Annotated in this window: 42 protein-coding genes, 1 tRNA gene and 1 riboswitch (1 of these 44 running past the window's edge); of the genes, 25 read left to right on the forward strand and 18 right to left on the reverse strand. The window is 46.0% G+C overall.

Features of this window, described 5'->3' with window-relative positions:
* Positions 1 to 126: 126 nt before the first annotated feature.
* Positions 127 to 3,330: a PDZ domain-containing protein gene (locus tag PHF32_02185; protein MDD4559538.1), complete on the reverse strand. Its 3,204-nt coding sequence runs from the start codon at positions 3,328 to 3,330 to the stop codon at positions 127 to 129.
* Positions 3,331 to 3,671: 341 nt separating this feature from the next.
* On the opposite strand from PHF32_02185, the gene PHF32_02190 reads away from it, so the two are divergent.
* The 12 genes from PHF32_02190 (at position 3,672) to PHF32_02245 (ending at position 22,792) form a co-directional block, all read left to right on the forward strand.
* Positions 3,672 to 4,520 carry a restriction endonuclease gene (locus PHF32_02190; GenBank protein MDD4559539.1) on the forward strand — a complete coding sequence of 283 codons (849 nt, stop codon included), beginning with the start codon at positions 3,672 to 3,674 and terminating at the stop codon, positions 4,518 to 4,520.
* 237 nt (positions 4,521 to 4,757) lie between these two features.
* Positions 4,758 to 5,966, forward strand: a complete 1,209-nt coding sequence (gene hydF, locus PHF32_02195) for a [FeFe] hydrogenase H-cluster maturation GTPase HydF (GenBank protein MDD4559540.1) — start codon at positions 4,758 to 4,760, stop codon at positions 5,964 to 5,966.
* On the forward strand, positions 5,963 to 6,763 hold the full coding sequence (locus tag PHF32_02200; protein MDD4559541.1) for a beta-ureidopropionase: 801 nt from the start codon (positions 5,963 to 5,965) through the stop codon (positions 6,761 to 6,763). Before hydF ends, PHF32_02200 begins: the two co-directional genes overlap by 4 nt.
* A complete protein-coding gene (gene ligA, locus PHF32_02205; protein ID MDD4559542.1) occupies positions 6,760 to 8,754 on the forward strand; it encodes an NAD-dependent DNA ligase LigA in 1,995 nt (664 codons plus the stop codon). Before PHF32_02200 ends, ligA begins: the two co-directional genes overlap by 4 nt.
* On the forward strand, positions 8,751 to 10,076 hold the full coding sequence (locus PHF32_02210) for an LptF/LptG family permease (protein ID MDD4559543.1): 1,326 nt from the start codon (positions 8,751 to 8,753) through the stop codon (positions 10,074 to 10,076). Before ligA ends, PHF32_02210 begins: the two co-directional genes overlap by 4 nt.
* Positions 10,076 to 11,164: an LptF/LptG family permease gene (locus tag PHF32_02215; GenBank protein ID MDD4559544.1), complete on the forward strand. Its 1,089-nt coding sequence runs from the start codon at positions 10,076 to 10,078 to the stop codon at positions 11,162 to 11,164. The genes PHF32_02210 and PHF32_02215 overlap by 1 nt, the downstream gene beginning before the upstream one ends.
* A complete protein-coding gene (locus PHF32_02220) occupies positions 11,164 to 12,177 on the forward strand; it encodes a radical SAM/SPASM domain-containing protein (protein MDD4559545.1) in 1,014 nt (337 codons plus the stop codon). Before PHF32_02215 ends, PHF32_02220 begins: the two co-directional genes overlap by 1 nt.
* A gap of 188 nt (positions 12,178 to 12,365) precedes the next feature.
* On the forward strand, positions 12,366 to 15,527 hold the full coding sequence (gene secA, locus PHF32_02225; protein MDD4559546.1) for a preprotein translocase subunit SecA: 3,162 nt from the start codon (positions 12,366 to 12,368) through the stop codon (positions 15,525 to 15,527).
* Complete coding sequence (topA, locus tag PHF32_02230) at positions 15,528 to 17,747, forward strand: type I DNA topoisomerase (protein MDD4559547.1); 2,220 nt, start codon at positions 15,528 to 15,530, stop codon at positions 17,745 to 17,747.
* Positions 17,748 to 17,752: 5 nt separating this feature from the next.
* Positions 17,753 to 19,027, forward strand: coding sequence for an ABC transporter permease (locus PHF32_02235; GenBank protein ID MDD4559548.1), 1,275 nt, complete (start codon positions 17,753 to 17,755; stop codon positions 19,025 to 19,027).
* A gap of 946 nt (positions 19,028 to 19,973) precedes the next feature.
* Positions 19,974 to 20,088, forward strand: a riboswitch (molybdenum cofactor riboswitch).
* Between the two features lie 35 nt (positions 20,089 to 20,123).
* The gene (locus PHF32_02240) at positions 20,124 to 20,939 is read left to right on the forward strand and encodes a hypothetical protein (protein ID MDD4559549.1); all 816 of its coding nucleotides are present in this window, start codon (positions 20,124 to 20,126) and stop codon (positions 20,937 to 20,939) included.
* Entirely contained in the window at positions 20,936 to 22,792 is a 1,857-nt protein-coding gene (locus PHF32_02245) for a TonB-dependent receptor plug domain-containing protein (GenBank protein ID MDD4559550.1), read from the forward strand. The genes PHF32_02240 and PHF32_02245 overlap by 4 nt, the downstream gene beginning before the upstream one ends.
* A 984-nt stretch (positions 22,793 to 23,776) precedes the next feature.
* Here the strand turns inward: PHF32_02245 and PHF32_02250 are convergent.
* Positions 23,777 to 24,430: a S24 family peptidase gene (locus PHF32_02250; protein ID MDD4559551.1), complete on the reverse strand. Its 654-nt coding sequence runs from the start codon at positions 24,428 to 24,430 to the stop codon at positions 23,777 to 23,779.
* 635 nt (positions 24,431 to 25,065) lie between these two features.
* Between PHF32_02250 and PHF32_02255 the strand changes: the two genes are divergently transcribed.
* From PHF32_02255 to ftsZ, 13 genes are all read left to right on the forward strand, one after another.
* Complete coding sequence (locus PHF32_02255; protein MDD4559552.1) at positions 25,066 to 25,506, forward strand: protein MraZ; 441 nt, start codon at positions 25,066 to 25,068, stop codon at positions 25,504 to 25,506.
* Positions 25,503 to 26,438 carry a 16S rRNA (cytosine(1402)-N(4))-methyltransferase RsmH gene (gene rsmH / locus PHF32_02260; GenBank protein ID MDD4559553.1) on the forward strand — a complete coding sequence of 312 codons (936 nt, stop codon included), beginning with the start codon at positions 25,503 to 25,505 and terminating at the stop codon, positions 26,436 to 26,438. Before PHF32_02255 ends, rsmH begins: the two co-directional genes overlap by 4 nt.
* On the forward strand, positions 26,435 to 26,791 hold the full coding sequence (locus tag PHF32_02265) for a hypothetical protein (protein MDD4559554.1): 357 nt from the start codon (positions 26,435 to 26,437) through the stop codon (positions 26,789 to 26,791). The genes rsmH and PHF32_02265 overlap by 4 nt, the downstream gene beginning before the upstream one ends.
* Positions 26,792 to 26,795: 4 nt before the next feature.
* Complete coding sequence (locus tag PHF32_02270) at positions 26,796 to 28,973, forward strand: penicillin-binding transpeptidase domain-containing protein (protein MDD4559555.1); 2,178 nt, start codon at positions 26,796 to 26,798, stop codon at positions 28,971 to 28,973.
* The gene (locus tag PHF32_02275) at positions 28,970 to 31,768 is read left to right on the forward strand and encodes a UDP-N-acetylmuramoyl-L-alanyl-D-glutamate--2,6-diaminopimelate ligase (GenBank protein MDD4559556.1); all 2,799 of its coding nucleotides are present in this window, start codon (positions 28,970 to 28,972) and stop codon (positions 31,766 to 31,768) included. Before PHF32_02270 ends, PHF32_02275 begins: the two co-directional genes overlap by 4 nt.
* The gene (gene mraY, locus PHF32_02280) at positions 31,768 to 32,871 is read left to right on the forward strand and encodes a phospho-N-acetylmuramoyl-pentapeptide-transferase (protein MDD4559557.1); all 1,104 of its coding nucleotides are present in this window, start codon (positions 31,768 to 31,770) and stop codon (positions 32,869 to 32,871) included. Before PHF32_02275 ends, mraY begins: the two co-directional genes overlap by 1 nt.
* 10 nt (positions 32,872 to 32,881) lie before the next feature.
* Entirely contained in the window at positions 32,882 to 34,228 is a 1,347-nt protein-coding gene (murD, locus tag PHF32_02285) for a UDP-N-acetylmuramoyl-L-alanine--D-glutamate ligase (protein MDD4559558.1), read from the forward strand.
* Positions 34,209 to 35,351, forward strand: coding sequence for an FtsW/RodA/SpoVE family cell cycle protein (locus PHF32_02290; protein ID MDD4559559.1), 1,143 nt, complete (start codon positions 34,209 to 34,211; stop codon positions 35,349 to 35,351). The genes murD and PHF32_02290 overlap by 20 nt, the downstream gene beginning before the upstream one ends.
* The gene (gene murG / locus PHF32_02295) at positions 35,348 to 36,400 is read left to right on the forward strand and encodes an undecaprenyldiphospho-muramoylpentapeptide beta-N-acetylglucosaminyltransferase (protein MDD4559560.1); all 1,053 of its coding nucleotides are present in this window, start codon (positions 35,348 to 35,350) and stop codon (positions 36,398 to 36,400) included. Before PHF32_02290 ends, murG begins: the two co-directional genes overlap by 4 nt.
* Positions 36,401 to 36,409: 9 nt before the next feature.
* Positions 36,410 to 37,804 (forward strand): UDP-N-acetylmuramate--L-alanine ligase, encoded by a 1,395-nt coding sequence (gene murC, locus PHF32_02300; protein ID MDD4559561.1) that lies wholly within the window; start codon positions 36,410 to 36,412, stop codon positions 37,802 to 37,804.
* A gap of 87 nt (positions 37,805 to 37,891) precedes the next feature.
* Entirely contained in the window at positions 37,892 to 38,647 is a 756-nt protein-coding gene (locus PHF32_02305; GenBank protein MDD4559562.1) for an FtsQ-type POTRA domain-containing protein, read from the forward strand.
* A complete protein-coding gene (gene ftsA, locus PHF32_02310; protein MDD4559563.1) occupies positions 38,644 to 39,915 on the forward strand; it encodes a cell division protein FtsA in 1,272 nt (423 codons plus the stop codon). Before PHF32_02305 ends, ftsA begins: the two co-directional genes overlap by 4 nt.
* Positions 39,916 to 39,924: 9 nt before the next feature.
* On the forward strand, positions 39,925 to 41,115 hold the full coding sequence (ftsZ, locus tag PHF32_02315) for a cell division protein FtsZ (protein MDD4559564.1): 1,191 nt from the start codon (positions 39,925 to 39,927) through the stop codon (positions 41,113 to 41,115).
* A 122-nt stretch (positions 41,116 to 41,237) separates the two neighbouring features.
* Here the strand turns inward: ftsZ and PHF32_02320 are convergent, their stop codons facing one another.
* The 16 genes from PHF32_02320 to dnaX form a co-directional block, all read right to left on the reverse strand.
* Positions 41,238 to 43,637 (reverse strand): SUMF1/EgtB/PvdO family nonheme iron enzyme, encoded by a 2,400-nt coding sequence (locus PHF32_02320; GenBank protein ID MDD4559565.1) that lies wholly within the window; start codon positions 43,635 to 43,637, stop codon positions 41,238 to 41,240.
* The gene (gene hutI, locus PHF32_02325; GenBank protein ID MDD4559566.1) at positions 43,624 to 44,892 is read right to left on the reverse strand and encodes an imidazolonepropionase; all 1,269 of its coding nucleotides are present in this window, start codon (positions 44,890 to 44,892) and stop codon (positions 43,624 to 43,626) included. The genes PHF32_02320 and hutI overlap by 14 nt, the downstream gene beginning before the upstream one ends.
* Before the next feature lie 240 nt (positions 44,893 to 45,132).
* Positions 45,133 to 46,191: a thiamine ABC transporter substrate-binding protein gene (locus PHF32_02330; GenBank protein MDD4559567.1), complete on the reverse strand. Its 1,059-nt coding sequence runs from the start codon at positions 46,189 to 46,191 to the stop codon at positions 45,133 to 45,135.
* Positions 46,167 to 46,916, reverse strand: a complete 750-nt coding sequence (locus PHF32_02335; protein ID MDD4559568.1) for an ABC transporter permease — start codon at positions 46,914 to 46,916, stop codon at positions 46,167 to 46,169. The genes PHF32_02330 and PHF32_02335 overlap by 25 nt, the downstream gene beginning before the upstream one ends.
* A gap of 1 nt (position 46,917) precedes the next feature.
* Positions 46,918 to 48,291: a replicative DNA helicase gene (gene dnaB / locus PHF32_02340; protein MDD4559569.1), complete on the reverse strand. Its 1,374-nt coding sequence runs from the start codon at positions 48,289 to 48,291 to the stop codon at positions 46,918 to 46,920.
* 11 nt (positions 48,292 to 48,302) lie between these two features.
* Positions 48,303 to 48,776: a pantetheine-phosphate adenylyltransferase gene (gene coaD, locus PHF32_02345; GenBank protein MDD4559570.1), complete on the reverse strand. Its 474-nt coding sequence runs from the start codon at positions 48,774 to 48,776 to the stop codon at positions 48,303 to 48,305.
* Positions 48,773 to 49,999, reverse strand: coding sequence for a Xaa-Pro aminopeptidase (locus tag PHF32_02350; protein MDD4559571.1), 1,227 nt, complete (start codon positions 49,997 to 49,999; stop codon positions 48,773 to 48,775). The genes coaD and PHF32_02350 overlap by 4 nt, the downstream gene beginning before the upstream one ends.
* A 137-nt stretch (positions 50,000 to 50,136) precedes the next feature.
* A complete protein-coding gene (locus PHF32_02355) occupies positions 50,137 to 50,562 on the reverse strand; it encodes a hypothetical protein (GenBank protein MDD4559572.1) in 426 nt (141 codons plus the stop codon).
* A gap of 539 nt (positions 50,563 to 51,101) precedes the next feature.
* Complete coding sequence (gene clpX / locus PHF32_02360) at positions 51,102 to 52,346, reverse strand: ATP-dependent Clp protease ATP-binding subunit ClpX (GenBank protein ID MDD4559573.1); 1,245 nt, start codon at positions 52,344 to 52,346, stop codon at positions 51,102 to 51,104.
* A 10-nt stretch (positions 52,347 to 52,356) separates the two neighbouring features.
* Complete coding sequence (clpP, locus tag PHF32_02365) at positions 52,357 to 52,947, reverse strand: ATP-dependent Clp endopeptidase proteolytic subunit ClpP (GenBank protein ID MDD4559574.1); 591 nt, start codon at positions 52,945 to 52,947, stop codon at positions 52,357 to 52,359.
* Between the two features lie 2 nt (positions 52,948 to 52,949).
* A complete protein-coding gene (locus tag PHF32_02370; GenBank protein MDD4559575.1) occupies positions 52,950 to 54,266 on the reverse strand; it encodes a trigger factor in 1,317 nt (438 codons plus the stop codon).
* A 29-nt stretch (positions 54,267 to 54,295) separates the two neighbouring features.
* Positions 54,296 to 54,382: transfer RNA gene (locus PHF32_02375), tRNA-Leu, on the reverse strand.
* Between the two features lie 128 nt (positions 54,383 to 54,510).
* Entirely contained in the window at positions 54,511 to 55,341 is an 831-nt protein-coding gene (gene panC, locus PHF32_02380) for a pantoate--beta-alanine ligase (GenBank protein MDD4559576.1), read from the reverse strand.
* A gap of 2 nt (positions 55,342 to 55,343) precedes the next feature.
* Positions 55,344 to 55,700: an aspartate 1-decarboxylase gene (locus tag PHF32_02385; protein ID MDD4559577.1), complete on the reverse strand. Its 357-nt coding sequence runs from the start codon at positions 55,698 to 55,700 to the stop codon at positions 55,344 to 55,346.
* A gap of 191 nt (positions 55,701 to 55,891) precedes the next feature.
* Positions 55,892 to 56,923, reverse strand: coding sequence for a glycosyltransferase (locus tag PHF32_02390; GenBank protein MDD4559578.1), 1,032 nt, complete (start codon positions 56,921 to 56,923; stop codon positions 55,892 to 55,894).
* Between the two features lie 68 nt (positions 56,924 to 56,991).
* On the reverse strand, positions 56,992 to 57,671 hold the end of the coding sequence (gene dnaX / locus PHF32_02395; protein MDD4559579.1) for a DNA polymerase III subunit gamma/tau. Its footprint extends 946 nt past the window's final position; the window shows 680 of its 1,626 coding nt (coding positions 947-1,626); the start codon falls outside the window, past its right edge — the gene reads right to left on this strand; its stop codon occupies positions 56,992 to 56,994.

The raw sequence follows: 57,671 nt of genomic DNA on the forward strand, positions 1-57,671 counted from the left end.
ATATCGAAGAGATGGATAAATCCATATCTGCTCTAAAAGGGTATCGCAAAGCTGGATAATGACATACGAACTATTTCTCGCTAGCGACACTCCATTTTCCAAGCACTTAGGTGTAGGAAAGATTAGTTATCTGGAGGCCAGATCGGGTTTATTTGAGAAATCAGGCTTAAGAGGTGGATTCTTCTTGATATCTTCCAGCACTACTTTGATGGCAGTATCCAATTGCGGATCTTTTCCTTGGGCGTAGTCCTGCGGCATGTTGTCCACTTCGATATCGGGGTCGGTACCATAGTTTTCCACGCCCCAACCCACATCTTTGAACCAGAAAGAGAATTCAGGTTGAGTAGTGATGGTGCCATCCACCAACCAGTTACGTGGCCAGAAGCCTATCACACCGCCCCAAGTTCGCTTTCCAACCAGTTTTCCCAGCTTCATCAGTTTAAAGGCATGGGAAAAGATGTCGCCATCGCTCCCTGCTGCTTCGTTTGTAAGACACACCAGTGATCCGGCCGGAGCTTCACTGGGGTATGGATCATAGCCAAACCAACGGGTGCAGTCGTAAGCGATGCGTTTGCGTGCCAGCTTTTCCAGCAGCAGAGGTGAAACCGAGCCGCCACCGTTGTAGCGGACATCCACCACCAGTCCTTCAAAATCCAATTCACTCAAGAAATAGCGATGGAATTCCTTCAGTCCTTCTCGGCCCATATCAGGAATGTGGATGTAACCGACTTTCCCTTTGCTCTTCTGGTGAACATATTCGCGATTTGCCTCCACCCAATCCCGATAGCGAAGGGCAGATTCATCTGCTATAGGAGTTACTGTTACCAGCTTCTTGTTGCGTCCCCGAGCATCCGTAACCAACAGCTGAACCTTGGTACCGGCATAATTTACCAGACATCGTTCAGGTGTTTGTTCTGCGCTGAGGTGAATGCCGTTGATCTCTTTTACGATGCTGCCTGCAGGAACGTTTATTCCCAGATCCATCAATGGCGAGCGGCTATTGCTTTCCCAAAAATCCCCTTTGATGATGCGGTCTATCTTCCAGCGTTGATTCCTGGCATTAAAGCTCCAATCCACAGCTAATTTGCCCAATGGATATGATGGGCCCGTACGGTAGTCTCCACCAAATTCGTAACAATGTGAAGTACCCAGTTCGCCCTGCATTTCCCACATCAGATCAGAGAATTCTCCCCTGCAACCCACTCGTTCTACCAAAGGATAATATAGTTTATACACTCGTTTCCAGTCGATATTGGACATCGTTTCGTTCCAGAAGTAGTACTTTTGCAAACGCCATCCTTCGCGGAACATCTGTTTCCATTCTTGCAGCGGTTCAATCTCTACTTTAAAGCGGTTCAGGTCTATCCATCCAGTCTCTCTGCCTGGTTTCATCTCCTTGGGCAGATCACTTTTGGGATCACGTTTGGTAGAGATGATGCGAACCTGTTTATTTGCCCGGATCAGGATCGCCGATCTGTCTATATTGAAGGTATAGGAGTGTACTCCGGCTAAAAAGAGTTGCTCTTCCATCTTCTCCAGATCATAACAGTAGATATCGACTTGAGTCTCTTGATTTTCGACACGAACCTTTGTATAGTCGTATTTGAAGTAGAAGATCTTGTTTGGAATGGCAGCCAGGCCTCCCAAATACATTGCTTCAACAGGTATCTCGACGATCCGTTCGCTGATGCCGTCAAAATCGATCTCAACCGGTTCTACTTTGGGCTGTTTTTTATCCTTCTTTTTGTCGTCTTTCTGCTCCGGTTTAAGCTCCAGGGCTTTGGGATCAGGATTGAAAGGAGAGCGGGTTTCCTTTTTGAGTGTGATCAGATAGGGCTTTCTGTCTTTAATAAAGGAAAAGGAAAACTGCATGCTGTCGCTTACCGGCTCAAAAGTGCGGCTGGATACAAAATACAGATATTTCCCTTCCGGATCAAAGCAGGGATCAAGGTCAAACTTTACAGGATTGGTGATGGCGTGTGTTTCCCGCTTTTGTAAGTCGTAGATTTTTATTCTGCTTGTAAGCCGGTTTTCCTGGTTTGAATATGCAATCCAGCGACTATCCGGAGACCAGTCGTATCCCTCAATCAAACCGAATTTGTTTTGATCTATTTTGATCAATTCTTCTGTATCCAGATTCAAGACACACAGTTCATTTCGATGATTCGAGAAGGCGATCCATTTGCCGCAGGGAGAAGGAACAAACTCGTAAGGTCTGCCAAAATCACCTTTGAACATTCTGGGCTTGGTTATGGAATCCACAGAACCATAATCCGCCCGGATCGGATACAGCTCAAAATGCTCGATATCGCCTTCATCGGACACGGTAAGCATACCTTTATTATTCGGGAGAATGGTGCTGCAATAGTAATGTACGCCTTGCTTTTTGCCATATTGCTGGATACTGCCTTCCCAGGCTCCTCCGCAAAAGGCTTTACCACGGATGTCCATACAAACCGAACCGGCATCGGGACTGAGAGTGACGCTGTTCATGTACTTTCCCGGTTCTACAAACTTACGATAAACCTGAACTCTGGGACTACGATATTCGATTTTGATTTTCTTATACTTGTCGCTGGCAACATCCAATGAATAGAGGTCTCCGCCGGCTTGCCAGACGATGCTTTTACCGTCGGTTTTGGCATTGCGAGCGTAGTAATCTGTATGTGAACTATGTTTGCGGATGTCTTTGCCTTTTAGATCTGCGGAATAGATATTGCCGATGCCTTCGTGGTCTGAGATGAAGTAGATTCTATCATTTATCCACATAGGGCAGCTGAGGTTGCTGTTCAGATCCAAATACCGGCGAAACTTACCCTTACCATCAGGATCAATCAGAAAATACCCAGCAGTGCCTCCCCGATACCTTTTCCAGCGAGCGGGATCGGTGGTATTACGACCCAATACCACACCTTTTGTGCCAAACGCGATACTGAGTGCAGGGCCATAGTTAAGTTTTACCGGTGGCATTCCATCCAGCCCCACTTCCCAAAGAAACAACTCACGGATAGTAAATGATCCATAAGTGGTGGCATAAATAATCCTGTCACCTTTCCAGCAAAGCGGGATACAATTGCATCCCTGCCAGGTTAATCGTGTGGCTTGCCCACCCTCTGAGGGCATCACATAGATATCGATTACTCGATCTTCCATTCCCATATATGCAATCCATTTACCATCTGGCGAGAGTAATGGTTTACGCATCGGACCCAGATTGGAGCTAAGTCTGTGTGCGGTACCACCTTTCAGGGATACAGTCCAAAGATCATCTTCGGAAAGAAAAACTACCTGTCCACCGTTAACTGTAGGCATCTGATAATAGCCTTGCATGATGTCTCCTTCGCAAATTTTAGTGAAGGTGATGCTCATTTTATTGTATTGATTAGGTCAAGCCATTATTTGCATAGATAAGTGGTATTGAGACTGCTTTGTGGACAAGCATCAACATAATAGATAGAACAATCTCAGGTTTTCAGTAAAAATACTCATACTAAAGGCTGGTTTGGGATGCAACATTCAAAACACTTGACTCATTCCTGTAGCCGCAATTATTCGGATTTGGGGATAATAATCCAGAGCGATGATGAGCCTGCTATATGCTATAGATATGCGAGATCGTTCTGCCTTACAGTCTCTGCGCAGTTGGCCAATATCCATATAAGGAATCAACAATGCAATATGAAACTAACAAACCTCTGATAATGATCAGGAAAGCTTCCGGTCAATTGGAAGCGTTTAACGTTGAGAAGCTAAAAGCATCACTCAAGAATGCCGGAGCAGCGGATGAAGAGATAACTTCAATCGTGGATGACATCTCCCAATGGGTGTATGACGGCCTCAGCACAAAGCAGATATATGCCAGAGCATACAGCAATTTCAAGCGCTTGAGTAAAGCTGGGGCATCGCATTACAAGCTGAAAACAGCGATCATGGAAATGGGTCCCAGCGGCCATCCTTTCGAGGTTTTTATCGGAGAGGTATTCAAACACTGGGGATACACAGTGAGAACCGCACTAGTAATGCAAGGAGCGTCTGTTACTCACGAAATGGATGTATTGGCATCCAAAGGCAATGAACTGATCCTGGTGGAATGCAAGTTTTCTGTAAAACAGGGAAACAGCGTGAGCGTTCAAGTGCCGCTCTATGTTCACTCACGTGTGGAGGACATCGTAGAAAAACTACGCGAAGAAAAGCCCTACAAGGATAGTAAGTTTGTAACCTGGATAGTTACGAACTCCAGGTTTACTCCGGATTCCGTCCAATACAGTAGATGCAAAGGCATCCAGCTTATGGGCTGGGATCATCCCAAATCCAAAGCACTAAAGGATGTCATTGAGAATGAGAAGATATTTCCGATCACCGTCCTCAGTTCGCTAAGTAAAGCTGATAAGACTGCACTGTTGGCAGACGGTATCGTAACCTGCAAGCAAATCCGGGATAGCAGCGAGAGTATAAAGGGACTGAATCTGAGCCGACAGAAGCTGGATTCTTTGCAAAAGGAGCTGGAAGCGCTTACTTAAACCCAAAATGGAGTTCAATTGCGGGGTGGTAACTATGCAAGCCAAAGCCACATATTGACTTTATTAACAGAAGCAGATAGCAAAGGTGGTTGGAACTCTAGGATAATATTTGGGTAAACTGAAGTAGATTCTACCATATCTGAACGGTTGGATGGCTGTCATTTTGAAAAAGAACTTGACGGATATTTGCTAGCAAGCTTGCGTGAAAAGAAAACTAAGTAATTATGGAGCATATAGATGGCTACTACTCCCCGTGGAGAGAGATTGATCATTGCCCTAGTTGGCAAACGTAATGCGGGTAAATCCAGCCTGATCAACGCTCTGGTAGGACAGGAAATCGCAATAGTCTCGGAGGTTCCCGGCACTACTACTGATCCCGTTGACAAGCATTATGAATTGCTGCCCTTGGGCCCTGTTACTTTTTATGATACAGCCGGAGTGGACGATGAAGGCGACTTGGGCAAAAAACGCGTGGCTGCCACCCGCAAGATCCTCTACCGGGCAGATATCGTGATCTTTGTAAGCGACGGAGCTCCATTCTCAGATAGTGAATTGCAGATGCTTGACCGAGTGCAGGAAATGGAAATTCCACTGTTGATGACCTTCAATAAAGCCGATTTATACGATACAGACTCCCAAAACATAGAATACTGCAGCCTGCGGAACATTCCTTCTGTACATGTAAGTGCAAAGGAGAAACGCGGCATTGATGAAGCCAAGAATCTATTAGTGCGTCTGGCACCCAAACATCTTAGCGAAAACCGTGTCCTGCTAGGGGATATCATTAAACCCAAAGCCAAAGTGGTATTGGTGTGCCCCATCGACAGCGCTGCACCCAAGGGTCGCCTTATCCTGCCGCAAGTTCAAGCTATCCGCGATATCCTGGATCATGACGCACAAGCCATCGTAGTAAAAGATACTGAACTGAAAGACGCTCTGGCCATGATGAAAGAACCCCCGGATCTGGTGGTTACGGATTCACAAGCCTTAGAGCAAGTAAACCGGGATACTCCTGAAGGGATAGAACTAACCACGTTTTCCATCCTTTTCGCTCGTTATAAAGGAGAGCTGGACATCCTGCTAAGCGGTACAAATCAGATAGATAATCTTCAGAATAGGGATAAAGTCCTGATTGCGGAGGCTTGCTCCCATCATGTGCAAAAGGACGATATTGGAAGAGTAAAACTACCGAGGTGGATATCCAACTATAGTAAGAAAGACATTACTTTCGATACTTATGCTGGGCACGACTTTCCCGATAATCTGGAAGACTATGCTTTATGCATCCACTGCGGAGGTTGTATGATAAACGTTGCGGAAATGAATCGTAGAATAGTGGAATGCCATCGCCGGGGAGTACCTATTACAAATTATGGGCTAGCCATCTCCAAAGTTATGGGTAATTTCGACAGAGCTATAGCTCCACTGATGAGGGTGAAACAATGAAATATACAGTATCGGTCTTGCAGTACCTGCCTCAGTTTATGAAGCCAAAAGAGAACTATATCAAGATCCACGATATGCTGATGCAGATTAAAAGCGACTTGGTGGTACTGCCCGAATTGGCATTATCTGGTTATGTGTTTAAGAGCCAGGAAGAAGTAGCTAAAGTAGCAGAAAGCATTCCGGACGGCGAGTATTTTAAGTCACTACTTCAATTGGCTCGCAAGCTCGATTGCTCTATTTGTTATGGATTGCCAGAAAAGGATGGGGATAAGTATTACAATAGCAGCGCTTTGCTAAATCCCGATGGCAGCTACTACGTATATCGCAAGATTCATCTATTCTATCGTGAAAAGCTCTTCTTCAGCCCCGGCGATAAAGCTTTCTTTGCGTGTGAAGCCAAAAGCGGGGTCAAGATCGGGATGATGATATGCTTCGATTGGCAATTCCCCGAATCAGCACGCAGCCTGGCTCTGAAAGGAGCACAGATTATATGTCATCCAGCCAACCTAGTGCTCCCCTGGTGTCAGGAAGCCATGAAGACCCGTTCTTTGGAAAACCGTGTCTTTAGCATCACATCCAACCGAACCGGGACAGAGATTAACGGCGAATATAGCGAGTACTTTACCGGAGGCAGCCAAATAATGGGTACCAAAGGCGAAATACTAATCCGCATGAACGACACGGAAGAAGCCATCTACAGTGTGCAGATAGACCCTGAACTGGCTATTTCAAAACAAGTTACAGACTTCAATAATGCTTTTGCGGATCGCCGACCCTCCCTTTATTATCTGCCATGACAATTAAAGAGATTGAAAACAGAATAAATCAACTAAGTGCCGAAATCAAAAGGCATAATGAGCTGTATTATCGCGATGCGAATCCAGAAATATCAGATTTTGAATACGACCTGCTGGTGCAGGAACTGAAGGAATTGAGTGCCAAGTTGGAGAAACCGGTGCCGACAGTACTGGCAGAGGTTGGCAGCGATCTTTCCGCCTCAGGGAAAACAATCCCCCACAAACAGCGTATGATTAGCCTGGACAATGCCTATTCCCTTCTGGAATTGACTGCATGGTGGGATAAAATCGCCATGGAGTATACAGATAGGCCGGCAGTATGTGCCGAGCTTAAAATCGATGGCTTTGGGATCAACCTGTTCTATCAGGAGGGAAATCTACGTTATGCCAGCACTCGTGGAGACGGTGTGGAAGGGGAGGATGTTACACGAAACTTCCTTACTATACCGGGAATACCGCAAGAGATCAATTACAAGGGCGAGATAGAGATCCGAGGCGAGATATACTTCCCCATCAAAGACTTTTTGAAGATGAATGAAGAGCGGAGAGAAGCGGATGAAAAGGTCTTTGCAAATCCACGTAATGCTGCTGCTGGATCAATTAAGCTGAAAGACAGGGATTTGGTGGCAAAACGCCCATTACGTGCCCTCTTTTACACTATTGGATATGTAAGTCATCAAGCTCCAGCAAATAGCCAAACTGAGCTCTTGGAATGGTTGAAAGAAGAGGGATTCCCAGTGGCTGAAAACTATATAATGTGTCGCGATAAGGTGAGCCTCTCAAACTTCTGTAGCAGGATGGAGGGGCTGCGCGGAAAGCTGGAATACGACATCGACGGAGTTGTGGTAAAGATCAATGATTTTGCACTGCAAAAGCAACTGGGATTTACAGCCAAAAGCCCAAAATGGGCCATCGCATACAAGTTCAAACCGGAAGAGAAAGAAAGCAAATTGCTGAATGTCGAATTTCAAGTAGGCAGAACCGGCGCCATCACTCCAGTGGCAATCCTCGAACCTGTGTATATCTCTGGTAGCACAGTCTCTCGCTGCACTTTGCACAATTTCGACGAGATCCGCCGTCTGGATATTCACGAAGGCGATGTAGTAAGAATCGTAAAAAGCGGCGAGATAATCCCCAAAATTCTATCTGTAAACACATCTGTGAGAGATCCCAAAGCTAAAGAAGTGACTCTCCCTGATAGCTGCCCCGTATGCCACAGCCCTCTTTCCCGCGAATCAGAAGCAGCTATCGAATATTGCACATCTGCAGATTGCCCGGCGCAATTAGCCCGCAGCATCGAACACTTTGCCTCTAGAGAAGCTATGGACATCATGGGCTTGGGCTCTTCATCTGTCATTCGCTTGCTGGAAGAAGGCATAATACAAAGCATTGAAGACATCTACCAAATAGATTATGCGCGGGTTGCAGCTCTTGACCGGATGGGAGAAAAGAGCGCTAGTAACCTGAGGCAAGCTGTTCAAAACTCCAAACAGCAGAATTTTGACAAAGTGCTCTTTGCCTTAGGCATTCGCTTTGTGGGGGCTGTGACAGCACGTAATCTGGCTCAACACTTTGGTAATATCGAAAACCTTCAAGCAGCGAGCATAGATGAGTTGAGCGCAGTGCCTGAGGTTGGAGCCAAAATAGCGCGCGCCATCAGAGATTACTTTGACAATCCTAAAAACCAGGAACTGATAAATAAACTAGTTCAACTTGGCATACCCATGACTTACCGCTATGAAAGCCGCTCGGATAAACTGGCAGGAAAGAGCTTTCTGATCACAGGAAGCATGATCCATTATGGCCGAAAAGACCTTGAAGCCCTGATCCAAAGTCATGGCGGGAAGATCCTTAGCGGAGTATCCAAAGCCCTGGACTACCTGGTGGTAGGAGATAAACCGGGTTCCAAGCTCAGCAAAGCGGAGAAAATGGGTACTGTGAGTATCATTAGTGAAGACGAATTGCTGGATATGATGGAGAGCTCAGAATGATCTTGAAGCGATATATCCTGAAGGAACACATCTCCCCCTTCCTGATCTCGCTCTTGGTGGTCACCTTTGTATTACTGATCGACCGTATTATCGATCTGATGAATCTCATCATCGAGAAACAATTGCCGATCGGTATCGTCCTGGAAGTCTTCGGTTTGTCGATGCCCTATATGTTAGCGTTGTCCATCCCTATGGCAGTATTGGTAGCTACCATTCTTGCCTTTGGGAGGATGAGCGTGGATCGCGAGATTATAGCAGTAAAATCCAGCGGTGTAAACATCTATTCCATGCTCAGTCTCCTCTTCATTGTCGCTATCTTGTTAACCGGACTGATGGTGTACTTCAACCATTGGTTTCTACCGGACACCAATCACAAGCTGAAGAATCTGATGTTGAAAGTGGCATATTATAAACCAATGACCATCATCGAGGAGGGAGAGTACAATCACCTGCTGGATTACACTGTATGGTGTTCAGAAAACACGGAAGAAGAGCTGCGGGATGTAATCATATACGATCGCAGTGAGAGCAGATTTCCCCGCACTATTTATGCGGAAAGCGGTACAGTAATCCAGATGAATAACGGCAACGCTTTACGCATTACTCTGCAGAATGGTCAGATGCAGCAACGCAACGAACGTGAGGCAGGGAAGTATCAAACCACCAATTTCACCAAATACATAATCAATGTAAAAGACCTGGGTAATAGAACCGACTTCATGGAAACCGGATATCGAAGCGACAGGGAGATGACTTATCAACAGCTTACCAGCGCCTTGAGCGACAGAAAGAAAGAACTGGCAGGGAAACAGGAAGAGCTCCGGAAACTGGAATCCCGCATTGAAGCAGGTTCATTAAATCCGAATCCCTATGCAGCACAAACTGAACAGCGACGCCTGCAATCCATGAAGCAAGTTGCCCTGAACCGGATTCAGGAACTGGAAGCTAACATCCAGGCACTTGAAGTGGAATATCACAAGAAGTTTGCATTATCTTTTGCCATCATAATCTTTGTAATGATCGGCGTTCCCTTGGGGCTGATGACACGAACCAGCGGAATCGGTATGGCCTTCAGCGTATCCAGCATAATCTTTCTAGTTTATTATGTTGCCTTGAACATGGGAGAGCAACTGGCGGATAAGGGCAACCTCAATCCCTTCATTTCCATGTGGTTATCAAACATAGTATTCTTTATCATGGCATGTCTGTTGATCTGGGGCTCAATACGAGAAAAGCGCTTTTTTGATATGCAAGTACTGATGTGGCGCATAAAACACTTGAGAAACGGGAAGACTCCTCCTCCGGATGAGGTGGTACACTGATGCGAAAGCTTGACCGTTATATCCTGCGCGAGTTTCTTCGCACTTACTTTATTATCTTCTTCAGCTTTGCCGTAGTCTTTATCGTGATTGATGTGGTAGACAATCTCCCCCGGCTCTTAAAAGCAGGGGCTACTTTTGATCTCGCCATCACTTACTACCTGTTACGCTTGCCTTATCTGATTGTACTCACCTCCCCCGTAACTGTGCTTCTGGCCGGTTTGTTCATGATGAATGGCCTGGCAAAGCATAATGAATCTGTAGCAATCCGCGCTGCAGGAATCAGCATCAAACGCTCCATGCTACCCTTATTCGGAGTAGGATTGCTGATCTCTATTGCCATTGCAGCCATGGGCGAGTATCTGTTGCCTTATGCTGAGACTCAGCGTAACGTGGTTTACAATGTAAAGATTAAGGGAGAGCAACCTGACGATCAGATGTTAAAAGCCCGGATTCACTATCGGGGAGACGACAACGACTTCTATTACTTTGGTTTCTTTGATGGTTACAAAAATACATTGAGAGTAATCGACCTTACCAAAGTGGACTTTGATAACAATGAGATCACAGAGAAAGTGAGTGCATCCAGCGCTTTGTGGAATGGTGACAATTGGGAACTCATTGAATGTGATATCAGGCGTTTCTCCGGGGGTAAGCAGGTGTATTCCAAGTATTACCCCAGTACCACGATGCCTATCCTGAATGTAGAACCACAGGATTTTATCCGCATCACAAAGAAGACTCTTTCGCTGGACTTTCTGGAGCTATGGGATTACATTGGCAGATTGCAGAAAATGGGCGAAGATGCCAGCCGGGAGATTGTGGATCTTCACATGAAACTGGCATTCCCCCTCACAAATCTGATCGTGATCTTCTTCTTCATCCCAATTGCCACATCGAATGTGCGCAGCAAGGGACGCGGCTGGGTGTTTATGCTGGGATTGGTGGTATGTTTTGCCTATCTGATTGTGGTACAGGTAAGTCAGAGTCTGGGGTATAATGGGGTGATTCCGCCAGTCTGGGCTGCATGGGCTCCAAATCTGTTTTTTTGCCTCTTGGGCTTCGTATTCCTGCATAAAGCCGAGATCTGATGAGCATAGCCCAAAACCGCGATATAGCTATAGCTTTCTCGAAGTATCAAAGGGCGCGAAACGCCGCGGGAATATGGCTGGACTATCGTCGCTCTTTGTTTCATAAGAGGGTGATCATCAATCACTTTCCGCCAGCATTGATGATAGAGCCTACGAACATTTGTAATCTGCATTGCCCCCTCTGTCCCAGTGGTAACAACAGTCTGAAGCGTCCGCGGGGCATGTTGTCCATCCAAAGCTTCCGCACCATAGTAGATGAGGTTTATCGTAAAGTGGGAATGCTGATTATGTGGAATCAAGGCGAGCCTTTCTTGAATCCGGATTGCATCTCAATGTTGCGCTACGCCTCTTCCAAAGAGCTATATACTATGATATCCACCAATGCCAGCCTGAATCTGGATGCCAAAGCGATTGTTCAAAGCGGACTCAACAAGATTATCATCTCAATGGACGGCATCACCGAGACCACATACAATCAATACCGGGTAAACGGCAATTACAATCTGGTGTTGGAAAACATGAAAGCCTTGGTAAAAGCAAAGCGGGATTTGCATTATGGAAACCCTCAATTAATCTGGCAATTCATCGTAATGAAGCAAAACGAACATGAGATCGCACAGGTAAAACAAATGGCAAAGGAAGTCGGAGTAGATAAGCTGGAGTTTAAATCTGTGCAGATTTACACTGAGGATGATCTTGTCTTTTTGCCATCCGATCATCGTATGAGCAGATACATAGCCGAAGGAAAGCACTTTGAGCTGAAAACCAGGTTATTGAACCGTTGCCGCAGACTTTGGACCCAGCCCGTGATCAACTGGGATGGAGAACTATGCATTTGTTGCTATGATAAAGACTTACAGTTCAATATCGGGATTGTATCTGAGCATAGCTTCAAAAGCCTGTGGCAAGGTAGCGCCATGAACGAAATACGCGGACAGATCCTGCAGGATCGCAGCAAGTATGAGATCTGCAGAAATTGCGGGGAGGGAATCGTTCAAAAGCTGCAGGTGTAAAGATGCCAGCAGGCACCACCATGCTCTGTTACCAGCCATTCTGCCAAGTCCTTGATAATACGCTGTCATACTGCAACCAATACTAAAATAATTGACATAATAGCCCAATCCGTTTTTATGACTGTCAGGGTAAATTGAAGTTCGGATATCCACCCTGTTTTCGTACGGACTATCATAAAGGAAGAACCATGCTCGAAAAGATTCTTAGGAAAATATTCGGAGATAAATCCAGTCTGGACCTCAAGCGCTACGAACCGCTTGTGGCAGAGATAAATGATATCTACAAAGGCTTGTCACAATACGAAGACGAGCAATTGATTGATCGCGTTACTGAGATCAAGACCGAGATCCAAGATAAATTAGCTCCCGCCCGCCGCGAATTGGAGGCCTTACGTGAAGCGTTCAGAGAGGCCACAGAAGATTCGGAACGCAACAATATCGACAATCAGATAGACAGCCAGCAGAAGAAACTGAAAGAACTGAATAAGGCAACTCTGGACGAATACCTGCCTGAAGTCTTTGCCATCGTGAAGGATACATGTCGCAGAATGGTAGGCAAGGAATTCATGGTGAAAGGCAATCCCGTCCGCTGGAACATGGTACCTTTTGATGTGCAATTAATCGGGGGTATGGTGTTGCACGACGGCAAGATAGCAGAGATGGCCACTGGTGAAGGAAAGACCCTAGTAGCCACGCTTCCCTTGTTTTTGAACGCCCTGCTTGGACGCGGAGCTCACCTGGTAACCGTAAACGACTATCTGGCCAGCCGTGATGCGGAATGGATGAGTCCCATCTTCAACTTCCATGGCCTCACTGTGGGTTGCATCACCACCGGTATGGATCACGAATCCCGCCGCGAAGCCTATGCTGCTGATGTTACTTATGGTATGAATAGTGAATTTGGCTTCGACTATCTTCGGGACAATATGGCGGTTAGCCCCAATCAATTGGTACAGAGAGATTTCTATTTTGCCATAGTTGACGAAGTGGACAGCATCCTGATTGACGAAGCCAGAACTCCGCTGATCATTAGCGGACCCATTGCTCAAGATAAGAATTTTTATCATGAACTGAGACCCGGCATTTCCGCCGTAGTCCAAGCCCAAAATACCTTGATAAACCGCTTCCTCAGCGAGATTAGAGAAGACCTGAAAGAGGACAATCCCAATGCTTCAGACAGTCGACTGGCACGTAACCTCTTGCTGGTAAAGCGTGGCGCTCCAAAGAACAAGGCATTTCAGAAGCTGATGCAGGATGCATCGCTGAAGCGCCTGGTTCAAGACACTGAAGGCATCTACCTGCGCGACAAAAAGATGACTGAACTGGATGATTTGCTTTTCTTCATAGTTGAAGAGCGCCAGAACAGCGTTGACCTTTGCGAAAAGGGGCGGGATATGCTTAGCCGCAAAGACCCCGATTTGTTTGTCGTCCGCACACTTGACGATATTCTGGGTGAGATTGATGCCAAAGAGGGTATCCCGGAAGAGGTCAAAGCACGTGAACGTGAGATTGCCACCGGCCACTTCATGGATAAGAGCGAAATGCTGCACAACATCAACCAACTACTAAAAGCCTTTACTTTGTTTGATAACAATCAGGAATACGTGGTAATCGACAACAAGGTGATTATCGTGGATGAGTTCACAGGACGCCAGATGCCCGGGCGCCGTTTTTCTGACGGTCTGCATCAAGCTTTGGAAGCCAAAGAAAACGTTGCCATCGAAGCCGGAACGCAGACCTTTGCCACCATTACGCTGCAAAACTACTTCCGCATGTTTGAAAAGCTCGCCGGTATGACTGGAACGGCCGTTACGGAAGAAGCCGAGTTTATGGAGATATACAAGCTTCCGGTTGTTGCTATTCCCACCAACGTCCCCGTCACACGCATTGATCACGACGACGACATCTATCTCACCAAAAACGAGAAATACCAGGCTATTATCGATGAGATAATTTACTGGCACAAGCAGAAAAAACCCGTATTGGTCGGTACAGTTAGCGTGGAAGTATCCGAAATACTCTCCCGCCTCCTGCGCCGTCACGGAATTGCCCACAACGTGCTAAACGCCAGGCAACATCAGAGGGAAGCGGAAATCATCACCATGGCAGGTTCTCCCGGTGCCGTTACCATCGCCACAAATATGGCTGGCCGCGGAACTGACATCAAGCTGGGAGAAAGTGTAGTAAGCCAGAGTGTGGAGAGCTACCGAGACCTCACCAAATCACGCACGAAAGAACATCCTTATGGATTGCCTTTGGACGGTCTTCATGTGATAGGCAGTGAACGCCATGAAAGCCGCAGAATTGACCGCCAGCTTCGCGGTCGTGCCGGGCGCCAGGGGGATCCGGGAACATCCAGATTCTATCTCTCTCTGGAAGATGACTTGATGCGTCTCTTTGGCAGTGACCGCATGGCTCCATTGATGCAGAGAATTGGACTAAAACAAGGTGAAGCCATCCGGCATCCTATGATGACCAAAGCTGTGGAAAAAGCTCAGACCCGAGTGGAAGAGCACAACTTTGAGATCCGCAAAAACCTGATCAAATACGACGAAGTGATGAATCAGCAACGCGAGGTAATATACAGCTATCGGCGTAGCGTATTGAAGGGCTACAATCTCAAAGGCGAGATCCAGGAAATGATCCATGAAACCATCGACCGCGTAGTAAATGACGTCTGCGCTGCCTCCCAGTACCCCGAGGAATGGGAATTGGGAAGGATTTGCAGCTATTTCAAGGTATTGAACATCAGCTTTCGGGTAGAAGACCTGGATAGCGATCACCTGAATCAGGAACTGCTGCTGAACACACTCTACGATATTGCCGATGAAGCTTATGAACGCAGAGAAAGGCAATTTGGCGAAGAGATTATGCGTGATATCGAACGCCGATCGCTCCTGGAAGTAGTGGACAGCGAATGGCGCGATCATCTGCACGAAATGGATCTTCTAAAGGAAGGTGTATATCTGAGATCATACGCCAATAAAGACCCCCTGATAGAGTACAAAAAGGAGAGTTTCGCTCTCTTTGAAGGGCTCATCTCCCGCATCCAGGAAAACGTTACCAAACGCGTTTACACCACCTATCTCCTCACCCGGGAGCAGATGATGGATATGCAGGATATGCTGAAGGGCGCAAATATGACGCATGAAGCAGTGAATAGTTTTATTAACAACCGGGAACAAGATTACACCAGCTCTGCTACCCCTCCTCCGGAATTTGGCGGAACAGAAATGAAGATCCGTCCGGTTCAGGTAGCACCCAAAATTGGGCGTAATGATCCCTGTCCCTGTGGAAGCGGTAAGAAATACAAAAAATGCTGTGGCATCCACGAGCAAGAGGATAACTAAATGGCAAAGAATCTGATAATTGTAGAATCTCCCGCCAAAGCACACACTATCAGTAAGTTCTTACAAAACCAATATACAGTAAAAGCCTCCATGGGGCACATTCGAGACCTTCCTGATCATGACTTGGGAGTGGATGTCGAGCATGATTTCAAACCCAGTTATGTAACCGACAAAAAGAAAAGCAAGGTAATAAAAGAGCTAAAAGAAGCAGCCGAAAAAGCGGATACCATCTATCTTGCCAGCGACCATGACCGTGAAGGAGAAGCAATTGCCTGGCATCTTAGTAAGGTTTTGGACAAAGAAAGTAAGGGTAAATCGCTGTATCGCATAGTGTTCAACGAGATCACGTCAAAGGCTATTGCCACTGCCATATCACAGCCAGGGAGCATAGACATCGCTAAAGTAGATGCCCAACAAGCCCGCAGAGTTTTAGACAGAGTGGTAGGATACAGCATCTCTCCCCTTTTATGGAAAGTGATCGCAAAAGATCTCTCTGCCGGCAGAGTACAATCTGTAGCGTTACGCATCATATGCGAACGAGAAGCTGAGATAAACGCCTTCGAGCCCAAAGAGTTCTGGAAGATTGAGGCCGATTTCTGGCGTGATGACCTGCCTAAGTTCAAAGCAGGATTGGAAAAAGTAAAAGGCAAGAAGATAACAGTGGCAAATCAGGACGAAGCCGAAATCATAGCAACGAGCCTGAAAAACCAGGATGCCGTGCTGGAATCCATCACCCGCAAAACCCGCAGCGTAGAGCCTCCGCCTCCTTTTATTACCAGCACATTGCAACAGGAAGCATCCAAGATACTCGCATTTCAGGCTCAGAGAACGATGAGCATTGCCCAGGAACTATATGAAGGGATTGATTTGGGTGGTGACAGCAGCGGTTTAATCACATACATGCGTACCGACAGCACTCGCATCTCCGATGAAGCGATTGCAGCGTGCAAAGAGCTTATCTCTCAGCGTTTTGGGGATGACCTGCTACATACTGGAACCAGGGTGTACAAAAGCAAGCAAGGCGCTCAGGATGCTCATGAAGCCATCCGCCCCACAGACCCCTTCAAGACTCCAGAGAGCTTGCAGGCACATCTCAACAATGATCAGCTAAAGCTTTATACACTCATCTGGCAACGCTTTATTGCTACTCAAATGAAGAGTGCCAAAGTCTTGGCGACCACCGCTGTGATCAGCATCGGCGAAGCAAGCTTTGGCGCTACTGGAAACCATATCAGCGAAGAAGGCTTTTTAAAATGTTATTCCCATGTGAACATCCCTTTGGGAGAAAAAATCAGTAAAGATTATAGCAAGAATGACTCTCTGGAACACAGTGCATTACGTAGATCTCAGCACTATACCAGTCCACCTTCGCGCTATACGGAAGCTTCGCTCATCAAGGAACTGGAAGCCAAAGGAATTGGCAGGCCTTCCACCTACGCCAGCATTATCAGCACCATCCGCAACCGCAAGTATGTGAACATGGAGAAAAAGGCATTTGTCCCCACTCCTCTGGGCAAAGACGTAAATAGTTTTCTTACCGACAAGTTCGACAGTCTGTTCAATGTGAAGTTCACTGCTGACATGGAAGACAAGCTGGATGAAGTGGAATACGGCAAAGTGGTATGGCATGACCTAGTAAAGAAGTACTATCAGGATATGCAATCCCTCATTGCCAAAGTGGATGTGAAGAAAGAAAAGCAAGCAATGATCCAGGAGACTGGTATCATCTGTGATGTCTGCAAGGTAGGCAAGATGGTAATCAAACGCTCGCGCAGTGGTGAATTTCTCTCCTGTGACCAATATCCCAAGTGCAAGAACAGTAAAAGCTTCACCAGGGATGCCGACGGCAAGATCAAGATACTGGTACCCCCCACTTTGGATGAGAAATGTCCGGAATGCGGTAATCCATTGGTGGAGCGAACCGGAAAATTCGGCGCTTTCATTGCTTGTAGCACATATCCCAAGTGTAAATATTCACGTCCCAAAACCCTTGGTATCGTATGCCCGGATTGCCAGAAAGGCGAAGTGGTAGCACGTCGCAGCAAAAAAGGCAGCCCCTTTTATGCCTGCTCCCGCTATCCCGATTGTAAGTGGATTTCAAACGATAAACCGGTGGCTCAAAGCTGTCCCAATTGCGGAAACCATTATTTATCGGAAAAGTACAGCAAAGACAAGGGGCACTATCTGCAATGCCCAAAATGTAAACACATCCTGGATTAAGCTATATGCACATTGGTGATGGAATCCGCAGCGCACTTGTAAGCATCGCTTCGCACAAGATGCGCAGCTTCCTTACCACAATCGGCATTGTGATCGGTGTGATAGCGGTGGTTACAATGTTTTCCAGCGTATATGCGCTAAAAGATCTGATCAACAAAAACATGGAAGGAATGGGCTGGAATTTCTCCGTGATCATCGCCCCTGCCGGAGCCAGCCTTGGGCACACCAATCAACGTTCTGCCGTAGAAACAAAGCGGCGGGCGGTACAATTGGTCAATCCGGTTGATCTTGACGATTATTTCGCCCTGAAAAATGAACTGGATTACAAAGGCATCTACGGCATGGTGGAATCCAGCAGCCTGCAACGCATTGGTAATGAAGACAATTATGTAACCGTGAAAGCTACGGAAAACTACTTTTTTACAAACAAAAACTACAACCTTGACCACGGACGGATGTTTAGCCCGATCGAAGCTGAAGAAGGACTTCCAGTTGCGATTTTAGGATATAAATACGCAGAAAAATACTTTCCAGATTCCAATGCCTTGGGAGAACAACTGGTTATCGGCGATCATCGATACCGGGTGATTGGAGTTTTGGGCTCGGACAAGCTGAACAGTAGCGGTGGCATGAATTTTAATACCTGGGAACGGGATCGTGAGTTGCAGGCAGTTTATGTACCCTTGAAATATGGTAGTTACCGGTTTACAACCGGAAAACAGGTTCACGTAATCTACCTTCAGGCCCACAATGCCAAATCATTCGAGACCATGAAGGCCAAAGCTCGTCAGATTCTACTTTCCCGCCACAATATGTATCCCAATTTTACTTTCATGGATATCGGGGCGATGATGTTGAACATTTCTTCCGAGATCGATAATCAGATGAAGAAATGGAACATCACCCTATCTGCGATTGCCTCAATCTCATTGATCGTAGGTGGAATCGGACTGTTTTCCACTCTGCTGATCTCAATCCAGGAACGTATGACCGAGATCGGCATCCGCAAAAGCATCGGTGCCACCGAACATGATATCTTCTTCTATTTTATCTTCGAAGCTATCGTATTGGCTTTACTCGGTGCTATCACGGGGATATTGATCGCTTGGGCTCTAGTCTCAGGCATCGGAAAAGTATTACATTTCCCTCTCTATCTGCCCTTGTCAGGAGTACTGCTCGGACTTTTCTTTTCCCTGTTGATCGGCTTTATCTCAGGTTTGTTTCCCGCCATCAAAGCCTCTCGCATCGATCCCATCAAAGCTATCTACTATTTGGATTGAAGTTTACTATCACTGGCACACGTTCAGTATATTGGTGAGGGACTTGGACTCTTTATCCCATTACAATTCTCCAATATCTCTTCCAGTTGAACGAACCCTCTACTTTAGGCTGTGGTGATGTAGATATAATGCTGTTATCAAGCAGTGCTCACTCGATGATAACCCGATGATATCTGCTTCGGCACTGCTACAGGCAAAGAGGATGAATAGCACACTGATAACGCTGATCGAGCGGAATCACGCAGATTTTTATGTTGGGAGGATTACCGGTAAAGCCCGGAGAGCGAAACTGATCATAGCGAGTGTGCGAAGCGAAGCGGAGCCCCTCGATAAATGCGCAATAATACGCATGAAGCCCTTCATGGGCGACAACATCAGGTATGCATGGATTTCAAAGAGGCCTAACTGTCTTTGAACCGACCTCATGCTATGCGGCTCTTTGAAATTTTGTGATCGATCAAAACAATTTCGCGATTGAGGAAGTCAGTTGTAGAATTAGTCTTAAAAGCAGAGTATATCAAGCTGGTTGAGTTCCAATGCTCTATCTGGGAGAAACGGAGTTGCACGACTTATCTCGCAGTGTTTCTGATAACTAACCCGGACTATGCAATCAAAGAGTATCCCAAAGACATCCTGAGCGGGGCTTGGGTAGTGTTCAGGTTGTTCTTGAGGTGCATTTGAGAAATTGACCTGCTTGAGCATACAAAGGGGCTCTGTCCCGTCCAATTTGATGTTACGTGCCTTCGTGAGGGGTAACATTTGATATCAGCACATTGATACATCAGGAGAGGTGCAATAACGGGAACGCACCAGAGGCACGAGGTACAAGGCTTAGCATCGGAATGCTACGGTACGAATTCCGATTTTCCGCTTTCAAAACGCACTAGAGGTACGAAGAACACAACGCAGCAACTTCTGTTCTTGACATCTTTTAAAACCATAACAGTTTTGCACTCAAGCCGAGTATTCATGGCTAAACCTGTTTACGGCAAGCATGAATACCGATAGGGTATGGCGGGAAACGGCCATGCCTCCCACTGGAAAGGCTGACGGTATCTATCCGTCCGCCTCCAATAAAAATATGGAGGTTACTACCTTGAAAAAGTACTTATTTGTACTGTTTGCCATCGCTCTCTTGCTGAGCATCAGCGCTTGCAGCGAGAAAGACAACGGCACCGATGCTGAGATTTTGGGCTATCTTCTTGATCAATTCATCGATACTGCCCAGGTGCAAGAAATCACAGATCCTACAGAAGAAGATCCCACAGACTTTAGAGATCTCTACAATTATGAAATCGTTGCCTCGGACGGTTTCAGCCCCAGAGACCGTGAAGAGACAGCGGGATATGACTTGGACTGGTCAGTCTTCAAGACCGGGTTCATGGTGCCTTCAAACCAATTGAGAACCATGTTCTTTGATGACACCACACCCGGAGCTTTCGAAGTGAAGAATGCCACCACAATTCGCCTGTATCGTCGCATCGTAGTGGTAGACAGCTTGGGAAATTCCCATTATAAAGAGCTTGGGAAATTGCCCGTTTACACTGTCACAAACTATGATGGAGTGGATGAAGAGGCAATTAAACTAAGCGACCTGCTAAGCGATCACAGCGGATACACTACCATCTCTCTGATGGCTTCAGATGGTTATAGTAAAGACTACACTCCCGAACAGATAGCTGACGGATACTATCTGTTACAAAGTGAAAGGACTACTTTCCCATCTTTTGAAGAATTGCCGAACAATATGAAGAAATTCAAGTATATCGACCGAATCAAGGTTGATATGGATTTTGGGACAGATATTCCTTTGTACATGAATGCCGACAATGATAAAGCTGATATCAGCTTTACCTTCCCCGCTCAATATGACGGTTTTACTGGACAAGTAGTGGAACTGGGAGAAGATTGAAGAGAATAATCCTGATCAGCATGGGTCTATTTCCCATGCTGATCTTTTCTGTTAGAAGCGAATCCGATTCGCTGAAGCAGTATCATTTGCATCCGGTTAGGGTAATTGCCGAGGGACCTCAAGCCAGCATCGGATCCATTAGCAGTATCCAAAAGCCGAAAAACAGCGACAGCATCTCCGAAGCCATCAAGCTAAGTCCAGGTCTCAATATCAGTTACGGTTCCCGTGATGAGAGTAATCTGAAGATACGCGGCTTTCGTAAGAACGAGAACTTGATAATGATCGATGGCAGACCTCTGAATAGCGGATATTTCGGCAATGTGGACCTCTCAAAAATCCTGATCGACGATATTGCCGAGATCCGCATTGTAAAAGGACCTGCCAGCGCCATGTATGGCACATCGACCATGGGTGGAGTGGTGAATCTGATCAGCAGCAAAGACGCCTATCGCCTTGCTCTGGAAAGCAAACTATCCCGCAATTTGGTGAACTCCCAGAGGATATCTTCAGCTCAGAGATTGGGAGATTTTCGCTACAAGTTCAGCATCATGCGGGATGAACGCAGGCCTTATCCGCTATCCGAAGATTTTGAGCCCACAGTGTTTGAGAATGGAAAGCTAAGGGATCATAACTATCAAAGCAGTTGGCAAATGGATGCAATCGGCGATTGGCTGGTGAATGATCTGCATGAAATGAGTGTAAACCTGGGTTATACTACTATACCATATAAAGAGATCCCTTCATCCATATATATTTGGGATTATGGCACTTACAAGGATTGGTACAGGGCAAATGCAAGCTTGGGCATGGATTTCTTTAGCTCGCTAAGCAGCAACGTACGCGGGCAAGTATATTTCGACGCTGCGGGTGATACTTTCGAACGTTTTCGAGACGCTAGCCATCAAATTCCTGAATTGTCCTCACGTATGGAATCCTTCAATATCGGTCTTGCCCCTGTGTATGAACATAGAGCCAGGGGAGTATGGAATACCGGTAGCAGGATGGAGTACCGAAAGATAAAGCGAAAAGATGACAACAACTATCGCGAGTGGACACACAATCATGCGCTGGTGGGCAGTGTATTCTCCCAGTATGAAGCGGACATCAACGCTGCGCTTAGCTACACTCTCAGCCTGGGCATCGCTTTCTTTGGACATAGTAAATCTGAACAGGTCAGGTTTCATCCGGAACCTTCGGCTGCCATCATCTGGAATCATCAAGACAACGTAAGCACTATGCTTTCACTGGGGATAAACAGCTCCATACCCACGATGCGCCAGTTGTTTTCTGCAGAAAACGGAAATCCAGATCTGAAAGCATCTTCAGCCAGAAAAGTAGAACTGAGTCACAAACGCAATCTGGGCTCAAGGGTCATGCTGGATACAAGTGTTTATTTCAACGATGTGCGCAATCTGATCGATAGAACCAACAATCGTTATGAGAACATTTATAAGCACCAAAGTTATGGCGGAGAAATCTCTTTAAACTGCAATATAGCTGAGATTTGGGATGCTACATTGCAGTATTCCCTTTTACAAAACCGGGGGGATTACAAGCTTAGCGACAGCGCTCCTCATAGTATGGAGCTGCTCAATAGGATTCAGCTTCCCTGGGATTTTGTACTGCACTGCAACTCCGAATATCGCAGTAAGCGGGATTCTCAGGACAGTATAGAACAATTTCATTCGCTGCCGGCGTATTTTGCTCATGAGATCGGTATCCAAAAGAAATGGCGTAACTTTGAGATACAATTTGCCCTACAAAACATCCTCGATGAGAACTACCAAACCGAATATGGCTTTCCAGCACCGGGAAGAGACTTTAGTCTGCGGCTTAAATACATACTGAGATAATCCTCCCATAAGCTTGATAAGCAGCTTTCCAAAGGCTATTACGCCAACTATCAACATAGCTATTGCGTGAAATGCAGTGATTCTCTATGTAGAGATGAATCCTGGAGAGGACGAGTAGAAAAACTATGAAAGCAACACCAGAAGCAGAAACTGATCTCTATTCCCTAGTAAGATAAACCTCAATTTAGTAAACAGGACAGGCAGTCTCAGGATTGCTTGTCTTGTTTTGTTTTCAGCAGATGCTGCCACATTACTCAGTCTCTGTTGTAATAAAAGCTCTCATTCAAACATGTACTCCCTATAGGCTAACCCGCTCTCTTTGGTAAATGGCTCTCATTATTATGCTCATATTGCACATAGTCTGATTTTTCCTTTTGAACAAACAAGCCGGATTTTACCCTGTTATCTGACAATTTCCCATCTCTCAGAAGCACAATATCGCTTATCTAATTATGGGGTGACAGGGAGTTTGGCAAGAGATATATTAGTGTTAAAAGTGGTGCAAAGGTGCTATAATAAAGGGGAATACCACTGAAACCAGGGGTGACAGGAAGTTTGGCAAAAAACGGGGGAAATGGAGGTTGAGTGACAACAATTTGGCAAAAACATAGCGGTGAGGTGAGTGACAACAATTTGGCAAAAACTGATAATCAATGGGATTTGCCAAAAGTTTGGCAAAACATGGGTAAGATATACCCCATGCCAGTTAAAACGTGTTTCTGCACCGAGGGCACACTATCTTGCCACCGAGTATAGCATAGTAGAATATGCCAGGGATCAAGAATAACAAAAGCAACACACAGCCTATAACATTGCTGGCAGCACCGGCATAAGTGTTCTTTGTTCCTGAGTATCCACAACGTGGACAAGTTATCGTGACCGCCTTATCCTTTTTGAGATTCTCCTTGTGACTATAGACAAGTACAACGACAATTACGACAATGACTGACACTATTTGAATGACTTCTTCCACTATAAACCTCGCTATATGTATTTGCGAAGCACAGCGACCAGGCGTCCGATTATCTTAATGTCGGGGCTGTGCTCATCGTATTCAATGATTGGGTGGGTGGGGTTGACCGGTACAAGCAGACAGCGTTTGCACCGGTGATCATAGACCAGACGTTTGATCAATAGACCATCAACTGAACGGAAGGCGCAAAAGTATCCATTGTAATCCACATCAAACTGCCAGCCGGATATGATGGCATAATCTCCGGTATGCAGCTCTGGTTCCATTGACACCCCATTAACGCGAAAGCAGTAAAAGGGGCCTGGGATGTTAGTGATCGCTTCGCTGGGGATAGAAATGGATTCGGTGGGTTCGAGGTCTTCAGCTTCAATGCCAATGCCGGCTGCGATATCTGCATATACCGGGATGGTGAGGACTCCGGCTCCAGGGGGATTCTCGCGCGCGTGCGTACTATTAAACATGTCACCCTTGCCGGTGATGAGCCAGTTGAGATTAACATTGTAGATTTCGCTTATTCGTTTTAAGGCGTCGATTGATGGGCGGTATCCTGGCCGATTAAACCAATCGGACACGTTCCCCTGAGACAATCCGAGCTGCTCGGCAAACTTTTTTTTGCTAAGTTTGAGTGAGCTTAACAGCTCATTTAGCAGCATCTTATAATCCATCAATCATCCTTCATAACGCTAAAGCGTTATATTCTGCTTGACAGGATACGCTCATGCGTTATCTTGTCCACATATGCAAACAAGATAATGTAATGGAGTTCAGATGTCAAGGAAAAAGGATACTCAAGACCCGAGGCCGACAGGCAAACAGATCCGCAAGGCTCTGATAGATATTGATCAGACCCCCATGGATCTGGCAAAAGCGATGGGAGTCAGCGCATATTACATTCGCGAAATATACGCTGAGCGGAGAGCTGCCAGAGATATGCGCAAAAAGATCGCGGCATACCTGGCCACGCAATACCGACGCTATGGCTACCCCTTACATAGTCTGATTTTTCCTTTTGAACAAACAAGCCGGATTTTACCCTGTTATCTGACAATTTCCCATCTCTCAGAAGCACAATATCGCTTATCTAATCCACTGCTATTCATAATAGTTAAGTACATATCCCATAGAAATATGAGAAAAAAGATAATTAAATCTTGACAAGAAAAGTAGGATGTCATATAGGTGTCACAGGATGTCATAATATCTCAGATAAATTCAAAAAGTCTCAAAATAGGAAGCGCTGATACTAAGAAAACGCAAGCGCAACTCAGATTAGGTTCAAACAGCAGAAAAAGGAAAGACCATGTCCGGTGAATTTTTAGGTATCTTCGAAAACTCAGTACACAAGCAGCGCGTGATTATTCCGGCCAGTTTCAAGAAGAAATTCGCAGAAACAGCCATGCGCTCGGTTGTGGTTACCATGGGGCCTTCAAACACCATCGCCATCTACCCTCTCGATAGCTGGAAAAGCACTTTGGAACGCCTGAAAGAAGGTGACGAAAGAGCAAAAAGACTGCGTACTCAACTGATCGATTTTGCGATGATGGAACAAGAACTGGAAGGACCCGGTAGAGTGAGGATTCACGAATTGCTTTTGAATGAAGTAGGGATCGAAGACAGCGTGATCATCAAAGGCGAGGGGCATTATATTTCCTTGTGGAATCCTGAAATCTACGCCAAGGTTCGGCAGAGCAAGCTGAAAGCTCATCGCGATACTTTCACCAGTGAGGACTACCAACTGTGAGCAGTTACCATGAACCGGTAATGCTGCAATCCTGTATGGATTATCTAAATCTTCAGAAGGGCAAGATCTATGTGGATGCCACTTTAGGCGGTGGTGGACATGCACTGGCCATGTATCAAAGAGAGTCCGGTATCCGGTTATATGGTTTTGATCAGGATGAAGAAGCGATAAATGCTGCCACGAAGCGTTTGCAAGGTTATTCTCCGGTTCTTATAAAAGCGAATTTCCGGGATTTGCGCACTCAACTAGCATATAATAAGGTAAAGGGGATAGATGGCATACTCTTTGATCTGGGTGTAAGCTCGCACCAATTGAACGAGACTAAGCGTGGTTTTAGTTTTGACCGGGAAGCAGAACTGGATATGCGTATGGATCGCGAAGCAGAACTGAGCGCACAGCAGATTGTGAATGAATACAGCTATGAAGAGCTGAAAAGAATCTTCAAAGAATACGGTGAAGAGCAATCTGCTGGCAGAATCGGTAGGGCTATCGAACGCTACAGAGCTGAACGCAGGATCAATACCACTACAGAGTTGGCGGGGATCATCGAGACTGTTGTAGGTTCAGGCAGCAAAGAATCTTTGAAAACGAAGGTCAGAATCTTCCAAGCTTTAAGAATCTGCGTAAACGATGAATTGAACGCTTTGTCCGGTGCCTTGGATGATGCCGTCAATCTGCTGAATCCCGGAGGAAGGATTGTGGTGATGAGTTACCACTCTCTTGAAGACCGCATTGTAAAAAACACGTTCAAACTTGCGGAGCAAGATTGCATCTGCCCTCCGGCCATCATCAACTGTGTATGTTCCCACTATAGCAAACTAAAGATACTTACCAGGAGACCGATAACAGCCGGTCCCGAAGAAATAGCATCAAATGTCCGCTCGCGCAGTGCTAAGCTGAGAGCGGCAGAAAAGAAATGGGGGAAAAAATGAGAGGAAAAATAATCGTTCTGATTATCCTTGTAGTCATATGCGGATTTTTTAGTTTTTTCAACAACAACAAAATTGTAAGCTACACGCGTCGTTTATCGAACGTGGAAAAGACTTTCAACGCGGAGAAGAACATTAATACCGAACTTTTGGTGGAACATGATGATCTACGCAGCGGACGTCACATCGCTTCTCTGGTAAGGGTGGAGATGAGCCAGTTCATTCCCGATAATGAGCAGGGCAGCATCATCTATGTACACGAGCCCTCTCCCAGCCAGGAAGCGGACTCTTATTGCATTATCGATCTTATCGCCACCAGAGCGGAAGCAAAGAACGTAACCATCATGCTTGATTGATGCCATGCGCTCTCGCTTTTACTTGTTGATTGTTCTCTTTGGTGCTGCCGCTCTGTTATGGAGCGTATACCTCTTTGGTATCCAGATTATGGATCCCTTCAATTTTGCTCACCTCAGACGCGTCCGTTATACACCCCGCAAAGAAATCCTCATCCCCCGAAGAGGCGGAATATACGATGCAAAAGGCAATTTGCTGGTCTCCAGTGTGAGCTATTACCAGTTGGACATCGATCGCGCTGCTGTAAACACATGGGCGAAGCGGAAGGAAATCAGCCAGAAAGAGGCTTTTCAGATGATTGCCACTGTAATCGGCGATAATAGCAACATCAGTAAAGATACAGTTCTGAAGCGGCTGAATCTGGGTAGTAAAAATTCGTCAATTCAGATAAGTAATCGCATCAGTGAAGCCGAATTGGATCAACTGATCCAGGGCTTTAAGGAACAGAAATTACCAGGATTGATCCATAATTTTGCCTCCATGCGCAGAATCTATTCCAAGGGATCTTTGGCTGCCAGGCTGATGGGAGCCGTTAATGAAGCCTCAAACGGTTATGATCCCATGACCGATAGCAAGTCCTTGTACAAGCTTTCCGGTATATGTGGCATCGAAGCTACATACGACAAAGTGCTCTCCGGAGAATACGGATGGCGCGAGATAGTTCTGGATGCAAACGGTAATCGCGTACCTTACCCTGATCTGCATGAGAAGAAACCAAGAAACGGAAATAACCTTTACCTTACTATAGATACAAACATCCAAGAGATAGTGGAAAACGTACTTTATGAAGGCGTAGAAAAGTATGGCGCCGCTCATGGTGGTGCAGTGGTGATGGACCCGAAAACCGGCAGAGTACTTGCTTTGGCAGGAGTCTCGAACCAAGATAAAAGCGATGATCCAAATATGGTGAGAGCAAAATCCAACATCCCCGCCAGCTTCATGTTTGAACCGGGAAGCACTCTAAAACCCATCAGTATGTTGCCCGCATTGGAGTACAAATTGGTGAAGCCAAACGAGAGAATTGAGTGTGGCCGCTACCAGGTGGGAAGACGTGTAATCACCGATACACATAATTATGGTGCCCTTACTCCCCGTGAAATCATCTCCAAATCCAGTAATGTGGGTGTGGCAAAGCTTGCTGAACGCACGGGCAAGACCCGTTTGTACGAGGAGTACATCTCCATGGGCTTTGGCCAGAGAAGCGCTTTAAATCTGTTTGGTGAATCCAGCGGTATCTTTGCAAAGCTGGAAAATTGGGATGGGTACTCTCTTCATTCGCTAGCTTTTGGACAGGCGATCTCTGTTACGGCCATTCAGCTTGCCGCTGCTTACAGCGCAATTGCAAACGGCGGGAAGATGATGAAACCGATGATAGTCGATAGTTTTCGTGACGACAATGGCGAAATAATCGATTCTTTCGAGCCATCGGTACTGCGGCAGGTATCTTCTAAAGCTGCTTGCGATACCATGCTTTCCTATATTCAGGACGTAGTGGATGACGGTACGGCTACCCACATCAAAATGGATTACATCAGTGTAGGCGGCAAGACTGGTACCGCGGAAAAGAATGTGGAAGGTACTAGAGGCTACTCCGGTGGCAAATACAACGCTGTCTTTGCCGGGATGTTTCCAATGGAAGATCCTCAGATGGTAGTAGTAGTATTTTACGATGAGCCTTCACATTATTATCGCTTTGGTTCCATGAGTGCCGCTCCCTCGTTCAAGAAGATAGTAGAGAATGTGTTGTTTATGCCCGATTGCCAGATACTGCCTTATAATGAACGGTTGCTACAGACTTCGTTGAAGATGCCAGATTTGATCAATATGAGCATTCAGGATGCAGAGTGGAGCTTGAACCGCTTTGGTTTCCTATACAAAATTGAGGGACCGGACAGTGCATCAGTTGTGATCGATCAATTCCCCAAGGCTGGAATATCTGTGGACAAGAACCATCCCATAACTTTGAAACTTGGTAAAAGCAAGGATAAACGTGGAGAAGAAAGCCTGGCCGCGACCATTATGCCAAACTTGGTGGGTATGACCTTGCGCAAGGCTGTGAAAACTGCTTCCGATCAGGGAGTTCCGGTAAAGATTATCGGCTCCGGAGTGGTACGCAAACAGTCCTTGCTGCCTGGCTCCCGCATCACCGGTTCCGGTGTTTGTACTCTGGAGGCTTCAATATGATAGACCAGTTACTGAAGCTTTACAGATCACATTCGATCCTGATCAAGAGCGATATCAGAGGGAATGGAAACTTGCCCAGACCGGTGACCGACAATAGAGATTTGCAAGCGGGAGATTGCTTTATAGCCATAAAAGGCGCGAATTTCGATGGTCATGACTTCATCTCCACAGCAAGGCAAAATGGAGCGGCATTCTGCATCGGACAGACCGAGGCAGCTCAGATCGTGGTAAGCGACAGCCGCAAAGCTACCGCATTGTACGCCAAACTGTACTATGGAGACCCTTCAGCAAAGATGAGTATCTTTGGAGTTACAGGAACCAATGGGAAGACTACAACATCATTAATGATGTATCAGATGCTGTTGCAGAAAGGTATCAAAGCCGCATGGATAGGCACTTTGGGGTACAAGATACTGAATCAGGATTTTCCCACCAAACATACCACACCAGATATCCTGCAACTAAACGAAATCTTCAAGCAAATGCTGGACAATGGGATCAGTCATGTAGTAATGGAGGTTTCTTCACATGCATTGGCATTGGATAGAGTATATGGTGTGGCATTTCGGTATTGCCTGTTCACAAATCTCAGCCGTGATCATCTGGATTTCCATAGAGACATGGACGACTATTTTGAAGCTAAGTATATGCTTTTCGAACGAGCAGCGAAGAACTCTGCCTGGAGCATTATCAATCAGGACGATCCTTATGGCCAAATGATCCTGGATCGTGTAAAAGAAGCCGAAGGCAACTGTCTCAGTGTGGGCAGGCATAGTGAAGCAGATATCAATATTACGGATGTGAGTATAGCCTTGGAGGGCTCGCTTTTCTCCTTGATTTTGAAGTCTGGAAGTTCTTGCCGGATTACCAGTCCCCTGGTGGGCGAATTTAACGTAGATAACCTGTCCCTGGCTTGTGCGGCGTTATTAGCATCCGGTATCGAACTGGATGAATTACCAGAATTATGTGTGGCACTCAAACCAGTAAGGGGTAGGATAGAATCTGTACCCAATCAACATGGGATTGGGGTGTTTATAGACTACGCGCACAGTCCGGATGCCATCAATAATGTGCTAAAAAGCATTGAGAAGATGCCGCATGGACGGATCATCACAGTGTTTGGAGCAGGCGGAGACCGCGATAAGGGTAAGCGGCCCCTGATGTTAAAAGCGGCACTAAGCTACAGCGATACCGTGATAGTGTGTGATGACAATCCCCGCACAGAAAACCCCGATGCCATTATCCGCGACATTGTATTAAACAGTGATTGGGCATTGCCATGGTGGATAATCCGGGATCGAAGAATTGCCATTGCAGCGGCAGTCAGGCTTGCTGTTCCCGGAGACATCGTTCTTATCTGCGGAAAGGGGCATGAGACCTATCAGGAAATTGAAGGAATCCGTTATGATTTTGATGATCACCTGGTAGCACAATCTGCATTGGAGAACATCCCATTATACAAGGAAGAGGATGAATTGATCCTTCCCCTGGATCCGCTTTTGATAAAGCTCTTGCTGGGTGATACTCCTCAGGAAACCGGATATACAAAAGCTCAGTACTATCGTTATGTATCGACCGATAGTCGCTCCATCAAGCCAGGCAGTGTCTTTTTCGCCATCAAGGGAGACAGCTTCGATGGCAACCGCTTTGTGGACAATGTATTGGCGGATCCTGACAACATGGCAGTGGGTAGCATTGATACTATATATGAAGAGCATTATATCAGGTGCGATAATCCCGGGAACGTGATGGCAGAGATCCTGCGCAAGTATCTGCAAATGTTTGATCTTTTTAAAATAGCACTCACGGGATCGACAGGCAAGACCGGAACCAAAGAACTGATATCCCAGATCCTGGCATCGCGTAAGAAGGTTTTGAAGACTGCCAGAAATGAAAACAACCTGATTGGGCTTTGTAAGACTATCCTGCGGGTGGAGCCCGATCATCATTATGGAGTCTTTGAGATCGGCACCAATCACTTTGGAGAAATCGCTCAATTGGCGGATACAATAATGCCGGATGCAGGCATTATCCTGAATATCGGGCCCTCTCACCTGGAGTATTTTGGCGATGAAAACGGGGTCTTCAAAGAGAAATGCGTTCTCTTCCACCGGGCTCTAAACTTGCGCCTTTACCCCGCCGATGACGAACGCTTTGCTCCATATAAAAATGATGGAATCTCGGTAGGTTATTCTCCAGATGCAGATTATGCCATCAGCGATGTGCATGGACACCAACAAGGTATGCGCTTTAGACTTAATAACGACAAATGGATAATTCCCTACAAGGCTCCATACTATGTGATAAATTCAGCTTTTGCCATAGCCTTGGCACAATCTCTGGAATATGACAATCAAGAGATACAGCAAGCGATACTAAAAGAGATCAAGCTGGATATGAGAATGCAAATCGAAAAGCTCCACGAAGGATTTCTAATAGTGGATTGCTACAATGCAAATCCGGTATCGATGCGGTCTGCACTGGAGTTTTGGCACGATCTTCATCCCGAAATGCCTCACTTCGCGATCTTGGGAGATATGCTGGAATTGGGCGCCAGCGCAGAGATGTATCACCGCATGATTGGGGCAATCATCGCCGATAGCGACGAGCAAGATGTCTATAGCGTGGGAGATTATTCCCGCTATTTTCAGAATGACAGTTCCAAGCACTTCAACAGCACTGAAGAGTTGATGGCAGCTTTACCTCTCTTCCCCAAAAATGCTGTTATCCTGGTGAAAGCATCCCACGGTATTCACCTGGAGAGAATACTGCCGCGCCTGAGAGGAGAAGCCTGATGTTGTATCACCTTCTATACCCTTTAGCCGATTACTCGATCATTTTCAACGTGTTTCGTTATGTAACCTTTCGCTCCATCGGTGCCTTTATTACAGCGCTAGTCTGCACCTTACTCTTTGGTCCGCCTTTCATACGGATGCTAAAAAGGAAATCAGCAGTAGAAAGCATCGATGAAGATATGCCTGAGAAGCACAGGATAAAAGCAGGAACACCTACGATGGGAGGTTTAATCATCTTGGTAGCAATGTTGGTGGCTTCCCTGTTTTGGAACATCCTGACCAACTCCGCCATCCTGATGATGTATCTGAGTACCGTATGGCTTGGTGTTCTGGGATTTTTGGATGATTACCTGAAGAACTTTGTAAAAGCAAAGAAAGGCCTGATCCCAAAGTATAAGCTCTGGGGGCAAATATCCATAGCTCTCATCCTCACCTTGGCCATATACTACAGTTCATCTCCGGCAGATCAGATCACAAACTTGCAGATACCCTTCTTTAAGAACCTGATCCTGCCTCTGGGCTGGCTCTTTATTCCTTTCGTGGTGTTCATGATCACAGGTAGTTCAAACGCGGTTAATCTCACCGATGGTCTGGACGGTTTGGCTGCCGGAACCTTGGCTTTATCTGCCTTGGGACTGGGTATCATGAGCTATCTGAAAGGCAACTTCATCACAGCAGACTATCTGAATCTGGAGTACATCTATAATGCCGGTGAACTCACGGTTTTCATATCCGGCATGATGGGAGCACTGATCGGTTTTCTGTGGTACAATAGCTATCCCGCACAAGTGTTTATGGGTGATACCGGATCACTGGCTTTGGGTGGCATTTTGGCTGTGATATCCGTTCTATTGAAAGAGCAGATTTTCCTGGTCATCATCGGCTTTATATTCGTTGTGGAGACTTTCAGCGTGATCTTTCAAAGATACTGGTTCAAATATACTAAAAGAAAGTATGGTGCAGGGCGCAGATTATTCTTGTGCGCGCCCATTCATCATCACTACGAATTGAAGGGCATCCACGAGACCAAGATTGTGATCCGTTTCTACATTGTGGCAATCCTGCTGGTCGCCATTGGTTTGAGCACTATTAAACTTCGATAAAGGACTACTAATGTTTAACACCTCAGTGAAGTATGGCATATTGGGTTTGGCACGCAGTGGCATAGCAGCCGCATACAAGATCAAGGATTTGGGCGGAAAAGCCTTCTTGAGTGAACTCTTACCTGCAGAAAAGATCGAATCCTCTGAAGCATTAACCCGGGATTTCGAATGCGAATTTGGCGGGCATAGCGACAGACTTCTGGAACTTGATACATGGATTGTGAGCCCGGGTATCCCCCTGAATGCACCTATTATTAGAAAAGGCAGACAAAAGGGAATCAAGCTGATCTCTGAGATCGAGTTCGGCTGGCAGATAAAAGCCCCAGATAGCCAGGTGATAGCAGTAACCGGATCGAACGGGAAAAGCACTACCGCTTCACTGATCTATCATGTCCTCAAGAATTCAGGAAGGAAGTGCATCCTGGCTGGTAACATCGGAGATGCTTTTTGCTCCTTCCCCATTCATAAACCCGGAATTGAGTACATAGTGCTGGAAATCAGCAGCTTTCAGCTAGATATCATCACCAGTTTTGCTCCACATGTGGCAGTCCTCTTGAATCTCAGTCCAGATCATTTAAACAGATACAAAAGCTTTGGTGATTATTGTAACAGTAAAATGCGTATCTTCCGCTATCAGACGGCACAGGATTTCGCTGTGCTGTACCTTGATTCCGAAGAAATTGTGCGCCGGTCAGACAATCTAAAAGCTTGGAAATTATACTTTAGTAAAGAGGCAAAGAACGCTCCCGCACATCTAGACGGCAAGTTCATCCATTTAGGAGAATACCAGATGTCCATATTCGAACTTCCTATAAAGGGTCCTCACAATCATCTGAATGCAATGGCAGCACTGCTTTGCGCTCAGGCACTGGAAATGGATATCCCCTCCGTGATGCAGAACATGAAGTCTTTCCAGGCTTTACCACATCGTCTGGAGTATGTAGAGAGTGTAAACGGAGTAAATTTCTACAACGATTCCAAGGCCACAAACACTGATTCCGTTCGCTGTGCTTTGGAATCCTTCGATCGTCCAATCCGCATAATATTAGGTGGCTCGGATAAAGGAGAGGACTACGCTCAGATTACACAGAACCTTCAGGAGCATGTCATCAGAGCGTATATAACCGGAGAATCGCGTTATAAAATGCAGCAAGCATGGCTGGGGAAAGTACCCATGGTCTTGGTTGACGATTTCGAAGACTGCATCCACATGGCTTTCGAAGAGGCCACAATTGGGGAGAATATCGTGCTTAGTCCTGCATGTGCCAGCTATGATAAGTTCAAGAACTTTGAACAACGGGGCGATACATTCAAGGAAATCGTAAGGAAACTGAAACGTGAAAAGGAACAGGCTTAGTACCTACATCGTCGGTTTCGACCGCACTATATTTCTATGCTATCTGGCTTTGTGCCTGGTGGGCTTGATCGTGATGGTGGACATCACATCCGTACAAAGCTCGATGGCATATTTCTATCGTCATCTTATCTTTATTGGCATATCTGCTACAGTTGCCATCTTCATTCTCTATTTCATTGATCTGCCCAAACTGCGTTTCACTAATACCTGGTTGGTGTATTTGGCCATAGTAATGCTGGTATGGGTGCTTGTAAAAGGCTCGACCATCAAGGGGGCAACGCGCCAGATCAACTTCGGTCTGTTCAGTTTTCAACCCTCATTCTTCGCCCGCATTGCTCTGGTTTTCTTCTATGCCAATGTTCTGGACAAAAAGCAACAACTACTGAGAGATACCAAAAGTATCCTACACTTTCCGTGCAATTTCCCGGAATTAACCTTGTTGACCGCTATAGTCTTCATCCTTATATTGATAGAAAAGCATCTTTCAGCTATCATTATCGGTGGAATGGCATTGATAGGAATGCTTTTCTATGCAGGCATCCGCAAACGCATCCTACTGGTCATCCTGGGGCTGGGTCTTGTATCAGGACTACTGATTATCACCCAAGGCGATAGTTTCCGTATGCAGAGAATGAGAACTTATAAAAAGTACAGTCTATTCTTTCCAGAGCGAGATCTCTCCGATTCCGATAGTGCGGATTATCAGGTACGGGAGAGCCTTACCGCTCTCACCAGTGGTGGTTTTCTGGGTACCGGTCTTGCCCGTGGACGTGCTAAACATTATTATCTACCGGAAGCACGTACAGACTATGTGTTTACCATCATCGGCGAAGAGACCGGATACCTTGGTGCTATGATCGTATTTCTCCTGCACACCACACTCTTTTTTGCCAGTCTGATAATGGCTGAGAAACAGGATAGCAACTATCTAAAATTCCTCGCTGCCGGTATGGCAATGAACATATATTGTAATGTGTTGGTTAATACAGGCGTGGCTATGAGCATTCTTCCGCCCACGGGGAACACACTTCCCTTCATCAGCTATGGCGGTAGCGCTCTACTGATGGACAGTATAGCTGTAGGGGTAATCCTGAATATCAGTGCGCAAAGGAGGACTTTGTGAGATTTGCTTTCGGTGCTGGTGGAACCGGTGGGCACATTGTGCCTGCAATAGCCCTGGCAAGAGAATTGAAGTCCCGGGGTCACGAATGCATCTTTATCGGCAATGCTTCCAGTATGGAAGAGCGCCTGGCACAGAAGCATAGTCTTTCTTTCTTCCCTATCAAAGTGCAAAAGCTGTACCGCAGTCTGAATCCAGACAATCTACTCTTTCCCTATTATCTGGCAGGAAGCATATTGAAATCCCGCAGAATTCTGAAGGATGAACACATAGACGGCGTCATCACAACCGGAGGATTTGTATCCGGACCAGTAGCTATTGCCGCCATTAGCCATAAAGTGCCCTGTTTTCTTCACGAAAGCAATTCCTATCCTGGACTCACCACCAGGTATTTGTCCAGATACCTTCACCGCACCTATATATCGTTTGAACAGAGCCGTCCTTACCTTCCAAAAGCAAAGCTTAAGAACTTTGGCATACCCATCCTGGAGTCCGTGCGGGATACCGGATTCAGTTTGACTACTCTTGGTTTGAAAGATGATCGACCCACAATATTGATTTCTGGAGGTTCACAAGGCTCACTGGCAATTAACAGCGTAGTGTCCAGTGTCGTAGGTGAATTGCTAAGTAGTGGATGGCAGATCCTCTGGCAAACTGGAAGCCTGACCTACAAGCAATTCTATAAACAGCATAATGGCAAAGAAGGTTTGTATATCTTTGATTTTAACAGTGAACTGAGTAATATGATGAAGAAGGTGAATCTTGCAATAACTCGTGCTGGAGCCATGACCATCGCCGAATTGGAAGCAGCGGCGTTGCCTGCGATTCTGATACCTCTACCCACCGCAGCGGAAAACCATCAGTATTACAACGCACTGGCACAAAAGAACAAGGGAGTGGCGGAACTATTGGTACAGAGTGAACTGAACCCACAGAACCTCTTGGCAACTATAAAAAAAGTTGAACCGGATAAACTTCGTAAGGCTCTGCTTGCGTTGCCTGCAAACACGGCAACTGAGCAGATAGTAACGGATATTCTAAGCTTTTACTAAGGAGAAGTTATGCTTGGCAGAACCAAAAAGATACACTTCATCGGAATTGGCGGCATCGGTATGAGCGGTATCGCAGAATTCCTCTTCAACCAGGGACTCGAGATTAGCGGCTCCGACATGAAGATGACCGAACTCACGCGTCACTTGGAAGACCTTGGCATCCAAGTAACTGAGGGTCACGACCCTACAATAATTGAGAACGCCGACGTGGTAGTAAAATCCTCTGCGGTAAAAGATGACAATCCGGAGATTGTAGCAGCCAAAGCAATGAAGATACCGGTTATTCGCAGGGCAGAAATGCTGGCTGAGATCACCCGCATGAGCTTCTCAATCGGTGTATCCGGTACACATGGCAAGACCACTACCACTTCCATGGCAGGATTGGTGCTGGAAGCTGCAGGATTGAATCCCACCATCATCGTAGGCGGCAAAGTAAAGAACTTCGGTTCGAACAACGTAATGGGCTCTGGAAAGTACATTGTGGTGGAAGCCGATGAATACGATCACAGCTTTCTCTCGCTCTCTCCTTGTATCGCTGGCATTACAAACGTAGATGAAGATCATTTGGATTGCTACCGCAATCTGGACGACATCAAGGGAGCTTTCATAGAATATGCGAATAAAGTACCATTCTTTGGTAGCGTGATCGCTTGTCTGGACGATCCCGGAGTGCAATCCATTCTCCCGGAGATAAACAAAAAGATCGTAACCTACGGACTTTCCCGACAAGCAGATGTGCAGGCTTTAAACATTGTAATGAAAGACTTTCAGGCAAGCTATGATCTCTCTTACAAGGGTTACAAGCTTGGGCGTATCTCCATGAATGTTTCCGGAAAGCACAACATCCAAAACTCCCTACTTGCTGCCTCCATAGGTTTGGAACTGGATCTGCCCTTTCATAGCATCCAGGAAGGTATGGCTGCTTTCAATGGAGTTTACCGTCGTTTTGAACTGAAAGGAGAAGCCCAGGGCATAACCGTTTATGATGATTACGCTCACCATCCCACCGAGATTATGGCGACCTTAGAAGGTTTTAAAGATAGCGTTGACCGTCGCATTGTCGCCTTGTTTCAACCCCATCTTTTCTCTCGCACCCGTGATCTCTATGAGAAATTTGGCAAAGCATTCTTCAGTTGTGACTGTCTGATCCTTGCTCCGATTTATCCAGCCCGAGAATTGCCCATCCCTGGAATCAGTTCCAAACTCATCGCTGATGTTGCCATTCAAAGCGGTCATCATCAGGTACACACTATCGAAGATAATGACAAGATAGTGGATGAAACCATAGCATTATTGAAGCAGGATGACATCTTGATCACCATCGGGGCAGGCAACATCTGGCAATACGGTGAAGAAATCCTCAACAAACTTAAGAAAATAGTTGACACAAACAGTAAGGACTAAAAAAGTAGTAAGTTATGAGCTTTTTACTTTTTCTGAACAAATCTATAGTAAAACTCTAACTACATTAAATAACAATAAGGTATCTAGATGAAAGAAAGAAAGCGCAGAGGAAACAGCAGGTATTACCTATATTTTAGCCTATGTATGCTTGCAGTTATGGCTGTGGGCTACGGCTGTTGGTATGCCCTGCGCCATCTGCCCTTTTTTGAAGTAGATCAGATTATTGTGGAAGGTAATACTGCAGTCCCGGATTCCTTGATCATATCGCAATGTGAGTCTTATGTGGGTATGAATCTCTTCAGGGTACCTAAGAAAGAGATCAAAAACAAGCTCGGTAAAATCTCCCGCATCAAGAGCTTAAAAGTTAAGCGCCATTTACTGAGCACCATCGAGATCCAAATCAACGAACGCAAAGGTATACTATATGTAAAAAGCTTTGAAGGTGACCTCTATCCAATCGACACAGAAGCCATTGTGCTGGAGCGTTATGGTAAAGTGTACCAAGAAGATATCCCAATATATAGTTCATACTACACAGACAATCAGCTGAAGGCTGGAGTAAAGCTGGCAAAGCCAGATTTGAACAGGATACTGAAGACCCATCTTATGATAATGCAACAGGCTCCGGATTACCTCCCTATTATTTCCGAATACTATATGATAGATAATACCATAAACATCATCGACGCCCGCTACGGCACCCGCATCATTCCGGGGGAAACAGACTTTTCAGACCAGCTGAGGCGCTACCAGTTCGTACAGGACAACGGCAATATTTCCCGCCGCAGTGTAGTGGACCTCCGTTATGACAACCAAGTAGTTGTAAAGGCAGGAGACAAATGAAGCATACCATTATTACCGCCTTGGATATCGGCTCCACTATGGTGAGAACGATCATCGCCAAGACACTTGCCAACAATCGTTTGGAGGTTTTGGGAATAGGGCAGTGTCCTTCTGCTGGCATCCAGCGGGGCATTGTAAAAGATATACAGGCCCTTTCCGACCAGATCGCCAAATGTATTGAAGAAGCCGAAAAAGCCGCAGATACCGACGCGATAAACATATATGCAAACATTACCGGAGACCATATCCGCACTCAGTTGGGAGACGGCAGAATCTCGATCCCTTCGGATACCCCAAATGAACCGGGAGAGATCAGTCTGGAGCATGTGGAACAAGTGATTGATGACGCCAAGAACAGTGTAAAAATCCAGAAGGGATTTGAACGTCACAAGATCCTGCATGGCATCCCGCATGATTACATCATAGATTCTCAGGACGATATACGCAATCCCGTAAACATGAGCGGATTTCATCTAACTGCAAAGGTGCTTACGATACTCTCCGAACTTACTCCAATGCGAAACCTCAGTAAATGCATCGAACTCGCCGGTTACGAGATGGATCCGGATAATTATGTGCTCAGCCATGTCGCCTTGAGTAACAGTGTTTTATCGGAGGATGAACGCCGGTTGGGTGCTATTCTGATGGATATAGGCGGAGGCACTTGCGATATATCGATCTACAATCGTGGAGCCTTGGAAAAAGTAATCGTGATTCCCATGGCTGGTGCATCCATCACCGAAGATCTGGCCATCGGGCTTAAAACCACTATTGCAAGTGCTGAATATATCAAAACCCAATTTGGTAACGCGATCGCCAGTGAAATTGACCAATCTCTGGAGATTGACGTGGAAGGCATAAGCGGTAGAGCCGGAACTAGAAGGCCACAATACCTCGTAAGCCATGTTATCCAGCACAGAGTAGAGGAGATACTAGCTTTGTGTTACAATCGCAGTAAAGACTATTATACACCAGAATTGGTGACTGCCGGAGTAATATTATCCGGTGGTAGCGCCAATCTACAGGGCATCGATAAAGCGATAAACAACGCTTTCAACCTGCAGGTAAAGATCGCAAAACCGGATTTGTCCCGCCTGGAAGGTATGACCTCAAGACTGGATGATCCCGGCTTTGCCACAGCAGTAGGCATACTCTATTTCGCATCTGAGTTTGAACATGAACCTCAGGCCCGCAGTTTTAATCTCGGAAACCTGGGTAACAGCAAATTTGTAGATACAATTAAAAAAATATTTAAAGACTTCAGCTAGGGGGAACCAATGATTGAATTTGACGAAAGACCGGCACAAGTAGGAACCAACATCAAGATTATAGGAGTTGGCGGAGCAGGCGGAAACGCCATAAATGCCATGATCGAAAACGAGCTGGGCGGTGTGGAATTTATTGCCGCAAATACTGACATCGATGATCTATCCAAAAGCAAAGCCAAGATGAAACTGCAACTGGGAAAGAAGCTCACCCGTGGCTTGGGAACCGGGGCCAACCCTGAAGTAGGCTCGCGTAGTGCCGAAGAATCCAAGGACGACATTAAATCCAACCTTGATGGCGCAGATATGATCTTCCTGGCCGCTGGAATGGGCGGAGGTACTGGTACCGGAGCTACTCCAGTTATCGCCAAGATCGCCCGTGAAATGGGCATTCTAACTCTTGGAATAGTAACCACTCCTTTCCCCTTTGAAGGGAAAAAGCGCGAGGAAAACGCAGATCATGGCATTCGTCACCTTAGTGAATATGTGGATACCCTGATCGTGATACCAAATGATAAACTGTGTGAGATATATGGCAATGCCACGCTTAAGACCGCTTTCAATAATGCCGATAATGTGCTCTACGAAGCTGCCAAAGCGGTTAGCGACATCATCACCATCACTGGTTTCATCAATGTGGATTTTGCAGACGTGAAAGCTGTGATGCAGAATATGGGTTATGCTTTGATGGGGACAGGATTAGCCGAAGGTGAGAACCGTGCCATCAATGCCGCACGCCTTGCCATCAGCAACCCGCTGCTTTCGGATGTAAGTCTTTCTGGATGCCAATCCCTGCTTTTGAACATCACTTGCGGAGAGGACATCTTGATGAACGAATTTGCCGATGTATCCAATGTGATTGTAAATGAAACCGGAAAAGGCGCTAACATCATTATGGGCGCAATTTTGGATCCCAATATGACTGGCAAGATCTCCGTAACCATTATTGCTACTGGACTTGAGAAGGAGAATTTGAGCGGTAAAGTAGTAGATTTTCCTAGTTTTGAAAGTCCTAAAGTTGAAAATATGAAACCAGACATATCGGCTACTTCCATTGAAGACGATGTAAAAGACATCTTCAGAACTCTGGGAATAAACAAGAATACTGAGGAAGAAAAGAGCGTTTCTGCCGGAGCTAACGATACAAATAGGATTAAAGCTCTGCGCACAGATGTTCCCAGCTTTTTAAAAGCTCTGGATTAGTTCCTAATCTCTGCAGGAACAACTCTCCCCCCAAGAGTTGTACTGCGAATCCAAAACCAAAGGATCTTCGGTAACCCCCTGCCGGAGATCCTTTTATTGTGAGAGTTTTATCCACTTGAACCTTACTTGCTGCGAACCACTCTAAAACCAATATAGGATGTCTTGGAAAAGGGCTTTGCGTATAGCCTGGCAGTATTACGTAATAGAGTATCGTTATGATACCATGAGCCTCCCCGGATTACTTTGTCCGTTCCAGTCTCAGGGCCTAGATAATGATTTGATATCCTATGGCTATAAGGTGCATACCAGTTCCAGACCCATTCAAAGACATTGCCGCTCATGTCGTATAAACCCAGTGCATTAGCTTTTTTTGAGCCCACCTTATGGCTTTCAGCCCCAGAATTTTGAGCATACCATGCCACTTCCGGAGCAATGTTTGAGCCGCTGTACAGCGAGAAGTCCATACCGTCTCCCCCCTTTGCGGCAAACTCCCATTCCGCTTCTGTGGGCAAGCGATATCCGTTTGCTTCAAAATCGCAGACAATTTCAGCTCCCAGGTAGTCATAAGCCGGAGATAGCCCATCCTTCAGGCTCTTGGCATTACAGAACTCAATAGCATCGTAGAAAGACACATTCTCCACCGGCAGATCATCGCCCTTAAACAGCGAAGGGTTGTTTTCGAACACCATTTTCCACTGCTTCTGAGAGATCTCAGTAGCACTGATCATAAATGACTTCAGCGGAACTGTAAGCAGAGGAAATTCGTCTGCTTCGGCATCAGGGCCGATACTCCCCATGATCAATGTGTCAGCAGGGACAAGCAGCATCTCGATTGGATGATTTTCTGCTAACTCTTGCTTCAAAATTTCTTCTATCTCAATATCCGGTTCCGGGCTTATAAAACTGGGTCTTTCCCTCAAGAGAACATATTGCACCAGAACATACAAACCAATCAAGAGGCTCATAATCATCAATATCCGAAAGGTTTTCTTCATAGAACCGATGTCAAGATGCTCTTCTTCCTGAATCTCGATAGGTTCATACTTTACTGTGTGCTTATTCTGGACAGAAGGTACATCATCCTGTTTGGGAACCACTTCGGGTTCTGGTTTCACAGAACTCAGATGGTCCTGCTCCTTGGGAAGCAGTGGTTCTGAAACAACCATCTCCGGTGCGATGTTTTCTATTTCGATGTTCTCTACTGCTGTCTCATCCCCAAAGCTCTGCTCATCAAGGATATGATTCGGTGCAGGCATGCTTTCTGCCGGTGCATCCAGAGATTCTTTTAGAGCCTCAAATATGGGCTTTTCTTCTTCACTTGGCTCCAGAGAGGGTTGTAACGGTTGTTCTTCGATTTGATCTTCTAAAATTTCTGGGACAGGCGGTATCAGTTCTGTTTTAGCAAGGATGGCAGCTATCAAGGCCGGATCTGGTTCCGGGGGACGGAGGGGAGATACTACAACCGCTTCAGGGATAAGCTCTTCCCCGGGATTTGGAGATACATTCATCTCAGCTTCAGCTTTGGCCAATATTTGTGAGATCAGGGTGCCATCAGGTTCAGGTGCGATAAAGGGAGATATCTGTATAATTTCTATTTCGGGTTCATCAGGGGAATCATCTTCCGCTGGATGCTCGATGGTGGTATTCTCTGCAGCCGTGCTTTGATCTTCTGGAGCTTCATCTTGAGTCTCGCCTGACGTTTCTGGAAATGCCCAATCATAATCCGGCATTTCATTTTGCAACAACTCAAGCAAAGCTTTGGGATTCTCTGTGCGTTCATAGGGATCCAGCTTTAGGCAACTCAATAGAATGCCATACAGCCAATCCGGCATCCTCCCCATTCCCGGCAACTGTATTGCCCTGCTGAAGCTTTGATGCTTTTGTTCTTCGGGCGAGCTAAAACTATCCAGTTTCCAGGGCAGTTGTCCGCACATTGCCTGATACACAATCACTGCCCAGGAATAGAGATCAGAATTGCTATGAGACCGGGTAGTATTAAAGATCTCCGGAGCTACATAAAGGATCGGCAGAGGATACTTGAAATTACCCTCCGAGTGCTTCCATGCCGGTCGATTCTTACCGAACCCGATCAGCTTTGGATTACCGGATGAATCTATCACAATATTGTATGGATTCAGGTTTTCGTGTACCAATCCCCGCTCTTCCGCATATATCAAAGCAGCTAAAATACCTTTTGCCCAGGCAAGAACTTCGCTTACTTCCGGTTGTCTGTTTGACAGGATTTCACCCAGAGCCTTACCCTCTGCAAACTCGGCAACGAGATAAACTCCCAGCCCTTCTTCGAAGCATCCGATAGTTCTACGGATGTTTGGATGCTCCAGGTTCAGTGCTTGTGTTGCTTCTGATTTCAGGCTTTCCGCAAGGTTTCTATCGGTAATCTGAGCAGGATCTTGAGTTTTTATCAATACCTGTTTGCCATCGCTGATTCTGCTTGCTTTATATAGCAGAAAGCGTCTGGAGTGATGCAGTGTGTCCGAAATGTTGTAACTATTTAGTGCCATATCTCTGCGTGCTAAAAACTGTTTTTCCCCTTTTCAATACTCTGAGGATGTGAGAAGAGCCCAGATGGTAAGGAATGAAGTTCAGTCCGGGAATATCCCACATGATGATGTCCGCAAGTTTTCCCGCTTCCAAAGAGCCAATACTGCCCTGTCTGTCCAAAGCACAAGCGGCATTGATTGTAGCCGCACACATGGACTCAGTGGGGCTCATTCCCATCTGTAGCGATGCCAGGCTCATGGTAAGAGCCATACTATCACAATTGCAGCTTCCCGGATTGTAATCCGTTGCGATAGCTACGGGTAGACCACTATTGATCATATCACGGGCACGGGCGTAAGTCTTTGATCTCAGCGAAAACAGAGTCGCTGGTAAAAGCACCGGTACTACACCGGCTTCCTTCATCAGCTTGATCCCAATATCCGAACAAGCCCCCAGATGATCTGCGGAGATACAGCCCATTTCCGCTGCAAGCTCTGCACCGCCAATGGCCTCGATCTCATCCGCATGCATTTTTAATTTCATGCCAGCAGCCTTGGCTTTGCTCATTACTCTCCGGGATTCATCGATGCTATAGACGTGTGCCTCGGTGAAGATATCGCAAAACTCCGCAATTCCCTGTTCTGCAACCGCAGGGATCATCTCGTCGGTGAGTAACCTTAGGTAGGTTTCATGATCGTTCTTGTATTCCGCCGGATACTCATGAGCACCCATAAAGGTCGCAACAATATCGATGGGAAGAGTCTCGTTCAAACGCTTGATCGCTTCCAATTGTTTCAGTTCGCTCTCGGTATCCAGCCCATAACCGCTCTTGGCCTCCAGGGTCGTAGTACCCAGTTCAATCATACGTTTAATTCGAGGTAAGGAAAGCTCCACCAATTCATCAACCGATGCTGCTCTTACCGAAGCTATACTGCTGCGAATCCCACCTCCGGCCAAGGCTATTTCCACGTAGCTTTTTCCAGCAAGACGCATAGCAAATTCATCTTCTCGAGTGTGTACGAACACTGGGTGGCTATGACTATCCACAAAACCGGGGCTAATGAAGCAACCCTTGGCGTCTATTGCCTCATCCCAGTTGTATTTAGCTTCTATTTCAGCGCTGGAACCAATCTCGACGATCACTCCGTCGTGGATTGCGATACCTGCGTTTTTCAGGATTCCGGCATCATTCATCTCTGCGCCATATTTGCCCTTGTGAGCGCTTTGCATGGTAGCTATTTGCCCGGCATTTATTATTATGGTATCTACTTTCATAAGATTACTCCTTCTTTCCAGCAAGGCTTTTCATCTGCTGAAAATCCGTCAAGGTCTTTGCCAGAACCGATGATGTAAACCTGGTTTGAACTACTTTTACCACTCTGTCGCCCCATACTCCCTCCCTATACATTATCCGGTGCTGAATCTGATATAAAGCTGTCATGATCGAGTGAACACTGCTTGATAACGGGATGATATCTGCTTCATGGTACGTTGAACAACAGGGGGACAACAGGGCTAGTAACCGCCGAAAATCAACGCCCAGTCATCCAGCCATTCTTCCGTGTGTTCTGCGATCTGAACATTGGTCAAGCTGGAATTTACCAGCCAGGGTGAGAGCGGCACACGACTAAAAGCCGTGGGGAGCAGTGTTTTCCGATTTGCAGGGAAAAGCCCCAGTTTATACACAATCATCTTCTGAGCAGATTCTCTGAGGATAAAATCCACAAAAGCACCTGCTAAGGCTGGATTTTGGGATTCTTGCAAGATTGCGATACACTCCGAGTACAAATAGCTTCCCTCACTAAAGACTTTAAAATCCAATTTGCTGGTTTCTTGCATTTGCTCATTCTGCCTGGCTGCCAAAGTGATCAATCCGGGCATCATGGTACATTCGCCGCTATTGACGGCAGCCAACGCTTCTGCCTGACTGGAATAATTGCGAAATACATTCTTGCGTAATGCCCGCAGCATCTGAGGATAACCTTCTTTACCGAAAAGAGCCATACACCAGTGCAGCATAGCCCTGCCCGGACCGCTGTGAGAGGGATCTACCATAGCCATCTGATTCAGGTATTTATCGTCCTGCAACTCACCGAAGGATTTTGGCGCTTCTGCAAGCAACTCACTATTGTAGAGCAAACCCAGGTAAGAAAAGCCGTAGGGAATAAGGCGATAATCTTGATCCTCCACGCAATCCCGGTTCATCTCGTCCACTGCTTTGGGTAAATAGGGGCTAAAATGTACTTCCGGATCCAGAAATGCAGAGAATGCCGAAGGAATACCCAGAACCACGTCCAGACTGTCTGCGGCGTCAATAAAACCCTGAGCAAGCGATGCATGATTTTCGTAGAGTCTTAGCTCTACCTTGCATTTGAGTTCTTTCTCAAATTCGGGGATAATTGTAGCTTCCAGCCCGGAACTGCGAAACTCTTTGGTAACAGCCAGCCTGAGGAGACCAGACTGCGCAGATTTACTATCTGCGGATGCTTGGGGCTCTTCCTTCGTACAAGCAAATTGGAAAAGCAGCAACAATGCCAGAATAAAGGTACCTACATCGATCCGAATAGAATCCATGCTACAATAAAGTCCATAATAAGGATCGCTACAGAGCTGTAAACAACTGTCTGCGTGGTGGATCTACCTACACCCTCAGCGCCTCCATAACTACGATCGCCAAAGAAACAAGCCAAAGAAGTGATGATGAAACCGAATACGATGGATTTCAACAAGCCGCTCCATAGATCAAAGGGCTCGAAGTAAGCTCTCATTCCAGTAAAAAACGTATGATAATGAAGACCATATCTGAGAAAAGAAAAGTACCAGGCACAGAGGATGCTGATGGCATTGGCAAATATGGTGATCAAGGGAAAAGTCACCACTCCAGCAAGAATACGTGGCATATACAAGAACTCGTGTGGATTTACATTCATGCTGTGCAGAGCATCGATCTGTTCACTAACCTTCATGGAGCCGATCTCCGCTGCCATAGCCGCACCGATCTTGCCGGTAAGAACCAGAGCTGTGAGCACTGGTGCAAGCTCTACCATGGTCGATTTTCCGATCAGTACACTTAACAGATTCAGGGGGATATAACCTTTGGATTGATATACTGCCTGCAGAGCAGTAACCAAACCGGTGAAAGCGGCAGTAAGCATTATCAGAAACAATGAATCGTAACCAATCCGCTTGAACTGGATCAGGAATTCCAGGCGACGCCTAGGTAAAGCCTTTAATCCGCGCAGACTGCGACCAATGAAGATGCTATACTCACCAATCCCTGCAAACAGATCTGCCCACATATCAGCGGTCTTCGCTCAGATCCAAAGATCTGAACAGGGTATATTCCTTATCAAAACCCAGATCAGTAGAGCCGGTAGAGCCATGACGGTTTTTGCCAATGATGATCTCCGCAATACCGGGCTTTTCCGTCTTCTCTGGGTAGTAGTATTCATCGCGATAGATAAACATCACCAAGTCGGCATCTTGCTCTATAGCTCCAGATTCTCTTAAGTCCGCCAGCCGGGGACGCTTGTCTTCGCGGTTTTCCAGCATTCGGTTCAATTGCGACAGAGCAATCACGGGGATCTTCATGTCTTTGGCCAGTACCTTCATTGCGCGAGATATCTCGGAAATCTCCTGTTGACGGTTATCCCTGTCTTTGGTTAGCCCCATCAGTTGCAAATAGTCGATCACTATCAGGTCCAAACCTCCCACTTCTGCGGCAAGACGTCGGGTCTTGGCTCGGATATCCAGCGGAGTATTGGTTCCTGATTCATCAATGTAAATATGTTTTGTGCCCAGTACTTCCGCCGCCTGCATGATTCGGGTCAATTTCTCTTCGTTCATCCCGTAGCCCTTGAGCATGCTATCCATATTGACCTCGGAGGCAGATGAGAACATCCTCATAATTACTTCATCCGCAGCCATTTCCATGGTAAAAATCGCTACTTTCTTTTTCAGGTTTACTGCTGCATGCGAAGCTATGTTCAAAGCCAGAGAAGTCTTCCCCATAGCGGGTCGGGCAGCGATGATAATGAACTGTCCGGGACGGAAACCTCCGGTAAGCCGGTCCAGATCCCCAAAACCGCTTCCGATACCGGTAACCGGGGATTTGGTGGAAGCAATCTGGTCGATATTGTGCAGGACTTCATTTGAGATTTGGTCGATCTTTATAAAGCCTTGATGATGGGGCAATTCTGCAATGGAAAAGATAGCTTGCTCAGCTTCATCAACTATTGTTTTTACAGGGGAAACAGAGCTATAGCAAGATTCAATGATGCCATTGCATGCCACGATAAGGTGTCTCAATAGGGCTTGTTCGGTTACAATGTTCAGGTGATACTCGAAGTTCGCACTGGAGACTACAATGTCTGCAATCTCATTTATATATGGGATACCGCCAATCTTCTCCAGATGATTGTTTCGCTCCAACCTGTTGATTAGTGTAAGCACGTCCACTTCGATGCCATCGTTGAAAAGCTCACAGATGGTTCTGAAGATCAGCTTGTGTGCAGTTCTGGCAAAGAATCCCTCCTGCAGTTTCTCGATGCCTTTGCTAACTACATCAGCATCTATCACCATGGCAGATAACACTGCGGCTTCGGCATTGATGTCTGAAGGGAGCTTACGCTCGGAAATGCTGCTTGGTTCGCTGTTGTCCTTTCTTTTCGCCATACACTATGCCTCTAGTTAAATTTGGATTTTAGTGCCAGATTCACAGCTGGGGGCACGAAGTCATGAAGATCAGCACCCAATTCTGCCAATTGACGGATCATGGAAGATGAAAGATACATGTATCGTAAGCTTGGTACCAGGAAGATGGTCTCAATCTCCGGTTTCAACTTCGTGTTCGTAAGGGCCAGCGAAAGCTCATATTCAAAGTCTGAAACGGCACGAAGACCTCGGATCATTATTCTACTATTCTGTGAATGCGTAAAATCCACAACCAATCCAGAGAAATTGAGTACCTTTACGTTCGAAAGATGCGCGCTGGATTGTGTACAAAGCTCCACACGCTCTTCCAGACTAAAGTAATTCTGCTTGGCAGTGTAGTCCGCAACAGCTAGAATAACTTCGTCGAACATACGGGAAGCCTTTTCCAATATGTTCAGATGACCCAAAGTAATGGGATCAAAAGTCCCGGGATAAATCGCCTTCATTGTTTGGCCTTCATGATCTCTTCCAGTTCATCGATCTCCTTGGGGATATTTTGGCTAAGTACACAATAGCCTGCCTGAGTAACCAGCACATCGTCTTCAATACGTACCCCGATAACTTCTTCCGGTATGTATATTCCCGGTTCTACAGTAATCACATTGCCTGGCTCTAAAACTGCCTCTCTGCCACCGACATCGTGAGTATCCATACCCAGGAAGTGACTTACGCCGTGCATATAATACTTTGTAACATCTTTGGCTTCTTCGATGAGGCCAAGCTCAATCAGTTCATGGGCAATCAAATCGCGGGTCTTCATCTGCAAATTACTGAGCTTCACCCCTGGGGCAATCATCATGATGATTTCCTTTTGCACGCGTAAGACAGCGCTGTAAACTTGTTTCTGGCGTTCGGTGAATGTTCCGCTAATGGGAAATGTACGACTGATATCTGCCGAATAGTTCATGTATGAAGCGCCTACATCCATCAAGACCAGATCATTGGGACCTATCTGACATTCATTCTTTTCGTAATGCAAGGTGGTGGCATTTATTCCCGACGCGATAATAGGAGCAAATCCCCAGCTTTTCAAGCCGCTGCGTTGAATACGGTAAAACAGAATTGCTTCAAGTTCATACTCCATCATACCGGCCTGAGCGGACTCCAGGATGTCTATAATACCTTTGCCGGTAATGTCTATAGCCCGTTGGAGCTGCACTACCTCCCAATCACTTTTAACTTTGCGCAGCGGCATCATGACTTCCGTGATGCACTGAATGGCGATCTGGGGATAACGTTCCCGAACCGGTTGCAGACGGAACATTGCATAAGAAAGAGGAGCATTTAGCACTTGCTGGCCAATGTTCGAATAGATGCGATAGATAACCGGACAATAATCCGACAAAAAACACTCAAACTCGTCTAAATACATTACATTCCGGATGCCACTAATCTCCGCAGCTTCATCTTTCTCCATCTTTTTACCTTCCCAGACAATGCGATCGGGATCGTTGCGTTGGATAAAAAGACATTCCCTGTTGCCATTTCCTGTCTTCAGCCCAAAATAGATGGCATTGGGGATTTCAAGTCCGGTAAGGTAAAGGAAATTGTTATCTTGTTTATACTTCTCCAGTTTTGCTTCACGCTCGGCAAAGAGGATTACGGAATCAAACTCCTTCAGCGAATCCAATAGCTTCTCTCTACGTGGGATCACAATCTCTTGCTTCATCATAAACTCCATATTCAGTATTCTTAGTTCTATGAGTCATTTTTTGGGTAGTGCAGCTTATGTCCAGCAAATTCCTTGCAAGATTTGATGAGCTATTTAGTAAACTGATCTCAGAGCAGTTGCTACATGCTGGAAGCTTAATTCTCCCAAAATAGTTCAACCTGCTGCAGGCAAAGATAGTCCTTTGCTCCAAAATTGAACAAGCCCAATGACTGCTTTGGTTTTAGCTCAAAATAATATCCCGAAGCTGAGAACTCCTTGTCATTATAACCGGGGAAGAAATCTGCGATACCGGTAACGGGGCATTGTATCTTCAGCGGTAGATTGTATGTGGATCCTGAACTGTATTGAATCCTCAATTCCGCACTCAGGCTCATTTTGGGATGGCTCTTCTCGTAATATACTCTTATCTTTCTAAGCTTATATTGGTAGTGAGCTGAAGGTAGATCCATTTCCAGCCCGCGATTGGCAGAAAGTGTACAATAACCGGAGTTGCGCTCATCAGAGTAAAGCCCGGAGCTAAAGATTTGCTCCATTTTATCACCAATCCCATCCGCATTCATGCCTTTAACTTCCTTGCTGATAAAATCTATGATAGTAAGTGACTACTGCTTTCCTCTAGCAACATTCGCTCGTGCCAGGCCAGTCTGAGGACCAAGAAAGCAACATAGAATCACTACAAAGTAACATATAATTCTGTGATACTTTCTCATGTGAACCTCCCAGTTCATAGGTACGAACCTTATTCTGTAAAGTAGAATAACTCATACTCCCGCTTTTGATGTCAAGAAGATTAATCAATAACAGAAGAAATGTAATTGAGACAAGTGGAGATATTTCAACAATTCAAGTAAGCTTTGGATGCTGGTGGTAGACGATACCCGTTCCAGTTCTGGATTTGAAGACTGAGGAGCTACGACATCAGCTGGTTTGGCCGAGAAAACTATAAGCTTTGGACTGATCCAGAATTATATGTTGGGCAGTTATAAAGAATATGTCGCTGTTTTTGTATCTCCAATTCTGGTTCATGTAAACAGGCGCTAATGACTAGCATCATCAGCGCCACAATTATTCTGGAGACTCTCTGCATCTCACGCTACTCTTATTCGGCTACCGCCTTTGTTTTGGAGCGAACCGGTTTTATAAAGGTGTATACTGGATCGCCTTTATCCAATACAACTTCTTTAGTGATGCGGCAGGTCTGGATATCGGCACGATCCGGGATGCTGTACATAATTCTCAGCATAAAGCGTTCCATGATTGAGCGCAGTCCTCTGGCTCCGGTTTTTTGGGATAACGCAATGCGAGCGATTTCTTTCAGGGCTTCGGTATCAAATCCCAATTGCACCCCATCCATCTCAAACAGCTTTACATATTGCTTGCAGATGGCATTTTTGGGCTCGGTGAGGATATCAATCAGAGCCTCTTCACTAAGTTCATGTAGAGTGCAGATCACCGGCATGCGCCCGATAAGCTCCGGGATAAGCCCATAACGAAGCAGATCCTGAGGACCTGTGAGGTCAAAGATGTTTGTCTCATCCTGCTTGATACCCAAGTCCACATCGAAGCCGATAGCTTTTTTATCAGTACGTTCTTTGATGATCTTTTCCAAGCCGAAGAAAGCACCACCAGCAATGAAAAGGATGTTTTTAGTATCGATCTCGATAAATTCCTGTTGCGGGTGTTTACGTCCGCCTTTGGGCGGTACATTCACCTTGGTACCTTCCAGAATCTTCAAAAGCGCTTGTTGTACGCCTTCACCGGATACATCTCTGGTAATCGACGGAGTCTCGCTTTTACGGGAGATTTTGTCGATCTCATCAATGTAAACGATACCTCTTTCGGCACGTTCAACGTCATAATCTGCATTTTGCAGCAAGCGCACCAATATGTTCTCCACGTCTTCACCCACATATCCAGCTTCAGTAAGAGTGGTTGCGTCGCTAATGGCAAAAGGAACCTTCAAAAAGCGGGCAAGCGTCTGAGCGATGAGTGTCTTTCCGCTGCCGGTGGGACCGATCATGAGGATATTGCTCTTCTCCAATTCGATCTCATCCTTATCGGTCTGGCGGAAAATTCGCTTGTAGTGATTATAGACCGCTACGGCGATGATTTCTTTGGCGTTATCCTGGCCGATCACGTATTGATCCAGATAGCCTTTAATCTGGCTGGGTAACGGCATTTGGAAGTCTTCCATTTCCTTATCCTGAGTATTGGCATTTACGATGGTATGGCACATCTCGATGCATTCATCGCAGATATTACCGGCAATGCCACGAATAAGGTTTTTCACATCATCTTCACTGCGCCCGCAAAAGGAACAGCTCAAGTTTTTATTCTTGTCCAAACTATTTCTCCTATTTTTCGTCTCTGCGTACCAGAATCTCGTCGATGAGACCGTATTCCATGGCTTCAGTTGCGCTCAGGAAATAGTCCCGATCAGTATCCATGGCAATCTGATCGATGGATTTGCCTGTATGATTGTGCAGTATCTCATTCATTCTACCACGCAGGTATAGGATTTCCTTCGCTTGAATCTCGATATCTGCTGCTCTTCCCTGAGTTCCGCCCCAAGGTTGATGAATCATAATCCGGCTATTGGGCAAAGCCGTACGTTTACCTTTTGCTCCCGCTGCCAACAATACCGCTGCCATAGAAGCAGCCATGCCGATGCAGATAGTGGAAACAGCAGGCTTAATGTATTGCATGGTATCATAGATTGCCAATCCGCTACTGATGCTGCCACCGGGACTGTTGATGTACATATAGATGTCCTTGGACGCATCCTCGCCTTCCAGATGCAGTAATTGCGCTACGACCGTATTTGCCATTGTATCATCTATACCACCGCCCACAAACACGATTCGGTCTTTTAGCAGCCGGCTGTAGATGTCATAAGCGCGTTCTCCGCGGCCTACTTGTTCGATCACCATTGGGATATAGTTCATTTTTACTCCGTTTTAGCTTCGGCATTGTCACTATCAACGGCGACAGCTTCGGCTTCTGTGATTTCTTCCGGTATCTGTTCAGGCTCAGGAATGAAGAAATGGGCAGTTTCAGCCAACTTACGCAGGATATAGAAGTTCTTCACGCCATTACGGTATTCATCACCGGAAATCTCGTCTTTGTGCTTTTCTTTGTATGCTTCCACGGTGTTATCCGCAAGAATCGCTTCATGCTTCACATATTCGTCGAACATCTCGTCGCTAATCTCAATTTCCATCTGCTTGCGTAGCTGGTTCAGGATGTACATAGTCACCATCTCTTGAGAGATCTGCATCCTGTATTGATATTCCAGAAACTGATGATACTGCTTGTTTGGATTACGCTGGGCTTCTTGCTGAGCCAAATAACCAATGGTTTTAACCGGAAGCTCAAAGTTGTTGTCCACATAGAGTTTATTTACAATGGCGTAGTTTGCCACATCGATGTTTTTATGCTCGTTTGCCAATCTCATATCTTCGGATATTTTAGCGCGCATAGCTGCCATATCGTCAAATTCCATGTCTTTGGCAAAGTCGTCGTTGAGCTCCGGATACTGCATCCTTTCGATGGAGTTGATCATGATCTTCACGGTGTAATTACTTGCGTTGGGCAGATTTAAAGAACTGTCCCGAGATACCAGCTTGATATCCATGCCGCTGAGTTCTTTTTCAAAGCTGTCCCCAATCTTTTTACCGATCAATTCCGGCAGAGCTCTGTGTTCGGGGTACTCTCCGGCAAAGAAGGACGCATTTCTGGTAAGTTCAGAGCCTTCCAGACTGAAGCTGAGCTCTACATTTACATGATCATTTTCGATGGCTTCATCTGCATCTACTACAGTTCCGTTGTTTTGTTTCAATTCTTCCAAGTATTTATCTACTTCACTGTCCAGCGTGATGGGATTGTAGGGTACATCAAGGTTGTCCAACTGTTTGAATTCGAGGGTTGGTTCATGCTCGATTTCTATCTTGATCTGCATATCGCAGCCCTTATCCCATTGTACATCTTTCACGTCCGGAAACAGTAGATAATCGATATCATGTTCTTTAGCGGCTACTTCAAAGTAGTCGTTCACGCTATCTTTCAAGAAGTGATCCTTCAATAGAGTACCATGAGTTCTTTCGATCAGAGTAAGAGGAGCCTTACCCTTCCTAAAGCCAGGTACATCCACCTGGTTGGCTGCCTTGCGAAGGTACTTTTCCCAAGCTTTGGTGGCGTCGTCGGCCGGGATTGTGATGTTGATCTCTTTACTTACCGCATTGATGACATTAAATTCTACCTGCACTATATTCTCCTTAGATAAATTCCAGCTAATGGTGCGAAAGAGGGGACTCGAACCCCTACAGGAGTGAACCTACTGGATCCTAAGTCCAGCGCGTCTGCCAATTCCGCCACTTTCGCAATTGACTATAGTTTACTTATTTATATATGAAATGCCAGTTTTTTGCATGGCCTTGATCTGTCAAGCTTTCGTTAGTATGGTATATATTGATGGAAGATAATGAAACCGGACACTGAATAAACAAGACTCAGAGCAACATCATATTGTCGATAAGCCGTGTTTTCCCCACATAGGCAGCGATCAGCATGCGACTGTATTCATCGATGATGTCCACTTTACTCAGATCTCCTGCATGGACAATCTCCACATAGTCAACTTTCGCGCCTGCCGCTACGATATCTGCCCTAGCAATATCGATGAGTTCTGAGGCTTTTCGGCAACCAGCAACAGCAGCGCTCTTTGATTTCAGTAAAGCCTGGGACAGACATAATGCGATTTGGCGTTCATCATTGCTAAGGTACACATTACGGCTGCTTTTTGCCAAGCCATCAGCTTCTCGCACTATGGGACAACCCACGATACACGTGTTCATATTCAGGTCTTTTAGCATCACGTTTAGGATGGTAAGCTGTTGAAAATCCTTCTCCCCCATATACATATAATGCGGTTTGACCAGATTCACCAGCTTCAGCACAATAGTGCATACTCCTCGGAAATGACCGGGACGGCTTGCCCCACACAGGATGCCCGACAGCTCACTGACTTCCACCCAGGTGTGGTAAGGCTGAGGATACATCATTTCAGCATCAGGCAGAAACACGTAATCCACACCATGTTGCTTCAATAGTGCCAGATCCCGGTCAATATCCCGGGGATAACTGGCCAGGTCTTCATTGGGGCCAAATTGGGTGGGATTCACAAAGATAGAAACGATTGTGATATCGCAGTTCTGGATGGATGCGTCCACCAAGCTCAGATGACCTTCATGAAGGTAGCCCATAGTGGGTACGAAGCCCACTCGTGCTTCTGGTGCATGCCGAAGGGCCGACATCAGAGCAAGAGAAGTAATTAATTGCATGGCTAGATAATAGAGTCTACTTTGTTGTTCTCGTTCAGGATCAGGATACGCGGTTTGTGAGACAGCAATTCAGCATCATTCAATATCCCGTAATTAATCACGATTATCCTGTCACCTACTTGAGCCAGACGTGCTGCAGCGCCGTTGATACCGATCATCCCACTTCCTCTTTCACCTTTGATGATGTAGGTGCTGAAACGGTTACCATTGGTTATATTGAACACTTCTACACGTTCATACTCGTGCATACCACTGGCTTCAAGCAGCTCTTCGTCGATTTTTATGCTGCCATTGTAGTTTATATCACACTCTTTCACCGTAGCCCGGTGAAGCTTTGATAGTAGTATCTGCCTTAGCATTTTGGACTCCATTATTTGGTCTTTATTATCACATAAAACTGATATGGAGCTTTTGTCAATGAAAATCAACGATTAAAGTTCAAATGCTTTCTTGTGAATCTCAGAACCTGGTAATAGAGCTCATCAAATCGGTCATTAATGAAGATGGCTCATTCATGATACACTATCGATCAGGCTCCCATTTAGTTATACTACTTCCATTTATAACTGCCTATGCTACCGCGAATGCCATAATAGATAAACTGCAGAGGAAATACAAAGATTTGCGTGAAATAGAGTATCCCCAGATGGGTTTTACGAACCAAAACAAGATGGCTTTGTGATATGCACAGTTCCACAATTGATTTCAAGGCTACAATCCCTAGAAGAGCGAGGTTCCCTCTGCCAATAACAAGCATAATGATAGCAGCGTAAAACAGAATAAAATAGCAAAACATAAAAGCGGATAAGCGCTTCAAGTATCTGGGATGGTAGCGAAACTTTGAAGCCCGGCGGATATTCTTGTTGTGTAGTTTGGTGATGCTCTTACCTTCCACGCTCACAACCTGCATGGCTGGGGAAGGATTGTAGTATGCTTCTCGTACATAAGGCATCATCTTCATCAAGAGCAGGTCATCGTCACCACTCATAAGGTGGCCGATTCCATTGAATCCTCCAGCTTTATGAAACAGAGTTTTTCGATATACTTGATTACAGGCCATGGCTGTGATAGGTTTTCGTTCATATATCCCCGCACCTGCCAAAATATAGTATATACTGCGTTCAAAATTGACCAGGCTCAGATTGCTCTCTCCCACTTCAGGAATAATGGTGCTGTATCCCAATATGTAATCTGTTTGCGGGCTCATCTGTCGGGAGATCTCTTGTAACCAGGTTTCGGGCAGGATGCAATCTGCGTCTGTGAAAGCCAGAATATCGTATTTTGCAGTGTCGATTCCTATTTGCAGAGCAGCTTTCTTGCCGATTATCCCATCGGTGTCTTCTGTATAGTCCCGAACCCGAATATTAAACTGCCCATCCCAGTTTTTTAAAATATCCATACTGTCATCTGTGGAATGGTCGTTTACGATGATGATCTCATAAGGTGCATCAATGGGTAACAGCTGTGCCAGAGATGTCAATAAGCGGGGCAGATACTGTGCCTCATTCTTGGCTGCGATAACCACACTGATAGGTTCAGGTGCATGATTCAATGCTGCTTTAGGTGGTAAACTGCGCCTCATTGAGCGTAGTACCCTCAGCAATACTGTCAGATAAACAACGCTCACAATGGCAAATAAAATAGTAAAGATCAGACCAACCTCGCTTCTGTTTGTTCAATAAAGCTCTTCAGTTCTGGATTCTCAGCTGCGATATCTTCAATGCTTTTCCGCTTGATCTCCACTTTGCTCGGGGAGTCTTTTTCTTCCAGCTTCAGATTTACTCTCAGGGCTTTACCAAATACATCGCTGATGATATTCTCTATCCTTTCCAGATGAGCTTTGAGCGCGTTGAAATTGGTAGCAGTATCCAATTTCAGTGTAATCACAGTATCGGTCATGTTGAGTATTTCAGAAGACTTGAAGGCCAAGCCTGCCAACTGGCTGCTTTTACGAATCCTCGAAGTCAAATCTGTCCAATTTGCCTTTAGCCCTTCGATAGAGGCTTCGGGACGTGGTAACTCCTTGCTCTGCTCCACGCGTTCTCTTGGTTCAGTGCTTTCAGCAGACTGTTTCGCCGGTATCTCCTTTCTGGCCGGTTGTTCCCTGGTCGGATATAACTCTGCAGGAGCAGTAATGGTGTGGGAATCTGGGCCACTCTGTCTGAGGTAGTTGATCAGGCTGCTGATATCATCAATCTCATCCAACCGAGAAAGCTTGATCATAGTGGCTTCGATCAGGAGATAGGGATTGTTGCTTTGCCGGATATCGTTACGGGTCTGCACCAATTGACTCATGATGTACATCAGGTCGTTTTGACTGAACATATTTG

The organism is Candidatus Cloacimonadota bacterium (genome assembly GCA_028706475.1).
GTDB lineage: Bacteria > Cloacimonadota > Cloacimonadia > Cloacimonadales > Cloacimonadaceae > UBA5456.

Coding starts and splice junctions, on each gene's coding strand:
- PHF32_02185 (MDD4559538.1), bottom strand. CDS start 3,330: ATGCAAGGCTATTATCAGATGCCTACAGTTAACGGTGGACAGGTAGTT.
- PHF32_02190 (MDD4559539.1), top strand. CDS start 3,672: ATGCAATATGAAACTAACAAACCTCTGATAATGATCAGGAAAGCTTCC.
- hydF (MDD4559540.1), top strand. CDS start 4,758: ATGGCTACTACTCCCCGTGGAGAGAGATTGATCATTGCCCTAGTTGGC.
- PHF32_02200 (MDD4559541.1), top strand. CDS start 5,963: ATGAAATATACAGTATCGGTCTTGCAGTACCTGCCTCAGTTTATGAAG.
- ligA (MDD4559542.1), top strand. CDS start 6,760: ATGACAATTAAAGAGATTGAAAACAGAATAAATCAACTAAGTGCCGAA.
- PHF32_02210 (MDD4559543.1), top strand. CDS start 8,751: ATGATCTTGAAGCGATATATCCTGAAGGAACACATCTCCCCCTTCCTG.
- PHF32_02215 (MDD4559544.1), top strand. CDS start 10,076: ATGCGAAAGCTTGACCGTTATATCCTGCGCGAGTTTCTTCGCACTTAC.
- PHF32_02220 (MDD4559545.1), top strand. CDS start 11,164: ATGAGCATAGCCCAAAACCGCGATATAGCTATAGCTTTCTCGAAGTAT.
- secA (MDD4559546.1), top strand. CDS start 12,366: ATGCTCGAAAAGATTCTTAGGAAAATATTCGGAGATAAATCCAGTCTG.
- topA (MDD4559547.1), top strand. CDS start 15,528: ATGGCAAAGAATCTGATAATTGTAGAATCTCCCGCCAAAGCACACACT.
- PHF32_02235 (MDD4559548.1), top strand. CDS start 17,753: ATGCACATTGGTGATGGAATCCGCAGCGCACTTGTAAGCATCGCTTCG.
- PHF32_02250 (MDD4559551.1), bottom strand. CDS start 24,430: ATGGATTATAAGATGCTGCTAAATGAGCTGTTAAGCTCACTCAAACTT.
- PHF32_02255 (MDD4559552.1), top strand. CDS start 25,066: ATGTCCGGTGAATTTTTAGGTATCTTCGAAAACTCAGTACACAAGCAG.
- PHF32_02265 (MDD4559554.1), top strand. CDS start 26,435: ATGAGAGGAAAAATAATCGTTCTGATTATCCTTGTAGTCATATGCGGA.
- PHF32_02270 (MDD4559555.1), top strand. CDS start 26,796: ATGCGCTCTCGCTTTTACTTGTTGATTGTTCTCTTTGGTGCTGCCGCT.
- PHF32_02275 (MDD4559556.1), top strand. CDS start 28,970: ATGATAGACCAGTTACTGAAGCTTTACAGATCACATTCGATCCTGATC.
- mraY (MDD4559557.1), top strand. CDS start 31,768: ATGTTGTATCACCTTCTATACCCTTTAGCCGATTACTCGATCATTTTC.
- murD (MDD4559558.1), top strand. CDS start 32,882: ATGTTTAACACCTCAGTGAAGTATGGCATATTGGGTTTGGCACGCAGT.
- murC (MDD4559561.1), top strand. CDS start 36,410: ATGCTTGGCAGAACCAAAAAGATACACTTCATCGGAATTGGCGGCATC.
- PHF32_02305 (MDD4559562.1), top strand. CDS start 37,892: ATGAAAGAAAGAAAGCGCAGAGGAAACAGCAGGTATTACCTATATTTT.
- ftsA (MDD4559563.1), top strand. CDS start 38,644: ATGAAGCATACCATTATTACCGCCTTGGATATCGGCTCCACTATGGTG.
- ftsZ (MDD4559564.1), top strand. CDS start 39,925: ATGATTGAATTTGACGAAAGACCGGCACAAGTAGGAACCAACATCAAG.
- PHF32_02320 (MDD4559565.1), bottom strand. CDS start 43,637: ATGGCACTAAATAGTTACAACATTTCGGACACACTGCATCACTCCAGA.
- hutI (MDD4559566.1), bottom strand. CDS start 44,892: ATGAAAGTAGATACCATAATAATAAATGCCGGGCAAATAGCTACCATG.
- PHF32_02330 (MDD4559567.1), bottom strand. CDS start 46,191: ATGGATTCTATTCGGATCGATGTAGGTACCTTTATTCTGGCATTGTTG.
- PHF32_02335 (MDD4559568.1), bottom strand. CDS start 46,916: ATGTGGGCAGATCTGTTTGCAGGGATTGGTGAGTATAGCATCTTCATT.
- dnaB (MDD4559569.1), bottom strand. CDS start 48,291: ATGGCGAAAAGAAAGGACAACAGCGAACCAAGCAGCATTTCCGAGCGT.
- coaD (MDD4559570.1), bottom strand. CDS start 48,776: ATGAAGGCGATTTATCCCGGGACTTTTGATCCCATTACTTTGGGTCAT.
- PHF32_02350 (MDD4559571.1), bottom strand. CDS start 49,999: ATGAAGCAAGAGATTGTGATCCCACGTAGAGAGAAGCTATTGGATTCG.
- PHF32_02355 (MDD4559572.1), bottom strand. CDS start 50,562: ATGAATGCGGATGGGATTGGTGATAAAATGGAGCAAATCTTTAGCTCC.
- clpP (MDD4559574.1), bottom strand. CDS start 52,947: ATGAACTATATCCCAATGGTGATCGAACAAGTAGGCCGCGGAGAACGC.
- panC (MDD4559576.1), bottom strand. CDS start 55,341: ATGCAATTAATTACTTCTCTTGCTCTGATGTCGGCCCTTCGGCATGCA.
- PHF32_02385 (MDD4559577.1), bottom strand. CDS start 55,700: ATGCTAAGGCAGATACTACTATCAAAGCTTCACCGGGCTACGGTGAAA.
- PHF32_02390 (MDD4559578.1), bottom strand. CDS start 56,923: ATGAGGCGCAGTTTACCACCTAAAGCAGCATTGAATCATGCACCTGAA.